The sequence below is a fragment of the Sporosarcina sp. P37 genome (assembly GCF_002109365.1).
Taxonomy (GTDB): domain Bacteria; phylum Bacillota; class Bacilli; order Bacillales_A; family Planococcaceae; genus Sporosarcina.
The window spans coordinates 1,080,001-1,137,671 of record NZ_CP015349.1 but is presented as its reverse complement, the minus strand read 5'-3'; the positions used below and the strand labels follow the sequence as shown (position 1 = coordinate 1,137,671).

The window sequence follows — 57,671 nt, the reverse complement described above, 5'->3', positions numbered from 1 at the left end:
GGATCGAGATCTTCTTTTGTGAATTCCTCAATAGCGAATTGAAGACTGACATAATCGCCATATAATATATCCCGCGGATCAACCGGCACTGTTTCGAGTACGATGGATTTACCTGTATTCAGTGTGAATAATGGCTTCCAGGTCATTCCTAGAAGAATGACAATGGGGACGATTAAGGCAACAAGAAATAGATTCCGTTTACTCTTCATGACGCTTCACCGTCTCTCGTCGTGATTTTTCAAACCAGAATCCAAAACCGATTAACAGCAGCCCGCCAATGATAAAGAATAATGATTTTGGCATGAAATCATATGTTATATCTGTGTAGTACCGATAGATTAACGCACAGGTAATCAAAATAGCCGGCAAGCTGTCTTTTCGCAGGAGATAGATCAATAAGATAACGAATAAAACAGCAAATATATGAGGCGCTGAATCTCCAAATCGCAAATTATCCCATATGAACGGGAATGTCAGCATGATACCGGTGATGCCGAAAATGACGGAGCCGGTCCAGACAGATTCTGTATGAAAGTGTTTGATAGGGAATACCGCGAGCAGGACACCTATAACAAAAATAACTGCTGCGGATATCCATTCCTCTGCATGGAATAGCTCCAGTATATTCCCTATAAAGGAAGTACTCAGTAAGACATTCATAACAAATAATGATCCTTTTCTGTCAAAACGCGTTTCATTCATCCAAAATAATACGGGAATCAAGAGCACAAGCCAGTAAGGACCAAAACTTCCTGGATCATAAGCGGAGAATGCGCTGAAGCTGTATATAATTAAAAATGCACCGGCAAACACAGCAAGCAGCTGATCCTTCAAATAGTAGGCCAGTGGCAGAATTCCGACAGCCCACAGCAGAAAATCCGTGTAAACCGTATGCTGCAAGTGGAAACTTTGACCGATCAGGAAAATCCCTGCACCAAAAATGGCGGCCCCGATATAATACATGCTGCGTGATGTCCGTTCATAGTCATCTTCAAGCTTGTAACCGGCAAAGTACGAAACGAGCATTCCGGCGACGATTAAACCGAATTTAAAGAATGGCGTTAGGCCGGCCCAGTTGCCGGCGATGAAGCTCAAAATGCCCACCCCGACTAAAACAGCTCCGAAAACCAGCAGGATACGGATGAAATTGGCTCCGCCCTTAGGTTCGTATAATGCCAGCATTTCATTGGCACCTGCTTCATCTATCTTGCCTTGCCGCTGAAGAAAAGAAAATTCCTGCCGAAGAAAATCATATTCTTTCCTATTAATTTTTCTTTTCACACTGATTCCCTCCCTTCATATTGGTTACTAAGCTGACGTATTACCTCGTGAGATGTTACACCTTACTGAAAAGAAACGGCTGCCCTGCATCCAAACAAATTGTTAAATATAGTATCTCGTAAATAGTTCAAAAACACAATTAATACTAGAAAAATACATATATCACCTTTTACTTCCTATTGACATTTATATGAGAACGATTATCATTGATAAAAGAAATTACAAAGCAGGAAGAAGGAAGCAGAATGAAACGAAAACTAGTTACAGCTTTTACTTTAACGGCAGGTATTCTTTTAACGGGATGCGGTACAGCTGCAGAGCCTGCTGGAAATGAACAAGCAACGCCAGAAGCAGTGGATTTAACGGCAGAAACAGAAGCCTATAAACAGTTTGCGCTTGAACAGATGGATGAATTTGTTATAGGTACAGAGAAATTCGTGACAGCCGTCAAAGCAGGCGACATCGAAGAGGCAAAGAAAATCTATCCGCTTGCCAGAATGTATTTTGAAAGATCGGAACCAATTGCAGAAAGCTTCGGCGACTTGGATCCAAGAATCGATGCACGTCTTGCAGATGTGCAAGAAGAGGGACAGGGTGAAGAAGAGTGGTCGGGCTATCACAAAATTGAATATGGATTATGGGCGGAAATCACGACAGAAGGTTATGCGACCGTTGCAGATCAGTTGCTGAAAGACGCGAAAGAACTGCGCGCACGTGTGGAAACGGTTGAAGTTTCTCCAGACCTTATGATCACAGGAGCCGTCGATTTATTGAATGAAGTTTCCACTTCTAAAATTAGCGGGGAAGAAGAAATTTATTCCCACACGGATCTGTATGACTTTAAAGCAAATATCGAAGGCGCAGAGAAAATTTATGAAATCCTGAAAGAAAAAATGACTGCGAAAGATCAGCAGCTGACAGAAGAACTGCAGACAAAATTCGAAACAATTAATGCGCTGCTCGCTGACTATGAAGATGGGGATGGCGGTTATGTATCATATGAAGAGCTGACAAAAGAAGATACTAAAGCATTGTCGGAAGCAGTCAATCAACTGGGTGAGCCATTAAGTATGATGGGCATCGTAACGGAGTGATAATATGACGGATCGAACCGAAGAAAAATTCTATGAAAAGAAAATCTCACGCCGTCAAATGCTAAAGTACACGGGAGCCGGTGCTGCAGGCGTCGTAATTGGAGCGTCGGGTCTCGGAAGTATGCTGAATGTATTTGGAATGGCAGTGGAAGAGGATAATCCGCGCACGAAAAATAAAGTCAACTTCTATGGTAAACATCAATCAGGAATTGCGACTGAATGTCAGAGCTATGTGTATTTCGCTTCGTTAAATGCACTGGTAAACTCACAGAAGGAATTGATGGATTTATTTAAAATGTGGACACCTTTGACTGTGCGTATGATGAACGGAGAGCAGATTGCCGACCCTTCTGCCAATGGGCTGATTCCTGCAAAAGATACAGGTGAAGCGGCGGGGCTTGATGCTTTCAACCTGACGCTGACGTTCGGAGTTGGTCCGTCGCTGTTTGAAAAAGAGTCATTAGGGTTAGCTGCAAAGCGCCCCGCTGAATTAAAGGACTTGCCGCATTTTCCTAAAGATCAGCTCGACCCTGCCTACACAGGAGGGGACATCTTCATTCAAGCATGTGCGGACGATCCGCAAGTTGCATTTCATGCGGTACGGAACTTAGTGCGGGCGGCTTCCGGTAAAGTGACATTAAAGTGGACGCAGGCAGGCTTCAATTCCTATCCGATGAAAGGCAAGAAGAAAGAAACACCGCGGAACTTATTCGCTTTTAAAGACGGCACTGTAAATCCGGATGGCGCTAAAGAAGCAGAGATGAATGAAGTTGCCTGGATCGGCGCAGGTGAATCAAAGGGCTGGATGACCAACGGAACGTATATGGCGGTCCGAAGAATTCAGATGCATTTAGAAACGTGGGACCGCACCGCACTTCAGGAACAGGAAGCAACATTTGGGCGCCATCGTGACACAGGCGCTCCTTTGGGAAAGAAGAATGAAATGGACGAGGTGGATCTGAACGAGAAAGATGCAAATGGCAACTATGTATTGCCCGACGCTTCCCATGTCCGATTAGCGAAGAAGGCGAAACAGAAAATCCTTCGCCGTTCGTTCTCTTACAGTTCGGGTGTGGTGGATTCAACTGGCACATTCGACGCAGGATTACTGTTCGTATCCTTCCAGAAACGGCCTGAACAATTTATCGCCATTCAAAACAGTTTTGGGCGGGAAGATAAATTAAATGAATACATTACTCATCGCGGCAGTGCGTTATTTGCCTGCTTCCCTGGGGTACAAAAGGGGGGCTTTATCGGTGACTCACTCTTCTCGATTATATAAATGGTTGGCGGTATTCATGATCATAGCGTTATTGCCGATCCGCCCGGCATTCGCGGAAACAGAAATCAATTACAGTGATCTGTATATTTCTATCAGTGATTCCATAATGCAGACGAAAAAGGAAAACGATAAAGAAGCCTTAGCCTCCCTGCAAGAATTTGAAATGGTTTGGCAGCAGCAGAAACTGGAGAGTTCCAAGTTCACAAAAGAAATCGACAAAACGTTACAGGAAGCTTTACAAGCTGATTCAGCATCACGCGGCGCGTTATTAAGTTCATTATCCAAAGCTCTGCATGAACTTGAAAAATCAGAAAACCCAGTGGATGAGCCAGCCGAGCGCGAGAAATTTGGCAAAGCGATGGAGCCGGCGCTTACCGTTTTACAGCAGGCAATCGGCTCGGGGGCACTGGAAGAAATTGAGCAAGCAAATCAACAATTTATTTCTGCGTGGACACGCAATGAGCGTGCGGTTCGGGAGCAGAATATATCTGCATATGGCGCGATTGAGACGAGTATGGCGTTCATCAGAATCACCCTGGCGGAAGAACAGCCTGATCTAGAAGTGCTTCAATCACAGTATGACGACTTAGCAGCAACTGTCGGTCAGTTTGTCAATGGGACGTTGAAAGAGGCGGCTGCGGAAGACTATTCACTTGCGACATTAACAGCCTTGCTCGATCAAAGCTCTGAATCTCTGCAAAACGGACAGTTTGAGGAAGCGAAAGATTCTTTGCGCGAATTTATTCAAATTTGGCCGAATGTAGAAGGAGAAGTACGTACGAAGAATGCCGCTCTATATACACAGCTTGAAAATACATTGCCATTAATCATTGGCCAACTATCCAACAAAGACTACGATGTTCAGGCGGCAGATCGTCAGTTGCAGGATTTTAAACAGCAAATCGCGCTGCTGCAAACGAATGATAATTTCAGCTTTTGGGACTCCGCACTGATTTTATTGAGTGAAGGTCTTGAAGCGTTACTGATTATCATGGCGCTATTGTCATTTTTGACGAACGCCAACCAGCAGGCTATGCGGAAATGGGTATATATAGGTGCTGCTGCCGGTATTACATTGAGTATTTTGGCGGCTGTCATGATGTCTACAGTTTTACAGTCCGTCACGATCGGCAATGACCGGGAGCTGATGGAAGGTTACATCGGACTTGTCGCGGCGGCATTAATGATCGGTGTCGGCACATGGATGCATCAAAAATCCAATGTCGTGTCTTGGAATCGCTATATTTCCAGGCAAATGGGCCAAGCGATTTCAAAGGGCAGTGTTCTGGCCATGGCATCGGTCAGTTTTCTGTCAGTATTCAGGGAAGGTGCGGAAACGCTTGTGTTCTATGCGGGCATCGCACCTAAGATGTCCACAATAGAATTTGTTGCAGGTATTTTGCTTGCAGTCGCCATATTGGCTATTGTGGCATTCGCTTTCATGAAACTGAGCCATCGCATTCCAATCCATCGCTTCTTCGCAGTGGCGACGATATTAATATATGTACTCGCATTCAAAATTCTTGGCGTCAGTCTGCATACTTTGCAGCTGAACAACGTCATTGATACAACTGTCCAGCCGCGATTGCCGATCATCGACTTTATCGGTTTCTATCCAACCAATGAAACCATCATGGCGCAGCTTGGCTTACTTGTGATCATTGCAGCGGCAGCCTGGATCCGAAAGGCTGACAATCGTACGAAAACACAACTTACCAATTGATTAAAAGGTGTCCTGGAAGCGGCAGCGCTTCGGAGGGACATCTTTTTTGTGCTGCATAGAAAACAAAATGACAATGAACGTTTTATTCAATTCAAAAAAATATCACCTACTAAACTTATAGGATTAACGCGCAGAAGGGGTGACTATTGCATACCCTATGGAATGCGTTCTGGCGAGGCGCGAAGCCGCATCCCAAAGCTGCTGATTCAATGATCTTTTCACGTTCTTTAAACTTTAAATGCCTACTTGACTAATAGGAATAATCGTAATACAATGAACACATTGTAAAAATAGTTGTCAGTCTAGTCGGATTTTTTGAACGATGCGTGATGACGAAAATATAATAAGAGGTTGCGAGGGTGATGAATATGGGGTTACAAGTAACGAACAGTCCTTTTAGTGAAGAACAAGTGGAATTGCTCAATCGTCTGTTGCCAAGTATTACAGAATCACAGCAAAGCTGGCTGAGCGGTTATTTAACAGCTGCCAGTTCAGCTGCAATGCCGTCAGGCGGAGTGGCGGTTCTGGAACGCCCGACGATTGAAGTTCCGGCTGCTGTGAAGGAAATAACCATTCTGTACGGTTCACAGACGGGCAATGGACAGGGAATTGCAGAACAGGCAGCAGCTAAATTAAAAGAACAATCTTTTGATGTGACAATTCAGTCAATGAGTGATTTTAAACCGAATGCATTAAAAAAAATTGAGAACCTGTTACTTGTTGTGAGTACGCATGGGGAAGGGGATCCGCCAGACACAGCCCTGCCATTTTACGAATTCCTGCATGGACGCCGTGCGCCGAAACTGGATCATCTTCATTATTCGGTATTGGCACTGGGTGACAGCTCCTATGAATTTTTCTGTAAAACAGGCGCCGATTTCGATCAGAGACTTACAGAGTTGGGGGCCGTTCAATTGGCGCCGCGTGTAGATTGTGACTTAGATTATGATGAACCCGCAGCACAGTGGCTGGCGGCAGTAGAAGTTTCCCTGGAAATCAACACTGGCGGTCAATCCGCAGCTGCAGCTATGGCCGCAGAGCCCGTATCTTCCGCGCAATATTCACGCACGAATCCGTTTAGAGCAGAAGTGCTGGAGAACATAAATCTGAACGGCCGCGGGTCGAATAAAGAAACACGTCACTTGGAGATTTCCTTAGAGGGCTCAGGCCTAACGTATGAACCGGGGGATAGTGTAGGGATTTTTCCTGTAAATAATTCCGACTTAATCGATGAGATTATCGAAGTTGGCGGCTGGAATGCAGAAGAAACTGTTGAGGTCAATACACAAGGCGAGCGCCGTGCATTTCGTATTGCGTTATTGAATCATTTTGAAGTGACGGTATTAACAAAGCCGTTGCTTGAAAAGCTGTCAAATTATACTGAATCAGAAAAGTTAACGCAATTACTTGATAAAGAACGAGCGGATGAACTGCGCGCATATATTGACGGACGCGATTTGCTCGATGCCTTGAAGGACTTCGGACCGGTTTCGGCTGCTGAGCAGCAGTTGGTTGGGCTTCTTCGTAAATTGCCTGCCAGATTATATTCGATTGCCAGCAGCCTGGAAGCGAATCCGGAAGAAGTGCATGTAACAATCGGGGTTGTGCGATATGAAGCGCACGGCCGTGACCGGCATGGCGTATGCTCGAGCCAATGTGCGGAAAACCTTAAGCCGGGTGATACGTTACCAATCTATATACACAAAAATGATAACTTCCGTTTGCCTGCGAATCCTGAAACTCCGATTATTATGATCGGGCCGGGTACGGGGATTGCGCCTTTCCGTTCATTCATTGAAGAACGGAATGAGACGGGGGCACAAGGAAAGTCTTGGTTATTCTTTGGCGATCAGCATTATGTGACAGATTTCTATTATCAGACTGAATGGCAAAACTATGTGAAGGATGGCTCGTTAACTCGTCTGGATGTCGCTTTTTCGCGTGATACAGATGAAAAAATATATGTACAGCACAAAATGAAACAGGCGAGTCAAGAGCTGTATCAATGGATTGAAGATGGCGCAGTCATTTATATATGCGGTGATGAGAAGAATATGGCTAAAGATGTCCATGCGACACTGCTCGAAATCCTTCAGCAGGAAGGCGGCAAGACGCAGGAAGAAGCCGAAGAATTCCTGACACAATTAATTCAGGAGAAACGTTATCAGCGGGATGTTTATTAATTAATTCGAGGGGGATTGGTAACATGTCTTCAACAACAAAACCTGTACACATACAGGATGGGCCACCAAGTGATGTAGAAGAAATTAAAATTGAAAGTGATTACCTGCGCGGAAGTCTGATTGAAACAATGAACGACTCCATCAGTGCAGGGATTCCGGGTGATGACAACCGCCTGATGAAATTCCATGGGAGCTATTTGCAGGATGACCGTGATCTGCGGACCGAACGTCAGCGTCAAAAGCTGGAGCCTGCCTATCAGTTCATGATTCGTGTGCGGACACCTGCAGGTTTTGCAACGCCGAAGCAATGGCTGGTGATGGATGAGCTGGCGCATAAATACGGCAATGGCACGTTGAAATTAACGACGCGTCAAGCATTTCAGATGCATGGGATATTAAAGTGGAACATGAAAAAGAATATCCAGGAAATGAATGAGGCATTGCTGGATTCCATCGCTGCCTGCGGTGATGTAAACCGTAACGTAATGTGCAGTCCGAATCCCAATGAGTCTCCAATTCATGCTGAAGTATATGAGTGGGCAAAGCGCCTGAGCCAGGATTTATTGCCGCAGACGACCGCTTATCATGAAATTTGGCTGGATGAAGAAAAAATTGTGGATACGACAGGGGAAGAAGTAGAGCCGGTCTACGGTGCTACGTATCTCCCAAGAAAATTCAAAATAGGCATTGCTGTGCCGCCAATGAATGATGTCGATGTATTCTCTCAAGATGTCGGTTTGATTGCGATTGCAGAAGAGGGTAAGCTGATCGGCTTTAATGTGGCAGTAGGCGGCGGAATGGGAATGACTCACGGCGATGAGCAAACGTATCCGCAACTGGGACGGCTAATAGGTTTTGTTCCTGCCGATCAGGTGGTGGAAGTTGCCAAGCACTTGATGATGATTCAGCGTGATAATGGAAATCGTTCAGTAAGGAAATATGCACGATTCAAGTACACCATCGATTCACGCGGACTGGATTGGCTGAAAGAAGAACTGCACAGCCGTCTTGGCCGGGAGCTGGAAGCATTACGGCCTTACCGCTTCGATCATAATGGCGATCGTTATGGATGGGCAGCAGCAGCAAATGATCGCTGGAACTATACATTCTTTATTGAAAACGGACGTGTACGCGATACAGAGAATTATAAATTAATGACGGCGCTTCGCGAAATTGCCGAAATCCACACAGGTGATTTCCGTCTGAGTCCAAATCAGAATCTTGTGCTCGGTGATGTAGCGGATGCAAATAAAAAGAATATCGAGGAAATTATTGCGAAGTATAATCTTGAATCACCCGTCGAACAATCTGCATTGCGCAGGAGCTCCATGGCGTGTGTGGCATTGCCGACTTGCGGTCTGGCGATGGCGGAAGCAGAGCGATATTTGCCTTCATTGATTACCCAAATCGAAGGTTTGATGGATGAAGCAGGATTAGGTGATGAAGAAATTGTGACTCGTATGACGGGCTGCCCGAATGGCTGTGCACGTCCGGCAATTGCAGAACTTGGCTTTATCGGAAAAGGACCGGGCAAGTATAATATGTATTTAGGCGGCGGCTTTGCCGGCCAGCGACTAAGCAAAATTTATCGCGAAAATATTGGGGAGAAAGAAATTTTGGATGAGCTGGGACCAATATTGAAGCGCTATGCAAAAGAACGGAATGATGGCGAACGCTTTGGGGACTTTGTGATTCGCGCGGGATTTGTAGGAGAAACGACAGACGGAACAAATTTCCATACGGTATGAATTGTTTAGAGCAGTGCGATGAGAATCGCGCTGCTTTTAAATTGGAAAATAAACAGATGAACTATCAGGCGGGCAGATTTTTATACGATTTTTATAACATGTCAGAGCTTTACCGCTAATTCTTTCATTCAATGGTTTACAATGTTTTGTAATCTTCTATCGTATCAACATCAAATACTAGTCTCTTGTCGTTACACGGTAAAAGCTTCCCCTGGTTTAGAAAGTCCCCGTGCAAAATCGAACGTGCTCCTTTATCTCCTCGTACCTTTAATAGGTCAGGATACATAGAGGAAGAAAGTAAAACAGGAGGCGTAATTGACTGGTCAAATGAAGTAGCCACGAATTTGCAGCCGGGGTTGTTTTTCATGCATATGATCATTTCAGAAAGCATGTGAACCGTTATAAAAGGCTGATCCGCCAGCATGACAAGCACTGCATCCGCATGATGATTCTGTGCTTGCTGAATGCCGCATCGCAAGGATTCAGACTGCCCTTCACAAGAAGCGGGACATGTAATAATTGTGCATTTAGCGTGTTGTTTCATATGCGGAGGGATCCATTCTGCATTATCTGTATGTCTTGTGATGACGTAAATTTCATCAAGCGGTGAATCTAATGCAGTTTCCAGCGCCAAGCTCCCGAGAGACCTGGTGCCAACGGGAAGTGCCAATTTGTGTGTTCCCATTCGGCTGCTGCTTCCGGCGGCAAGATAAATGCCTGCGATTTTCATAGTGATTTCCCCCTTCTGACGGCAATTAGTTCCGCCATGATGCTGACGGCGATTTCTTCAGGTCCATCTGCACCGATAGACACTCCTGCCGGTGAATGAACACTACTTGGAAGTTCCCCGTCAAAGATGCGTTCTGTCCTGTTTTTTGACCCTAAAATTCCGAAGTACAGCAATTTCTGTCCGAGTAAATGTCGTCCGATTTCAACATCGATCTGAAAATCATGTGTCATGAGCACGACTGAATCCAACGGACTGAATTTTACATTTGAAATTAATTTTGCGACATCGCCAATTTGAATCGATGCTGCCGTTGGAAAGTGCACTTCATTACAGACACCGCTCCGCCAATCGAGGAGGTGCACTTCATAGCCGGCACTCCCGGAAAGTCGTGCAAGCGGCCTGGCATCCGCGCCGGCCCCGATTATGTAAAGAACAGGCCGCGGCCAAATAAGCTGGAAATACACTATTTCTTCGCCAATAGTGGTCTGTTTGGCTGCTTCCTGAAACGGGGCCATTGTATTTAGGTTAAAAGGGAGTTTTAATTGTATTTTTCCATACTGAGATCCATTTAACGCAGTACACCCATAGCGGCTGAAGTCTGTCAATGACTGGAGGAAATATACAGGTTCTTTAGCCAGTACCTGCACATGTGCAATATGCAGGATCCGCCGGAAATCACTGTCAATATCACGCATTAGGATTGTGATAATACCATTGCATCCTGCACCGCGCCCCCACCCGAGATCATCTTCCGCGCTTAAATCATATCGAACCGTTTCTGCTTTGCCTGTGTTGAATAGTTGGGCCGCCCGGTTATGTAAATCATTTTCCAAACAACCGCCGCTAATCATTCCGATCCGCACGTTATTCTCTTGAAGAAGCATCCATGAACCTTCCTTCCGATAGGAGGATCCTTCCACCTTAACTATCATTGCAAGTACGGTTGGCCGGGTATCATCCAAGACAGTTTGAATCATTTGTTGAATAGACTGCATTTTCACACCTTCCTTCTTTCCATTCACTGTTTCCTTTACGTTACCTTGGTATTCATTTTCTTTAAATTCATCCCCACATTATAGTTTGTCTTGTTTTTGGTTAGAATACGACAGAACTATATTTTAATTGGGGGTGTTACATGTGAGTACGTATTTACTTCCAGTCGTAGTCGGTGTAGTTTTTGGGGTGTTCGCGCGAATGCTTTTGCTGCGTACTGATTTCCGGCAATATCCCACCTACCCGACAGGAAGAATTATTCATCTTTCTTTTGGCTTTATCGCCGCATTCATCGGTGCTGTAGCGACCCCGGCCGTTCTGGAGTCTGACTGGACGGCAGTTACATTTTTAGGACTTGCAGCGACCCAGTTCCGGGAAGTGAGAAAAATGGAAAGAGAGTCGCTGGAGAAAATAGACACCTTTGAACTTGTCAAGCGGGGAGCCCCTTTCGTTGAAGGGATGGCCCAAGCATTTGAAAGCCGAAATTACTTAGTGATGTTCACGGCACTGGTGACTACGTTATGTGCGGTATTTTCATTCTGGGTTGGGATTATTGGCGGAATAGTCATGCTTATTATCGTGAAGTTCAATATGTCAGGTAAGTTTTTGCAGGACGTTGCGGATGTTACAGAAGCCCCCGTCCGTTTTGAAGGACCGACACTTTTTGTTGGCGATATATTAATTAAAAACGTTGGGCTGGAGGATACGAGGAAAATTATTACCGAACAAGCGGTTGGCGCAATAGTCATTCCGAAAAATCAAAACAGCATTGTTACATTATCATTCCTAGGGCAGAGACAGGCGATGTTACATCACGTGGCGACTATTCTTGGGAGTTATCTTGACTCGGGCGAACCTGCTTTAATTCCGCTTACGAAACGGGACATGGCGGACGGACGAATCGCATTGTTTTTCTTGCCGCGGGAAAAGGAATTTCATCAAATTAAGGCGGTCTTGGATAAAGTTCCAATTCTGGACAGTGCCATCCGGATGCCTAAGGAAGCGGATAAAGGAAATTCATAAAACGGAAAAATATGCGGCTTAAAGCGAAGGCATGTTTGAAGTCAGGATAATTGGGAGTTGAGTGAATTGGAGAATCAGCAAGCGACAATAGCTGCAGTCATCACGGTGAAACCCGAAACAATCAAAGGCGGCGGCGCCCCTGTTTTTGTGGTGACGGATCAAACGGAATTACAAAAAACGAGTATGACACTTGAAAAAATTATGGACGCTTCAGCTCATGAGATCGACGCAAACACAATAATTATCGTTGTGCGTTAACTGTTGCAAAGGAGAGAGATCAGTATGGCGAATAAAATATGGACGTCTGTTGGAAAGCCTGAACAGCGGATCGACGCAATTGAGAAATCGGCTGGAAAAGTCAGATACGTAGGGGATTATTCGGCTCCCGGCCTTATGCACGCGAAACTTGTGAAAAGCACACAAGCTCACGCCAAGATTATTTCTATAGATACAGCGGAAGCATGGAAAATGCCCGGAGTGCGTGCGATTGTTACAGGTGAAATGTTTCCGTACCATATTGGACCGATTTTAGCAGACCGGCCGCCGCTGGCATTTGAAAAAGTCCGCTATTACGGCGAACCTGTAGCAATTGTCGTGGCAGACCATGAACATCAGGCAAAACAGGCGACCGAGAAAGTGAAGGTTGCATATGATCCTTTGCCTATTGTGAACTCTGTTCAACAAGCATTTCTAAAAGATGCCCCGCTTGTACATGAAAATGCCGAACAATACACAAAAATAATAAGTGACGTCTATCCGAAAGCAGCTACAAATATTGGAAGCCATATTAAAATCCGTAAAGGAGATTTTGACGAGGCGTGGGCGAAAAGTGAGGAAACGATAACAAAGACTTATTCGTTTAATCTTTCGGATCACGCTGCAATGGAGACAAGAAGCACAAGGGTTGAAATTAATCCGGCGGGTAAAGTCATCGTCCATACTTGCAGTCAGTCGCCATTTACCATCAAAAAAGTGCTGAATCAATTTTTCAATGTTGATGTAGGGAATATCCTCGTGCATATCCCGATGGTTGGGGGTGCATTTGGCGGGAAGGGCACAGTTCAGCTGGAACCGCTGGCCTATTTAGCATCAAAGGCAGTCGGCGGAAAGTTAGTAAAGTTGGAATTTGACCGGGAAGAAGATATGACAACGGCGCCTTGCCGTATTGGCTTTGATGCAACCGTACAGCTTGGCGTGACAAAAGAAGGAAAATTACTTGCAGGGAAATATACGTACCTAATCGATTCAGGGGCCTATTCAGATCAAGCCGCAGGAATCACGCGGGCGGCGGCGCTCGATTGTACAGGGCCGTATAACATACCAAATGTATGGTGTGATTCGTATTGCATGTATACGAATCATCCTTTTGCCACTTCATTCAGGGGATATGGACATCCGGAACTGACTTTTGCAGTAGAGCGGACAATGGATCAGCTGGCTGAGAAATTGAATATGGACCCGCTTCAGTTTGGTATGATAAATGGCATAAAACCAGGAGATACAACGCCGACACAAACGGTATTAACGGCAAATAATATAGGGGATTTGGAAAAATGTATGAACCGTGCAAAAGAGCTGATTCAATGGGATGAAAGCCGAAAAGTTGAAAGTGGTAAAGATTTAGTGCGCACGAAAGGAATCAGCGCCTTTTGGAAGACGTCTACAACAGCAACAAATGCACAGGCGGGCGCTATAATCATTTTTGAAGCAGACGGCAGTGTGAATTTAAATTGTGCTGCTATAGAGCTGGGACAGGGAACAAAAACGATTCTTGGCCAAATTCTTGCGGAAAAGCTAAAAATGGATATGGATAAAATTCACGTCACAATGGAAGTGAATACACAATATGATCCGCATCAATGGAGAACAGTCGCGAGCAGTTCAACTTTTCTGGCAGGACGCGCTGTTGTGTATGCCGCCGATCATGCAATTGCCCAGCTGAAAAAAACAGCTGCAGTTGTGCTTCAATGTGCTCCAGATGATTTAGATGTAGGCGGCGGGAGAGTTTACTTAAAACCCGATCCAACGCTGGGTGTGGATATTAAGGATATTTCTTTAGGGTATACGTATCCGAGCGGACATTCCATTGAAGGTCAAATTGTAGGAATCGGAAAACATATACAGCGGCATTTAACACCGATGGATCAGCAAACGGGTTTTGGAAAGCCCGGGCCCTGGTGGTCGGTTGGTGTACAGGCTGTGGAAATTGAATTGAACACAAAAGATCTCACCTATTCTATTGTAAAAGGTGTCACGGTTCTCGACGGGGGAACCATCATTAACCCGATGACGGCGGCACAACAAATGCGCGGCGGCATGTATATGGGCTTAAGTTACGCGACGAGTGAAAAGTTTGTGTTTGATGACAACGGTGTTGTTCAAAATTCGGATTTCCGAAATTATCCGATGCTGCGTTACGGGGAGCAGCCGGCTGAATATCACATTGATTTTATCGAAACTCCTGCAATAGATGGTCCTTTCGGCGCCCGCGGTATCGGGGAATACGGTGTTATTGGAGCACCTGCATGTTTGGCAAATAGCCTTTCTGCTGCAGCAGGAGTGCAATTAAACGAATTGCCGCTCACACCCGAATCCATTTGGCACACTAAGAAGGAGGGGACAAAATGATTTCATTTGATTTCCAGTATTTTAAACCATCCTCCGTTGCAGACACGGTGAAGACATATAACGAAGTGCATAAGCAAGGTCAGCAGGCTGTAATAATTTCTGGCGGCACTGAATTCATAACCTTTGCGCGTGTGAATAAGATCCATGCGGATGCAGTAATTGACAGTAAAGGGATTCCGGAATGTAATGTGTTGGAGAAACGGGACGATGAGTTGGTCATTGGAGCGGCAGTTTCATTAAATAAAATTACAGATTCAAAGCTGTTTCCGCTCCTTGGTGCAACCGTCAGACAAATCGCGGATCATACCTCGCGAAATAAAATTACAATCGGCGGAAATATAAACAGCGAATTGATATACAAGGAAAGTGTTTTGCCACTTTTGCTTACGGATGCGAAAGTGAAAATAACGAAGGGAAATAGTGAGGAGATCGTTTCGCTGACATCTGTATTTGACAGGAAAATGAATCTTACTTCAGGGGAGTTACTTCTTCAAGTCATTATTGACGCATCGTATACTAGCTTGCCGTATGTAAGTCTTAAAAGAACAAAATTTTCAAAAGTTGGCTATCCGGTCGTTTCAGCGGCTGCGATTGTTAAGGACGGCCAGCTGCGTGTTGCATTTAGCGGTGTGTGTGATTATCCTTTTAGATCCGATGAAATGGAAAACGTATTAAATGATTCGTCACTCCCGGTGTCAAAAAGAATTGAAACGGCGATGGCGCATCTTCCATCCGATATCGTGGATGACCTTCAAGGTTCTGGAGAGTACAGGGCGTTTGTGCTGAAAAATGTGTTGCTGGATGTCATGGAAGAAATGGAGATGGGAGAATGAACATACAAAATGCAGCGTCTAAGTCTTTTATACATTTACATGTAAACGGGGAAACAAAGGAAGCGGTTGTTCGGAATGCGGATACACTTCTATATACGTTAAGGGAAAAGCTTGGATTAACTGGTGCCAAACGATCATGTGAAAATGGGGATTGCGGTGCGTGTACGGTGCTCGTGAACGGAGAACCAACCCATTCCTGTCTGTCATTGGCTGTCGAGGCAGTCGATTTGCCGATCACGACAATTGAAGGACTTTTACATTCGCCAGTTCAACAGGCATTTGTTAATAAGTGGGCGATTCAATGCGGATTTTGTACACCTGGTTTTATCGTGAATTGTCATGCATTAGTACACAATCATCCTGATGCTGATGAGGAAGCTGCAGAAGAGTGGCTGCAATCAAATATTTGCAGGTGTACGGGATATCAGGAGATAAAAGAAGCAGTGAATTCATTGATGGAATCAACTAATCATTTCACAAATAAAAAACATCCGGGACTTTCATCAACATGAAAGTCCCGGATGTTTTTTTATCCTTTTTTAAAACTTTGATTTCCGCTGTTTAGGGACTGGATGAGCTGAAGTGTCTGCGCCGCCTGCTCAATCTGCTGCTGCACCTGTTCTATTTGCTGCTGTTCAGCAGTCGTGGACTGTGTGATCGAGATTCCCTGCATATAATTTAACTGCTGAACCGCTTGCTGCAGCTGTTGCTGTGCTTGCTGCAAGGTTGCCAGATCAGACATAGACGACATTTGCTGAAGCGATTGTACAGCTTGCTGCATGGACTGTAAAGCCATTTTCTTTTTGGTGTCAAATTGCTGTTCCGCCTGCGATTGATTTTCTTTCAGCTGCTGTTGCTGCTGTTTCATTTGCTGTTCTTTATAGCTGTTCCCTTTTTGCCCGTCCTGCATTTTCATATTCATGACTCCTAACTAAAGTTATTTACTTATAGTCTGCCCACATAAAAGTTATTTATAATGAATAATCTGGCGAACAATTGTAACTGTCCGATTAAATTACGCATATTCCAACGTAAATTGTCTGATGGCTTACTTGAAATTAACAAATTTCTAACTGAAATTGCTATTTATAACGTGCGAAAAGAAGGGAATACTGTGTTGCAGCGGCGGCTGAATAAACAATAAAATAGCCGCCTGTGCGATGAGGTTAGATCGGCACAGACGGCTGGTTTGAATGGGCAGACTGTAAAACTTTGCATTTTCATATTCCATGCTTACGAATTTATGAGCTGTTCGGCAGGGAAAATTCGTTGGAGATCATTCAAGAATGTTTGGCGCTCTTCGGCGTTATGGAGATAAATTGGTTCAATTACTTCTTTCAGCCAGCTTCTGCGCTCAGCCCGATCAGCCACATTCCGTTTTACATACTGCCGTACATCTGACAAAAAGTCCAGGTAGTCCTCGTAGCGTTCATCATACGTCTCAGCAATTTCTGTGCGGATTTTTTTAGCCAGAGAAGGGCTTGCACCACTCGTAGAGACGCTGATGATCAGTTTGCCGCGTGTCGTGACCGCGGGAATTTGGGCAGTTCCAAGGGCTGGATTGGACGCGTGGACTACCAGTTTTCCGGCATCTTTTAATAGTTTTGCCAGATGATCATTTACTGTTTCACTATCCGTGACAAGCAGCGTGAGGAAAGCATCTTTTACATCTTCCCATTCTGCTTTTTTATGTTTTAAAGTAACCATCCCTTGTTGCGCTAATTTAGTAAATGAGGGGTGAAATACAGGGCTTACGACGGTTGGATGAATGCCGAAGCGGTGCAGATTAAGCACTTTATGGTACGCGACGTGACCGCCGCCGACCAGCACGATTGTTGACTGGTCCATATTCTCAAGCATGATGGGGAACATACAGTCCACGCTTCCTTTCTGCCGCTTCACTGGCCCTTTCATTCAAAATCGTATGAATGGCCGGATGATAACCCAATGCGGGGCACAGATGAATGGCGGTTGATGTTTCGATAGTCTTTAGTGTCCGTTCGATTGATTTCATTAAAATACCGGTAAACAATAAGTATGGCAAGATGTAAAGATTCTTCGGCTGCTGTTTTAACAGGCGCTCAAGCTCTTCTGCGAAGAATGGGCCGCACGCTGCCAAGTATCCTACACTGACATTTTGCAGGCCGGTTTTTTCTTGAAAGCTTCTTTTAATAGCCGTGAAGTCCTCTTTTGTTGCAGGATCACTGCTGCCTCTTCCAATCAACAGGATAGCGGCGCCGTCAGGAATTACGTCTGCTGTTTCATATAATCTCTCAATCAGTACATCGACCATTCGTTCATCCACACCAATCGGGTCGCCGTAATAGATAGGCACTTCCGGATAATGTGTCATGACTTCGTGAAGCTCTGCGGGAATATCGGCAATTGCATGGCCCGCACGCAACAGCAAAAAGGGGATCGCAACGATTTCAGTTGCACCGCGTTCGATGCAGCGGGCGATGCCTTCTGCGATGGAAGGTTCAGCCAATTCAAGAAAACATGCTTCCTGAATAGGGGCAGCTGCTGTTTCCATCGTTTTCTCAATGAATGCCAAAGCAGCCTGCTGTCCTTTCTTTACGCGGCTGCCGTGGCAAATATATAGAATGGCTCTCATACCATTGCCTCGTGTAATCGGCGTTCTTTAGCGGACTCTTCAAACCATTGTAATTCATCACGCAGCCGGACCACTTCTCCAATCACAATCATACTGGGGTTTTTGACTTCTTCAAGTCGGGCAGTTTCTGTCATAGTAGACAGCGTAGCAGTTACTGTATGCTGTGTATCTGTTGTCCCCCAGTGAATGAAAGCTACAGGAGTGTCAGGATTTTTACCGTGATCAATCAATTGTTTCTGGATATATGGGAGATTACTGACACCCATATAGATAGCAAGGGTATCGATGCCTTTTGCAAGTGCCTGCCATTTCTCCGCTTCATCCGCACCTTCTTTACGATGACCTGTGACGATTGCAAATGATGCGCTATAGTCACGATGTGTGACAGGAATACCTGCATAGGCAGGAGCGGCAATTCCGGACGTAATGCCCGGAATCACTTCGAATGGGATGTGATGCTCCACTGCAAACGCTGCTTCTTCACCGCCGCGGCCGAAAATGAAAGGGTCGCCGCCTTTCAGACGTACGACTTGCTTACCTTGCTTCGCATGTTTAACCAATAAGAAATTAATCATATCCTGCTGGACGAAATGATGTTTTGGAAGCTTCCCTACAAAAATCAACTCCGCGTCCGACTTTGCATAGTGCAAAATCTCTTGATTGATCAGTCTGTCGTAAAGAATAACATCCGCTTGCTGTATTGTTTTCACCGCTTTGACGGTCAATAAATCGGGATCTCCCGGACCCGCTCCGACTAGCCAAATTTTTCCCATTCCAATCACTCCTTAATTAATCCATTTTTTATCACGCAAGTAGCCGATCAATTGGTCGACACATTCTTCAATCGTAAATTTATCAGTTTCTAATACCAGCTCAGGGTTTTCAGGTGCTTCATAAGGCGATGAGATACCTGTAAATTCAGGAATTACACCGGCACGGGCTTTTTCATACAGACCTTTCGGATCGCGTTCTTCGCATGCGTCAAGCGGGCAGCTGATATAGACTTCGACAAACTCATCGTCTTCCACCAAACGTCTGACACTGTCGCGGTCTTCCTGGAAAGGGGAGATGAATGCTGTGAAAACGAGCTGACCGCTGTCGATGAATAATTTGGAGACTTCACCGATCCGCCGGATGTTCTCCTTTCGTGCTTCGTCAGAAAAACCTAAATCCTTATTCAATCCGTGACGGACATTGTCGCCGTCCAACACGTACGTATTGGCTCCAAGATCGTGCAGCCGGCGGGCAGCCGCGTTGGCGATTGTAGATTTTCCTGAGCCTGAAAGTCCCGTGAAGTAAAGGACCGCACTATGGTGCCGATTTTTTGCACGTTGCTCCTCTTTTGAGATTAATTGATCATGCCATACGATATTCTTTGTCATTTCATCTCTCCTCACTTCACCGGTTCTTTTTCTTTAAGGCCGCTGATCAGTACATCGACTACTTCTTTACGGCTGAATTCTGCTGGAGGCAGAATACCGTTTTTCAGCATTTCACGTACTTTCGTCCCCGAAAGAATCACGTGCTGTTCACGGGTGTGCGGGCATGTTTTGGCGGTCGCCATGTTGCCGCATGCTGTACAGAAGAAGCTATGTTCAAAAAATAGCAAAGTGATGCCGATTTCTTCCGGCGTAAAGTTCGAGAAGATTTGCTGTGCTTCGTAGGTTCCATAATAATCTCCAACACCGGCATGATCGCGGCCGACAATGAAATGGGTGCAGCCGTAGTTCTTGCGCACAAGTGCATGGAAAATCGCTTCACGGGGTCCCGCATAGCGCATTGCGGCAGGGAAGACAGCCAGCTTGACCCGGTCTTCAGGATAATAGTCACGCAATAACACCTGGTAGCTCTCCATCCGCACATCTGCGGGAATATCATCGGACTTTGTTTCTCCGACTAATGGATTCAATAAAAGTGCATCCACAATTTCGAGTGCGGTTTTTTGAATGTACTCATGTGCGCGGTGTACCGGGTTGCGGGTTTGGAAACCAACAACCGTTTTCCAGCCGTTATTTTGGAATGCATTGCGTGTCTCTGCCGGATCAAAGTAAAACTCCGCAAAATTTTTCTGTTCGATTCGTCTGATTAACTTGACGGGCCCACCAAGATAGATGTGACCGCGGTCAAGCAGCTTCGCAACACCCGGATGTTCCCGGTCTGTTGTTTTATATACTTTTTCTGCTTCCAGCTGCTGATCAGGTTCGTACATATCGGTTATTTCCAGTGTGCCGTAGATATCGCCCTGATAATCTAGCAGCACAGTGTCGCCTACAGAATAAGCCGAGCTGTCTTTTACAGGCAGTGTAATAGGCAGGCTCCAAACCTCGCCGTTTGCCAGGCGGATATCATTAACAACTGCATAATAATCTTCAGAAGTCAGGAATCCGGTCAGCGGACTGTATGCGCCGGTTGCGATTAATTCCAGGTCACTTACGGATGTTGCATCAATGGAGACCGTTTTATGCACCCCTTCAATCGATGCAGAAGGGTCGTATAAATTCACTAAAGTACCGCCATGTGGTTGTATTGTTGTCATTTGTAAACACCTATCCTTTTTAATTAATAAGTCATATAGAAATACTCGGCTTTAAATGTAAAAAAATTTACGTATGCAGTCCGCATTCAGTCTTCCCGCTTCCAGTCCACCTGCCGGAACGCATATCCTCTTCAGTAAATGCAGGCTTCGTACATGTTGCACATCCAATACTTGGGAAACCTTGATCATGCAATACGTTATAATCCAGTTCATGTTTATGGGCGAAGCGCCAAACATCTTTCCATGTCCAGTGAATGAGAGGACATACTTTGATTTTTTTAAAACGCTGATCCAAATTTAAAAACTCTGTTGTTTTCCTCGTTTCGGATTGTTCTCTCCGCAACCCTGATATCCAGGCGGCGGAAGGGGATATTGCTTCTTCCAGCGGCTTAATCTTCCGCAAGTCACAGCATAGATTCGGGTTGTTTTTCCAAAGTTCAAGGCCGTATTGTTCAGTTTGCTGTTCTATGGTCAGTCTGGGCTGCTGCATATGAATGTGAAGCTGCGGATAACGCTTCTTTACTTTTTCAATTGTTTCATATGTTTCCTTGAAGTGATAATTGGTGTCCAGGAAAATGATTTTGGCATCTGCTTTTATGCGTGAGATCAGTTCGATCAATACAATACCTTCAATGCCGAAGCTGCAGGCGTAGACGAGTTTTTCCCCATAGTGGCTGTATGCCCACTGCAACACTTCAGCAGCCCCTTTTGTCTCAGAATCCGCAGGAAACACCGGCAGCACAGCTGTCTCATTCCACGATTCAAATGTAACCATTTCATCCCTCCGCTTACTGTTTATAATATGCTTAGTTTACCAGACAATTGAAAATAGTCAATACAAATTAGAATAGTAGGGTTTTAAATTTTTAAGTGTGAGTAAGCAGGAATTGCAATGCGTAATGTCTAGTGATAGAGAGACTGCTGACTAATTTCCTTTTTACGCAGCGATCTGGCTTGCTTCCCAAATAACGGTGCCGAGACTGACTAACTTCAGTATTTTGACGTACGTTTAAAAACTGCAAACAGTAATTGAGAAAGAAACTTTTCAACTTTTTTACTTTTCATGTCAAAAATCAATTGGTATACTGAATAGTAGCAGTATACCATTATAACTAAAGGAAAGAGTGTGCACCCTATGGGCCGTAAATGGAATAATATTAAAGAGAAGAAAGCATCTAAAGATGCGAATACTAGCAGAATCTATGCGAAGTTTGGCCGTGAAATATATGTAGCAGCAAAATCAGGAGATCCAAATCCGGAATCTAACCAGGCATTGAAATTCGTGCTGGAACGCGCAAAAACATACAGCGTACCGAAAGCAATCATCGACCGTGCCATTGAAAAAGCTAAAGGCGGCGGTGAAGAAAACTTCGACGAACTACGTTACGAAGGCTTTGGACCGAACGGTTCGATGGTGATTGTTGATGCGTTGACAAACAATGTAAACCGGACAGTTTCAGAAGTGCGTGCCGCATTCGGTAAAAATGGCGGGAATATGGGTGTCAGCGGTTCTGTTGCCTATATGTTTGATCCTTCAGCTGTAATCGGAATTGAAGGAAAAACAGCAGACGACGTATTGGAATTACTGCTGGAAGCGGATATAGATGCAAATGATATCGAAGAACAGGACGGTCAAGTACTTGTATATGCAGATCCGTCAGCATTTCACGAAGTACAGGAAGCGTTCCGCCAGGCAGGTGTTACAGAATTTTCTGTAGCTGAATTAACGATGCTTGCGCAAAATGAAATTTCATTGGACGAAGAAGCACAGGAACAGTTTGAAAAAATGATCGAGGCGTTGGAAGATTTAGAAGATGTGCAGCAAGTTCATCATAATGTAGATTTAGCATAAGAAAGCAGCTGTTCCTTTTGGAGCAGCTGCTTTTACATTATTTCATAATGACTTTCCATCCGTCATTCGGCTCTTCTGTTGTCTCGACATAAGCAGGCAAGAATACGAACGACCAGGGAGTGGCTGTAAAAGCTGGGATATCCAGATTCAGTGAAAAGTTCTCTTCAGCCGCCAGTTCTTCCCGCTCATTCAGTACATGAACGGCAGTTTCACGAAGAGACAGTACGTCTGGGCGGTTATTTTGCAGAAATACCGTAGCAACTAAACCGCCGTTTCGCTTTCGTTTCAGCAGGATGGGAGTAATTGTCACTTCTGCCCCAACTGATTTTTTCAGTTCGAATTGATGAATGAATGCTTGTTTTTGCTGATCTGACAAAGTGGCTTCCCATGTTTTTTCGAATACAATCTGCATCAAGCAGACCTCCTTTAACCTATATCATTCCCGTTAATTTGATATTTAAGTCCTATCATATCATACTTTATAAAATATAAATAACTATGACTTAATTCTCTTGCGAAAAGTATTTCGCAGAGCGTAAGAAATAGAGCTCTTCATTATTTGTGATCAACTGAAGGATTGCGATGAATGATGTATACTGGAGTAGAAATACGAAGATAAAGGAGAGAATAGTATGATACGCGTATTATTCGTCTGTTTAGGGAATATTTGTCGTTCACCAATGGCAGAAGGGGTCTTTCGGAAAATGATCCATGATGAGCAGCTGACGGATCAAATCGAAGTGGATTCTGCAGGAACAAGCGACTGGCATATAGGGAAGTCACCGCATGAAGGCACACTTGCTAAATTGGCGGAATATGAAGTGTCCGCTGAAGGGATGGCCGGGCGTCAGTTGACGCCAAACGACGCAGAAGGCTTCGACTATATTATAGGAATGGACGCAGAAAATATCCGCAATATTCGCAAGCTGTTCGGCGATCACGGACATCCGCGCATTCTTCGATTTTTAGATCTCACGAGTCATCAAAAAGATGTGCCTGATCCATATTTCACCGGAGATTTCCAGGAAACGTATGACTTGGTGCTGGAAGGGTGCCAGGCTTTAATGAAGCTTATCAAGGAAGAGGACTTAACCAAATGAAGATTCCTATCTTATATGAAGATAATCATGTATTAGTTGTAGAGAAACCTGTAAATATACCGGTTCAGGAAGATGCAAGCGGCGATTTGGATGTGCTCACACTATTGAAGGAAGACATCAAAAGACGTTACCAAAAACCGGGGAATGTTTATTTAGGTCTTGTCCATCGTCTTGACCGCCCAGTCGGCGGTGTAATGGTCTTTGCTAAAACCTCCAAATCAGCTTCCCGTCTATCAGATCAGCTGCGCCGGGGGACGATTGACCGAAAATATTTAGCGGTTGTGCGTGGAGTGCCTAAGAAAAAGCAATCTACCCTGAAGCACTATCTGTATAAGGACCGCAGAAAAAATCAAGTATACAGTGTAAAACCAAACCATCCTGAAGGGAAGACGGCAAGCTTGGATTATCAGTTACTTGAAAACAGTTCCGGCCAAAGTTTAGTGAGCGTCCGTCTTCATACAGGACGTTCTCATCAAATCCGTGTACAGATGGCAACTGAAGGGTTTCCTTTGTATGGCGATCAGAAATACGGAAGTGCATTCAATAAACCTGGAGAGCAGATCGCGCTATGGGCGCATACTCTTGAATTTGAACATCCGACAACAAAAGAAACGCTGCATTTTGTGTCCAAGCCGCCGCGAGTCTATCCTTGGGAGTTATATACTACTCATAATCAAGTCTACAAAACATACGGCTAGTGAACAGCTGTACATTCTTGACTTACGAATTCAGTGCATCTACACTTAAATGGAAAAACGTCAGCTGGAGGAATTTATGAGTAAGCATCCTTTTATTCCGATTATTGTCGGAACCAATATCAATGCCTATAATATGGCGATTTCATTTCACGAAGAATATGGCATTAAGCCGGTAATCGTTGGAAGAGAGCCGCTGCCATTTACTAGCTATAGTACGATTACAGATATCCAAGAACTGAATAAAGGGTTACATGATCCGCAAGTGTTCGTACAGTTTTTGCGGGAAGTGGCGAAAAAGTACCGCACGGCAGATCAAAAGCTTTTACTTGTCGGGACGGATGATTTGTATGTGCGGCTGATCATCGAACAGCGGGAAGCTTTGAAAGAAGACTTCCTGTTTAATTACATCGATGAAGAAATTATGAATGCGGTATATATTAAAAAGAATTTCTATGAATTATGTGCAGAGCACGGTATCGACACGCCTTCCACATATTTCCACTCGTGCCTGTCTGATGAACCATTTACAGATGAAGTGCTGTTTCCTGTCATCATCAAACCAAGTGACGGAGTCCAGTATTACCGCCATCCGTTTGAAGGGCTGCAGAAGATTTATAAAGTCGATACATACGAGGAGATCAACCGGATTATTCAGATGGTGAAAGCCAGTGGCTATAAGGAAGATCTGATTATCCAGGACTTCATTCCAGGCGATGACACATTCATGTGGGATGCAGTCTACTATGCCGACCAGCACGGAAAACCGCAGCTGATCACATTTGCACAAGTTGTTCTCCAGGAACGTGCGATGACAGCAATCGGAAACTACACCGCATTGATCACCCGTTACAATGAAGAGGTCATGACGAAGCTTGCGAAATTCCTTGAAGCAATCGGCTACGTCGGCTACGGAAACTTTGACTTGAAGTATGATGCGCGCGACGGCAAATTTAAAGTGTTTGAAGTGAATATTCGCCAAGGACGTTCAAGCTACTACATTACCCAGTGTGGAGAGAACATGGCAAAATACTTAGTGGACGACCTTGTATATGGAAAAGAAAAACCATTAACCTATTTAGACGATCATTTCTTATTCACCGTCGTTCCCAAAGCTGTATTAAATAAATTTGTCGATAATCCGCAGGTGCAAAAAGAAATCCGCACGCTGATCAAAGAGGGCAGATACGGCAATCCGCTGTTTTATCGAAAAGATAAACATATGAAGCGAAAACTGTACTTGCTGATGCGGCAAATTAATTACTTCAAGAAGTATAAAAATGCAGCAGAAGAATGAAAACAAGCTGTCTGGAATGTCATTGCCTGATGACTCTCCGGACAGCTTTTTCATTGTCAGTGAATGAAAGAAGGCGGATGCGGCGGCCTATAATGTAAGTCTTAGACTTTTCACCGCGCAAAAAATGTCCGCTGAAGCACTGTGACTTCGCGGACATCTATATTCTGTAATTTAGCTGAACCGGTCTACAAGATCATGCATATTCTCTGCTTCTGTGTGAAGATCAAGGGATGCGTGCATGATGGTGCTGATTGCAGCTTTCTGTTCATCGATTGATGCATTGACCTGTTCGGTGGCTGCTGCCGACTCGGTGGCAACTGCTGCAATCTGATCAATAGCCTGTACCACATTTTGACGATTTTCATCCATGCTGTTCATATCATTTTCCATAGTCTGCAACAGCAAGGTGATGTTGGAGATGGAATCGGATAATTGCTCGAACGCATTTTTGGTTTCCAGGATGGTGTCTTCCTGATTACTGGATAAATCCAGTGTGTGTTTCATTTGATTTTCAGCAGAAGTCGTATCTTTTCTGATATGCACCAATAAATCGCGGACTCTTGTCGTTGCTTCATTTGTGTCTTCCGATAATTGACGGACTTCATTTGCGACAACGGCAAATCCTTTTCCATGTTCACCTGCGCGGGCAGCTTCTATGCTGGCATTTAATGCAAGCAAATTGGTCTGTTCGGAGATGGAGGAAATGGTTTGGACGATTGCCTGGATTTCGTTCATTCTGGAAACAAGCTGTGCGAAGTTTCCTTGAAGATCATTAATGACCACGTTGAAAGTCTGGGAGTTTTCTTCCAGCGCTTCGGCTTTTTGCATGCCGGTGTTTTGAAGATCATTCATGCTGCGCATTTCGGTTACGACGTGCTCGTACTGCTCGGAAGCATTCGATATCAGCGCGGACAGATGATTCACTTTTGTGATGGCCACATCCGCTTCTTCTGACTGCAGGACAGCACCTGAAGAGACTTCGGTAATTGCGCTGTGTATTTCATCAGCGGAGGCTGTTGCTTCTTCTGTGATGGCGCTCAGTGTTTCTGAGGACGTTCTCATGCGTTCAGAAGAAATTCTTGTACGGCCTACCATTTCATTCAAATTATTCTTCATAGTATTAACGTTTTCGGCCAAGTGCCCGAGTTCATCTCTTGAACGGATCGGAATGTCGTCACCTGACAGTTTACCTTCTGCAATTTCAGCTGTAATCAGCCGGATATTTTTAATATACGATGTCAGTCTGCCTGAGAAGATGGAGAATAACGCGACTCCCACAACGACTGAAATGACTACAGATAGCAGTGTATACCATAATACATTTTTAGCGCCTGCATTGAAGTCCACTAAATATGTCCCGGCAGCGACAATCCATCCCCAATCCGGGTCTTGCAGACTATACGTAATCTTTGGTGCTTCGACATTCAAATTAGTGGGCAATGGCCAGTCGTACTGTACGTAACCGCCGCCGCTTTTAGCTTTAGCAATCACTTCACGAATAAAATAACGGCCATCTTTCGTTTTTGTTTCGTAAAGACTTTCTCCTTCTTTTTGCGGATGCACAAGCAACGTGCCTTCTTCATCTACTACATAAAAGTAGAAGTTCTCCCCAAACTTCACAGGATTATTCAAAGGTCTTGTGCCGTCAGCGTTCATTGGCCCCATGATCTTTTCTTTCGCGCGTTCCTGTGCGTCTTCCAGTGTCAGTGTGCCATTTTCCACTTGCGCATTCAGTTCATCGATTAAGTCCAGAACAGCATAAGTTCCATTCTGTAATCCCATTTCCCCGACATTCTCCAGCTCTTGCTTTGCGACATAATAATTGACGATCCCTACAGCAAATAACGGAATAAGAATGACTAACGCTGCAAGCGCTATCAATTTATTGCGTACTGAACCCCTCAATATGTATAGCCCCCTTTTGCCAATTTAACATATGAAACCTTTTTCCCCTTTTTACAGTATAGGCTATTCTGATTAAGAACGGAATAGCCAGACGAATTTAATAGAAGAATTTACTTAATTTGTGAATGCGCTGCGAAACCCTGGATCGCTGTATTTCCCCGTTTCTTGACTTGAAAAATACAGTAGGCTACACTTAATAGAGCTGTGCCTGTACGACCCGTCGGTGTTTTGTCAATACAGAAACGAAAATTGTACGGAGCTATAGTAATGTAGGGAGTGTTTTAGCAGTGCCGATTTTGGATAAGAACAATGCAGAAGATGTCAAAAGATATGAAACGTTTATGAGGAATTCCCCATATCGCTCCATTACACAGGATCCCAACTGGGCAAATGTAAAAGATGATTGGGGAAACGAGCAAGTATACGTGGAGCGTGACGGTGAAATCGCAGCAGCTATGTCTTTGCTGATCAGAAAGGTTCCGGGCGGTTATTCATTGCTGTATGCACCACGCGGCCCTATTTGTGATTTGCATGATAAGCAGCTGGTTGAGGAATTATTGAAAGAGGCAGAAGTGCTTGTCAAAAAATACAAAGCCTTTGCACTAAAAATGGATCCAGAGCAGTTATATACGAAAGAGCTGGACCAGTTATATCGCAATGCCGGTTACATAGTACGCAATGAGGGGGCAGGGAAAGAAGAGTTAATCCAGCCCCGATATAATATGATTGTAAAACTGACTGATGAAGATGAAGAGTCACTGATGCTGAAATTCCGGGGCAGAACGAGAAGTAAAATCCGAAGCTCTGCACGTAAAGGTGTGGAGATTTCTTATTCGCGCAGCGATGAATATTTGAAGAAGTTCTTTGAAATTCATGAAGAGATGTCTGTCCGTAATCAAATTTCCATCCGGTCATATGATTACTTTGTGAAAATGCGAGAAGCATTCGATGGTCTGCGTATTTATCTTGCAAAGCATGAAGATGACTATCTGGCCGGAGCAATCACCATTAACTATAACGGGAAGTTGTACTACTTATACGCAGGCAGTTCCAATACGAAGAGAAATCTGAACCCCAGTTATCTGATGAACTTTGAAATGATGAAGTGGGGATTGGAGATCGGCGCAGAGCAGTATGACCTTGGCGGCGTATTCGTACTCGACAGTGAACAAGACGGATTGTATAATTTCAAAAACAGCTTTTGTCAGGTAGATGGCGTGACAGAATTTATTGGCGAAATCGATAAAGTGTATAAACCGTTCATTTACAATATGTTTGTAAAAGTAGTGCCTAAAATTCAGAAGATGAAAAAGAAGCTTCAAAAAAAATAACCGGTTGAAGTCCTCAACTAAAGAAAAGAGTGAACCGAATGACTTTTTTAAACGAGCTGAATGAATCTTTGCGCACAAAATGGAAATTTAAGCAGCCTATGCCGATACAGTCCCAGATGATACCCGAAATGCTGGCGGGCAAAGATGTGGTGGCTGAATCTCCGACGGGCACAGGAAAAACCTTAGCCTATGCGCTGCCTGTAATTCAAATGGTCAGCGGTGATCTGCAGAAGACGCAGGCGCTGATCATCACACCGTCACAGGAGCTGTCCATGCAGATTGTCAATGTGATCCGCGAATTAGTGGAAGGGACTTCTGTGACTGTGACACAATTGATTGGCGGTGCAAATAAGCAGCGGCAAATCGAGCAGCTAAAGAAAAAGCCGACGATTGTTGTGGGAACACCAGGAAGGCTGAACGAACTGGTTAAAGAGCGGAAGCTGAAAATGTATGATATACAATATCTGGTCATCGATGAAGGCGATCAATTACTGTCCCGCGAATACCGCGTCCTGGTAAAGAGTTTAATCGAAGCGGCTAATCCTGAGCGTCAGTTAGCTGTCGTATCCGCGACGATTACTGATGAAATTGAACTGGTCGCCAGAGAGCTGATGCAAGATCCGATCCGTCTGCAAGTTAATGCGGATGAAATTCCAAACATCGGAAAAGTCATTCATTCATACGTAAAAGTGGATGAGCGCAAAAAGACCGATATTCTTCGGGGAATTTCTGCATTATCTGGCGTCCGTGCTCTGGCATTCATGAATAACGTAGATCAGCTGCGTATGAAAGAACTGAAACTGCTGTACAATGATGCACCGATTGCAGTTCTGTATTCTGATATGAAAAAGCTCGATCGTCAGAAAACGCTGGAAGACTTTAGAAAAGGCACGATCCGCATCCTGATCGCTACCGACCTGGCGGCGCGCGGACTGGATATCGAAGGGCTGACACATGTTATTCATGTGGACGTGCCGCATACAGTTGAACAATATCTGCACCGGTCCGGCAGAACAGGCCGCGCAGGAGCAGACGGGGAAGTTCTAACATTACTTTCATATCCGGAAGAACGCGATTACCGCAAAGTATCAAAAGGAATCGAGACTATACAGAAAGTTTGGTATAACGGCCGGCTGATAGAAGGTAATTCAAAAACTTTGGATGAAATGAAAAAAGCTGCCCCAAAGAAATCAAAACCAAAAGTAAAGAAAAAGAAATAATAAAAAGCACATTGTCCTCATGACAATGTGCAGCGGCTGAAGACATCATCCAGTACAATGGAGATGTTCTTCAGTTTTTTCATTTCAATTCATTCACGCTGCGGCACTCAGTTCAGCAACAAGGATGGCTGTTAATCAATGGTGCAGTCTGCTATTTCCTGAAAAAAACGGGCATGCGCGGAATATCCGCACATACCCATAATCATCAATCCAGCTTCGTCAGAATTATTGGCTGATCTTTCGTAACAACAATTGTGTGTTCAATTTGTGCTACAAGCGATTTGTCAGGCGTAACAAATGTCCAGCCGTCATCCAGCTCAATCACGTGCTCAGCTTTCTGCGAAATAAACGGCTCGACCGCCAGAACCATTCCTTCCTTCAGCAGCTCTTTATCCCAAGGATCATAATAATTCAAAATATGCTGCGGTTCTTCGTGAAGAGACGTACCGATACCATGGCCTGTTAAGTTTTTGATGACATGTAAACCATGATCTTTCGCCTCGCGCTCCACTGCCTTGCCGATCTGGCTCAGACTTGCACCTGCTTTTACTTTCAGCAATGCGCGATCCAAAGAAGATTTGGCTACATCGCATAATTTTTGTTTCTGCTCATCAGGAGTCCCGGCGACGAATGAGATACCAGTATCTGCGAAATAGCCGTCACGGGATCCTGAAACGTCAATATTCACAAGATCTCCGTCTTTAATTTCGTAGCTTCCGGGAATACCGTGCGCTACCTGGTGATTGACGCTAATGCATGTATAGCCTGGAAAGTCATATTGATCGATAGGTGCAGAAACCGCGCCTTTTTCCGAAAACAAGCGGCCTGCCATTTCATCAAGTTCTTTCGTTGTGATGCCTGGCACTGCTGCATCTTTCAGCGTTTCACGGATTTCTGCCACGATCTTTCCAATTGCGCGCAGGCCTTCTAATTGTTCATCATTTTTTACAATCATGTTTACAAGTCCTTTCTTCCGTACAAGTTATTCATCACTACTATATCATACTCTGCGGAATAAATTTCAATGATTTGCCTATTCTTCCGGCCGGTTACTTTAATAATTTGACACCCTGATAGACATTCCAAATGAGCACGATCACGAATAACAAACTGTACAAAGCAATGAAAAGGAAAGGGATGAATCCCCAGAACATCATATTGCTGTCTGCCGTCGTAATGGCATCAGCGTTAAAGGAAAAAATCGAAAAAGACATCAGTACGAAACCAGCAATCAGCAGAGCCAGCGGAACGATATGAGAAACTAATGCTTTCTTCGCATGACGCCTGACTTCAAATTCGTCTGACACAAAATAGATAATAATCGGAAGCAGAAGAGGGGCGAAAAATACACTGAAATAACTAAGTGAAGCCAATAATTTAGAATTTGACATAGTATAACCTCCACTTCATAGCATGATAGTTCATACGCTAACCTATACCCTACTTTACGTTATCATTACATAAAAAGCACGGCTGCACAATTTGCAGCCGTGCTATAATTGTATGGACTTGGAAAAACGGCGGCCCATGAATAAAATGAACCCGATGACAGCCGAAAGGAACAGAGCAGCTGTTGAAACAAATAATTCATCCGTTCCGTTTTTTATGGCTATTCCGATAAAGGACCAAATGATAATGAGATTAAACATAGAGTCATGGTAATGATACATAAAATGTAGAGCAATGGCTGCAGTTAAGGTTAAAAAGAAGACGGTCCAAAGCGGATCACTCAAACCCCATCCTGTCCAGTCATGGAATTTGAAAGCATAGTAAGAGTTTGCGATGACTGCGATGAAAATCCACCCCATATAGGCCGAAATCGGAAGGCGCTGCCGGTTCATGTCCTCCAATTTTGGATAACTGAAATACAGCACTAATAAACAAATTAGCAAAGATATGACACTGACGATAGCCCAGTAATAATAGCCATAATGCCATAGTAATAACCAGGCGATATTTAAAAAGCAGCTGACTGAGAAAGAGAATGCCCGCAAATTGGCAACCGGTGAAGTAAGTTTGGCCGATGATTTAAAAAACATATACAGCCAGCTGACCAGCAGCACATCCAAAACAATCCAAATTGAAAAAACATATTCAGCAGGCATGAATAGAACCGGTACACGATTAGCAATTTCCCAAGTTGTCAGTCCGTTGAGCGGAATCAAATTTGCAGCGATGTGAGTTCCAATCATGATGAGCAACGAAAGTGCCATCAAAATAATTCTTAGCATGATAAAATCCTCCTGAAGAACAGTATACAGAGAATACGGATCGATAGATGAGGAAAGTATGAATTTTCCTTTACAAATGAGAAAATGTGACGTTCTATTGTCTTGTGCGTATGAAGAATACTATAATAGAAACTATTGATATGACATAAGTGGCGGGAATACTTCACTGCTTTCAAAATAATCGGATAAAAAACGGTAAGAACAGAATGCGTTGAAAAGGATGAGGAAAAATGATTTTACTCGAAGGGGAGCAGTGTTATTTACGAATCTTAACGGAAGATGATGCCTATCAGTTTACTCAGCTGCTGATTGCCAATAAAGAATACTGGACCGAATTTGAACCAAGGCATGATAATGCGTATTACACAGTGGCAATGCAGCGTGATAAAATCCGTGAATCACTCTATCAAATGCGTGATCGGAGAGAATATAATTTCGGGATTTTTGATTCACAGACGAGTATGATCATCGGGCAGATCTCTCTTTACAGCATCAAACGCTTACCGTTTTCCAGCGGCTTTGTCGGATATTCCATTGATCAGGGGCAGGCGGGGAAGGGAATAGGCACGGAGGCAGTCCGTCTGATTAATCAATTTGCGTTTGAAAAAGTCAATCTGCACAGAGTGGAGGCGTATGTATCGCCGCGTAATGGGGGATCTGTCAAGGTGTTGGAAAAGGCGGGATTTCAACGCGAAGGTTTGCTCCGGCAACTGTTATTTATTAACGGTGTGTGGGAAGACCATTATATGTATGCAATAGTGGAAGAAGATTATTGAAAGGGCAAGACCCTTTGGGAAAAGTGGATGACTATATGGAAAAACCGGCTCTTCGATTAGAAGATGCCGGTTTTTGCCGTTACTTATTTGTTTGAGCCACTTGTACTTTGTAACCGTCTTCAATTACGTCCAGCTTTCCGTTCTCAGGATTAATGACAAGTCCGTGCACAGATACATCTGCAGGAATCAGCGGATGGTTTCTGATAGCATCCACGCTCTTTTTCACGCTTTCATTTACGTCACTGAAACCATGCAGCCAGCTTTCCATGTCAATGCCTGAATACTCCAGGGTTTTAAACATGGCGGGATCGATACCGCGCTCAATCATGTTTCCTACGATGTGCTCTGTATTGATGGAACTCATCCCGCAGTCATGATGGCCGACCACGTATACTTCGTCTGCCTGGAGTTCATAGACTGCCACCAGAATACTTCGCATTAGACCGCCGAATGGATGTGTGATAATAGCGCCGGCACTTTTAATGATCTTTGCATCGCCGTTTTTAAGATTCATTGCTTTTGGAAGCAATTCAATCAATCTTGTATCCATACAAGTAAGAATGACAATTCTCTTATCCGGAAATTTCGTAGTAGCGAACTCTTCGTATTTCTTTTCTTCAACAAAAGATTGATTGTAATTCATAATATCGGTTAATGACGTCATGTAAATATCCCTCCTGGACTGTTAATTGTAAGTAAAAGAAACGAGCCGCCCAATCAGGCGGCTCTAATCATGAAATCCATATCCATTAAAACTGGAATAGAAGAAAATTAGTTTCTGCCTTCAGGTTTTGGATCGATAATAACTGAGTCAGATGAATCCAATGCTCCAGCTAAAAAGTGCATTGTAAACCAAGATGCCAGTCCAAGAACTACTGTATATCCGATAACTGTTGTAAACATTAAGCCCATTCGTAAGCCCCTCTTTCCAAATGTAATATGTTCTATAGCCTATTATACACGATTTTGCACTAAATTTTAAGTGCTTACACAAACTTTGCGTGAAAAGTGACGGATTTTAGAATGCCCAGTTACCAGCGCGGAAGATGGGTTCCACAGTACCGTCTGCAAGTATTCCATCAATATCCATTTCCCCGGAACCTATCATGAAGTCGACATGTGTCAAACTTTGATTCAAACCGTTGGCCTGCAGCTGATCAGAGTCCATTTCTTTTCCGCCGTCGAGACAAAACGCATAGGCACTTCCGATTGCCAGATGATTCGAAGCATTTTCATCGAATAATGTATTATAGAATAAAATATTGGAATTAGAGATTGGAGAATCATGCGGCACCAGCGCCACTTCGCCAAGATAATGTGAACCTTCATCTGTATCGACAAGCTGTTTCAGCATTTCTTCGCCTTGTTCAGCAGATACATTTGTAATCCGGCCGTCTGTAAATTCAATCGTGAAACCGTCAATAATCGTGCCTGCATAGCTAAGTGGTTTTGTACTTTTTACAATACCGTTGACACCTGTTTTCAACGGAGCTGTAAATACTTCTTCAGTGGGCATATTCGCCATGAATTCATTGCCTGCCTGATTGACGCTCCCCGCTCCGCACCATAAGTGCTTTTCAGGAAGCTCTATTGTTAAATCAGTTCCTGGAGCTGTATAATGGAGTTTATGATAATGTTTACCATTCAGATAATCCACTTTCTCATGCAAGTTTTCATTGTGCCGGCGCCATGCATCAACTGGTCCCGGCTGATCAGCCCGAACAGCGCGCAGGATAGCATCCCACAAGGCAGGGACTTGTTCGTTTGCGGCTAAATCCGGGAAAATCTTTGCCGCCCAAGCGACGGAGGGAGCAGCAATGACTGTCCAGCTGAACTTATCAGCCTGCATAGCTTGTCGGAATTTGCTTAGAGCTTTACTGGCAGCCTTCTGACTGTCACGTATTCTGCTGGACTCGATACCATTCAGTAAGTCAGGATCCTGTGATACGATTGACATGAAAGCGGCCCCTTTTTCAGCCAGCTGTTCACGTTCCATCTGTTTCCAGGACGGAAATTCTCCAAAGGAATCAGCCGGTGCCTTTTCATAGCGCAGGCGTGTCACTGCATCATCTGTCCAGTCTACGAAAACTTGCCGTGCACCTGCTTCATAAGCTTTTTCGACAATCAGCCGAACAAATGAAGTGATTTCGGTAGAAGCGCTGATGAATAAATATTGGTCGTGCTGAATATTTACACCTACCTTCACAGCTAAGTCGGCATAATTAGAAAGTTGCTCTTGGAATTGATTCATCATGACATCTCCTTTTTACGTATTATGAACATACTATCAATCATGAATTGAAGTTCGCAACGTTAAAGTAACTAAGATAGGTTGAAATACTCGGAAGTTCCTATAAAAAGTCGTCAGTTTGCCCTAAAGAACAGGGCTTGATGGCCGAAGTAATAAGAAGAATGTAGTACTTGGAGGCTGTATGTATGGATTTATCCACTATTATAGGTTTAGCGTTAGGATTTATTGCGTTACTGGTTGGTATGACTCTAAAAGGAGTAACACCCGACGCACTATTGAATCCAGCCGCTATCCTGATTATCATCGCAGGAACGATTGCTGCAGTAGTTATCGCATTTCCTATGAATGAGCTAAAAAAAATACCAAAGTTATTTAAAATTATTTTCACCCAGCAAAAGCTTGCGTCAGATGCTGAACTGATCCGTCTGTTTTCCTCCTGGGCTGATATCGCACGCCGTGAAGGATTGCTCGCACTCGAAGCGAAAACAGATGAAATTGATGACCCATTTTTGAAGAACGGACTGGGTTTGGCGATTGACGGACAAAATGCTGATTACATACGTGATGTACTAAGTGAAGAAGTGGAAGCAATGCAGGAACGTCATTCTGTCGGCGCGTTAATCTTTTCGCAGGCCGGAACATACGCACCTACATTAGGGGTGCTTGGGGCGGTTGTCGGACTGATTGCCGCACTAAAGGACATGAATAATATTGATGCATTGGGACATGCGATTTCTGCGGCATTTATCGCCACATTGCTCGGTATCTTCACAGGCTATGTTTTATGGCATCCATTTTCTAATAAGCTTATACGAAAATCAAAAGAAGAGGTACGACAAAGAACGATGGTGATTGAAGGGATTCTTTCTGTGCTCGAAGGGGAAGCGCCCCGTGTCATCGAACAAAAGCTGGCATCTTATTTATCTGTAGAAGACCGGAAGAAGCTGGCTATTGACGGCGGCGAAGGAGCTGGTAAAGTTGGCGAAGAAGCGTAAGAAAAAGAAACATGAAATAGAACATATCAACGAATCGTGGCTGTTGCCCTACGCCGATTTGCTGACGCTGCTGCTGGCGCTGTTTATCGTACTGTTTGCGAGCAGTTCGGTAGATGAAGGGCGGTTTGCGGAAGTGTCGAAAGTTTTCAGTGAAATATTCGAAAGCGGCAGCGGAATTATGAGTGAGAATGCGCCGACCACTACGCCTGTTCCGGACGATTCGGTAGGCGAGCTGGATGAAAACTCTTCTTATATGGAAGATCAGAAGTCTCTTGGTGAGACACAAGATGATTTGGATGAGTATATTGCGGTGAATGAACTGGAAAATCAATTTGACACTAAGCTGACAAATGAAGGATTATTGCTGACGATTCGTGACAGTGTACTGTTCAAGTCAGGGGAAGCTGCCATCAGGCCTGAGTATAAAAGGCTGGCTAACGATATTTCTAAGCTGCTGGCACTCGACAGACCGCGTCAGGTCGTCATCACGGGACATACAGACGATATACCAATCAATAATGCGCAGTATTCCTCTAACTGGGAACTGAGCGTCATGCGTGCTGTGGAGTTTCTGAAGATCATCGTTCAGAACAATGAAGTAGATCCCAATCTGTTCAGCGCAAAAGGGTATGGGGAGTACAAGCCGATCGTACCGAATGATACAGTAGAAAACCGCAGTAAAAATCGCCGGGTGGAAGTGCTGATTCAGCCGCTCGTACTGAAGGATGGAACACCTGTATCACCGCAATAAAAAAGCGACTCCCATATGGGAATCGCTTTTTTTTTAATTGCGCATAGAACCCAGTTCTGCTGCAATTGCCTGCATTTCATTCGGTGTGATGTTTTCGCGTTTCATGACCATGTCATACATATATTTCAAGTCGTCATACTGCTCTGTGCTGAAGTTATCAGACTTCATCGCATCAACATTTACCATACGAAGCTTTTCTTTAATTTTTTCAATCATGTATGAAATATTCTCAGGTGATTTTGTAGATAAATCCATGTCTGTACCGCCTTTCTGTCTTATGAAATCCATCATTTCACGAAAGTGATAAGCTGTCAACTGAACTGTGAATGGTTATTTGCGTGCTTCTTCACGTTCATCATCAATTTTCTTCTTGAAACGTTTTGTTTCCATCACGACAATACCCGACAACCCAAGTAAACCGATTAAGTTCGGAATGGCCATCAAGCCGTTTAATACGTCTGCTAAAATCCATACGAGATCCAGTGAAGCCGTTGCGCCCACGTAGATGAACAGTACGAATACTACGCGGTATGCAAGAACCGCTGCACGGTTAGGGAAGAGGTACTGGAAACATTTCTCTCCGTAATAACTCCATCCCAAAATAGTGGATGTAGCAAAGAATACCAGTCCAATAGAGACTAAAATGGGTCCAATGCCTCCAAGGAATGATCCAAATGCCTGTGCTGTCAATGCACCAGCGTCAATGGAAGTATCCTTCCATTGATTACTCATAACAATCGTAACACCCGTTATTGAACAAATGATCAGCGTGTCGAACAATACTTGTGTCATAGAAACAAGCGCCTGGCGTCCAGGAAGGTCTGTACGTGCTGCAGCAGCCGCGATTGGTGCGGAACCGAGACCTGCCTCGTTAGAGAATAATCCTCGGGCTACACCGAAACGAATAACTGTACCAATTGCTCCGCCTGCAACTGCCTGACCTGTAAATGCATCCGTGAAAATCAGACCGAATGCCGCTGGAACTTGCTCAATATTTAAGACCATAACAATCGCACCGGCAATGAAATAAAATAAAGCCATAATTGGCACGAAAAATGCTGTTACCCGGCCAATTGACTTGATGCCGCCAAGAATAACGAGTGCACCGAACAGAAGCAATGCAATTCCTGTAATATAATGCGGCACTGCAAATGTACTGCTCATGACATCTGCGACGGCTTTCGATTGCGTTCCGTTCCCGATGCCAAAAGCAGCCAAGGCGCCAAACAGTGCGAATAATACGCCGAGCCATTTTTGCTTAAGACCATGTTCGAGGTAGTACATCGGACCGCCGGCCATTAAGCCGTTTGAATCTTTGACACGATACTTAACAGCTAAAATTGCTTCACTGTACTTTGTTGCCATACCGAAGAATCCGGCCAGCCACATCCAGAAAATCGCACCCGGTCCCCCCGCCACGACAGCAGAAGCCACCCCGACGATGTTACCTACACCAACTGTTGCAGCCATTGCAGTCATCAGTGCCTGGAATTGGGAAATATCTCCGTCTGCTTTTTTATCGTGCTTTCTCGAAAAAACTTGTTTAAGTGAATAGGGCAGTAAACGTAATTGTATAAATGTTAAGCGCATAGATAAATAAATTCCGGTACCAATCAGTAAGATGAGCAGCGGGGGTCCCCAAATCAAATCAGACGCACTGGTCAAAAACTTCTCTATCGAATCCATTTCATCCCCTCCAATTTCTCTTAGTATTTGTATATGTTACAAAAGTCGTCTGAATCAACTCCTCTCTACAGTTTGTTATATGTATATGTTATTGTTAATAATCCAAAAAATAGAACGATTCGTCAAGCCTTTTTTCAATTTAGTGCAACAAAGATTGTTTGGTAACCGGCAGTATGGGTATAATGAAGTGAGACGTAAACGTGAACAAGGAGGCGAAATGTATGGGTTCAAGTAAATTCGGGAGATATGTTTTAGGCGGCGCATTACTTGGTGCAGCGGTAAGTATGCTGGATCGCGCAACTAGACAGCAGACGATTACGACAGCAAGAACGTCGTATGAGAAAGTATTATATTACAAAGAAAATCCAGACATTGTAAAAAATGAATTCCAAGAGAAAAAAGAAAAAATGCAAACACTCATTGAACAAGTGAAAGGTGATGTCAATTATATCAAATCACAAGTTGATGAAATCAAGACGCTGACTCCGCAAGTGAAGGAGATGTTTGCGGATACAAAAGAAGCATTTTCCGATTCAAAATCGGAATACGAACAAATTATAGAAGATGATTCTACAGCTGCATCCACTGCTTCAGCAAATAAAGATGCAACGCTGCCTCCGATGGTCCAAAAAAAAAACGTAATACCTCTGGAGAATCAATAACAGTAAAAAAAATAAATGAAAGGGGGACACATCAGTTGAATCAACAAAAAAGTGCCCCTCCTTCAGATTCTGAGCCTGAATCAAACACTGAAAAAGTAAAAGAGTTTATTCAGGATATAAAGGACGGAGAAGAAGATGATTTTAATCCGTCTACTACGAGCGGGTTTTTTAAACATTTGATTATCCGTATGAAAGAATTGGATATTTCAGCGGCCGGTTCACAATTGGCTTTCTTTTTCCTTTTGTCATTATTCCCGCTATTAATCTTTCTTTTTACGTTACTGCCATACTTACAGTTAGATCAAAGTCAAATCTTTTTATTCATCCGTGAGTATGCTCCTGAAAGCACAGCTGCTTTAATTGAAGGGGTCCTCTCCGAAGTGCTTGACAATAGAAGCGGCGGCTTGCTGTCTATTGGTATTTTAGCGACGATCTGGTCAGCATCAAAGGGCATGGGGGCTGTAACAAAGGGGTTAAATCTGGCGTATGAAGTGGACGATGATAGAAACTTCTTCGTGACTAAGGGGTTATCGATTGCCTTTACGATTATGCTGATTGCAACGGTTATCGTTGCATTGGTGTTACCGATCTTTGGTGAACCGATCGGGAAGTTTGTATTCTCATTCATGGGGTTGGAGGATTCATTCCTGACAATATGGACAGTTGTGCGTTTTCTCATTCCGCCATTCCTGATTTTTGCAGTATTTTCTCTTCTGTACTGGCTCGTGCCAGGCATCAAGCTGCATTTTAAAAGTATACTTCCGGGCGCTGTATTTGCGACAATCGGATGGATTCTTACTTCACTCGGCTTCTCGTTCTATATTAGTAACTTTGGGAGCTATGCAAACACATACGGAAGTATTGCAGGAATCATCGTGTTAATTATGTGGCTTTATTTATCAGCCATTATTCTGCTGCTCGGCGGTACGATTAATGCGGTAATGAAAAAACGGTATGACCAAAAACATCCGGCGGCTTCATAAAAAGAGACTGGGACATAATATGAAAAAAGCGTAAAGGAGTTTATTTATTCCCTTACGCTTTTTTATGTCTATTTTTTAATAAATACTTTGCAAAGCATTTGAGTGGACCGGAGCGGAAAAAGGCCGACTCCTGCGGGATTTAGCGCGAATGTTGAGACCCCGCAGGAGCGCCAGCGACGAGGAGGCTCAAGCGCGCCCCGCGGAAAGCGTGCCTTTTGGAGCGCAGGGGAACGGACTTTATTTTTAGTTTTGTCCCAGCCTCTTTTCTTATTGAATTTTATTGAGCATACGCAAGCCGTTCAGAATGACCAGGATGGTACTGCCTTCATGTCCGATTACACCCATCGGCAGATCGACTACCTGCATGAAGTTTGAGATGATCAGAATCGCGATTACAGCTATTGAAAAGAATACATTTTGCTTAACGATCCGCTGCATCTTTCTGGAAAGCTTAATAGCGTAAGACAGCCGGTTTAAATCATTCTGCATTAGAACGACATCTGCAGTCTCAAGCGCTACATCTGTTCCTTCGCCCATTGCAATACCTGACGTGGCGGTGGCGAGCGCAGGTGCGTCGTTAATGCCGTCGCCGACCATCCCGACAGTGCCGTGCTCTTGTAATAATTTTTTGAGGTGAACCACTTTCTCTTCCGGCAGACACTCCGCTACGTACGAGTCCATCCCCACCTCGCCGGCAATTGCATGGGCAGTCTTTTCATTATCGCCGGTCAGCATGACGGTCCGAAGTCCGAGTGACTGAAGTGATTTAATGGCAGAGATTGCTTCTTCCCGCAAAGTATCCTGCAAAGCAGCCAATGCGACGATCCCTTCTTCATCCCTCATGAAAATGACGGTTTTACCTTCATTGGCAAGCGCAGACGCTATATCGTTCTGAAACTCTCTCGCCAGCTCTGGCCCAACGAATTTAGGATTCCCGATACGAATGTCACCTGATGCGGTTTCTGCCTTAATACCGAACCCGGGGACGTCTTCGATATGAAGATTGCGTTCAGGCTCCACTCCGAGCTCAGTCGCATAGCTAATGATTGCTCTCGCCAGCGGGTGATTGGACATGGATTCCACACCTGCAAATAAAGCAAGGGTTTCATTTTTATCTGCGCCTTCACGTACGATAAAATCCATCACTACAGGCTTGCCTGTCGTCAGTGTTCCGGTCTTATCAAATGCGAATGCCTTCAATGAACTTAAGTGCTCTAAGTGCACGCCGCCTTTAAATAACACACCTTTTCTCGCTCCGTTGGAAACAGCCGCAAGTGTTGCGGGCATAATCGAAGCCATTAATGCACAAGGGGAGGCAACTACTAATAAGACAATCGCACGGTAAAATGTAGTGGTCCAATCCCAGCCAAACAGGAAGTGGGGAAGGAACATCATAATAACTACTGCCGCCAATACGATTTTTACATAAGAACCTTCAAAGCGTTCAATAAATTGCTGGGAAGGGGACTTCTCACTTTGTGCATTTTGCACCATAGTTATGATTTTTTGGAAAAGTGTCTCCGAGCTTGGCTTGGTCATCGTCATGCGGATTGCCCCGCTGATATTCACTGTGCCTGCAAATAGCTCATCATGTTCCTGCTTTGTTACTGGAATGGATTCACCGTTGATAGCAGACATATCAACCGAAGTGATGCCGCTAAGCACTTGGCCGTCCACGGGGATTCTTTCACCCGGTTTAACCAGCAGCACAGCGCCGATTGACAGCGACTCGGTAGGGACCTTTTTTTCACTGCCGTCCTCCATGATCAGCCACGCTTCTTCAGGCTGCATTTCCATTAAAGAAGAAATTTCTTTATGACTCTTATTAAGTGTATAGGTTTCCAGTGCGCCGCTGATAGCAAATATGAAAATAAGGATCGCGCCTTCTGCCCAATAACCGATAATCCCTGAACCGATAGCCGCAAAAACCATCAGCATCTCAACGTTTAACTCTTTATTCTTTATCGTTTCCTCGATGCCTTCCTTAGCTTTTGCGTAGCCTCCTATTAAGAACGCCGCGATATATAGCGTGATGGAAACAGTATCAGCGCTATTTTTGCTTAAAAGCCATGCTGCTAGAATGAGAATACCGGATAGTATGGCTGCGATAAGTTCAAATCGCGCAGACCAGTCAATCGTCTGTTCCTGTTTATCAGGCTGTTCTTTCGCAAATGTAGTCATTATATCTCCTCCTAATTGATAATGAAATTCACTTTCAAAACTCTGATTAAAGCAGTAAAGTCGACTCTACGTTAGTAGAGCCGACTTTACGGGCATTAAAATAGAATGAATATGAAGTTGTAATAGTTATTATCTACAGTATATCATTTCTCAAAGAGAAGTGATACTCAAATGACCAATTAATGCAAATTAGTTGAAAAGGTATAAAAGTGACAGGATGAAAGGTGAGTCAGGGGAGCGTCTTTCGCTGAAGATTTAATTTATCCATACGTACATGTCAATTTTCTAATTTCAAAAAAACAGCGAACGGTCATGACCGTTCGCTGCCTTTTTATTAGCTGAATACTTTTTCTTTGAATTGAGATAGCTTTTCGAGTGAAGATTTATCGACGTCAGCGTGGAGACTATTCCCGTGAGAGTCCATTGTCACGACTGCAGTGAAATCTTCTACGCGTAAATGCCACAGCGCCTCTGGAATACCGAACTCCAGCAAGTCTACGCCTTCTACTTCTTTAATACAGTCAGCATAATACTGTGCAGCGCCGCCGATTCCATTCAAGTACACTCCGCCGTGCTCCTGAAGAGCTGCGAGAGTTTTAGGCCCCATGCCGCCTTTACCGATGACAGCGCGGATACCGAACTTTTTCATGATATCTCCCTGATATGGTTCTTCACGAATGGAAGTGGTCGGGCCGGCAGCTTTAATTTCGTACTTGCCTTCTTCGTTTTTGAGAACTACCGGACCGCAGTGATAGATGACTTGACCGTTTAAATCGACCGGTGCGTCATTGTCCATCAAGTGCTTATGAATCGCATCGCGGCCAGTGTACATGCGGCCTGAAATTTTCACCACATCACCTACGCGCAGATCACGGATTTCTTCTTCCGAAATCGGCGCCTGCAGGTGAACAATACGTGCGGTAGATTTTGTTTCTTCTGCCGGCTGCTCGAATGCGATTTTCTCGCCTTCATTATAATGCCAGTCCATAATATCGCCGGTTTCTGCATTGATGTTCACTGCCATACGGCGGTATGCCCAGCAGTTATATGCGACGGATACGTAGAAGCTGGCAGGAATGCGGTGCATAACGCCGATTTTACATCCAAGCAATGTCGCTTCGCCGCCAAAGCCCATTGTGCCGATACCAAGATGGTTTGCTTTTTCCAGCACATACTCTTCAAGCTGTGCCAGTTCTGGAACAGGATTACGGTCTGTTACGTCACGGAAAAGCTGTTCTTTAGCCAAATCATACCCTGAAGAGCGGTCGCCGCCGATCCCAACGCCGATGAATCCGGCAGAGCAGCCTTGCCCTTGTGCCTGATAGACGGAATGAAGGATACATTTGCGGATGCCATCCAAGTCGCGTCCCGCGCGGCCAAGGCCTTCTAATTCAGTAGGCAGACTGTACTGGATGTTCTTGTTTTCACATCCGCCGCCTTTAAGAATTAGTTTTGCTTCGATATAATCTTCTTCCCATTGTTCAAACTTTACAACAGGCAGGCCGATGCCCAAGTTGTTCCCGCTGTTGTCGCCAGTTAATGAGTCGACAGCGTTCGGGCGAAGTTTCCCTTTTTCCGTAGCTGCCTCAATGGCCCGCACGATTGCAGCTTTGATCTCCAATTGGTTCACGCCGACCGGAGTTTTGATCTTAAATGTAGGCAGGCCTGTATCCTGACAAATCGGGGACAGTTTATCGTCCGCCATATTGATGTTCTTTGCGATAGTATCCAAGCTCATTGCAGCGCTTGTGCCTTTATTTTCTTTTTCTTTTGCAGCAAGAATTGCGCGCCGAACGTCTTTCGGCAAGTTCGTAGACGTTTCGCAAACCAGGTCATACATACTCTTCTCAAGTGTCTCTATGTACATCTCAAAATCCCCCGTTAGTATATGTTATTTTTTAGTGCTGTCCATCTGTTCTTCTAATTCATCGAGTAACATGATCAAACGATCTATATCCTTTAGGTCGGTGTTTTCAGGTTCAATTGCCTCCAGGGTTTCAATGAATTGGTTGAATCGATTTTTCAGTTCAACGACTTGGTCTTTATTCTGTGAATTGTCCATACGTCCACCTCTTTCTGTCATTGATATCGTATACGAAAAGGCCATTTTTTTCAATCTGATTCTGTCGGAACACTTGCAAACTATTATGAAAGATATCAAATACAAATTATTTTATATAAACGCTTTACAAATGACTGAATAGTTGGTATAGTATGATTAATCAAAAGAAAAGGAGGTCGTAGTTATAAAGACGAATCGAATCCTAGACACGTGACAACGAAGGAGGGGATCCGTAACAGTCCAATAGAGGGAAGTACATTGGATAACTACGAATATAAAATGCAAATTGAAGATGAAACAAATAATTAGAGACCTTATCTGTTGTCGGTAATCCTGCAGATAAGGTCTCTTATTTATTGTGTAACAGTATTTCCTTTCTCATATTCCTGCACTAACTGATCAAGTGAATGAAATTTATACCCTTGCTTCTTCGCGTCTCTAATGAAGTGAGGCAACGCTTCAGCATTATCGGAGGAGACGGTATGCATTAAGATTACGGCTCCCGGATGAAGCTGATTCATCAGCTCATTGTAGGCATAGGCTTTTCCCTTTGGCTGATCCCGATGCCAGTCGATGAATGCAACGGACCAGAAAATATGCCGATAACCAAGTTCATTTCCTTTTTGCAGTAACTTTGCATTAAATACACCTTCAGGCGGCCGGGCGTAGATCGTGCGCTTTTGACCTGTCGCAGCATAAAGAATTTCGTCCAGCTTCTTCCATTCCTCTTCCATTTGCTGTTCAGATATGTTTGCCATATTTGGATGGTCATACGAATGGTTTCCAATACCGTGTCCATCCTTCACCATGCGTTTAACCAAATCGCTTGCGCTTTTTACATAATGGCCGGTCAAGAAAAACGTAGCAGGTGCCTTTTCTTTTTTCAATGTATCCAGAATGCTTTCGGTATATCCATTTTCATATCCATTGTCAAACGTCAGATACACGACTTTCTTATCTTCTTTCCCTTTATAAATTGCCCCGTAATCATCAAGCAATTTATCCAGCTCTGCACCGGCAGAAGGGGGAACTCCGTCCGTAGCCTTTTTAAATCCCCAATGAAATTCCTGTGCCTGTACCGTGAATGGGTTCATGACCACTCCGAACACCACTAAACACGATGCCAGTAAAATTCCTGACAGATGATGAGCCATTGTGCACCACTCCTTTTCAATAAGCATGTGCCAATACACTCTTTGTATGTATGGAAATAAACAAAAAACGTTTGCCAACACGTCAGCACGTCTTGACAAACATTCTTGGTCATTTCAATAAATTTTCAAGCGCTGGACGCAATGAAGGATAATCAAATGTAAATCCGTTGGCAAGCAGTTTTTGTGGCAACACGTGCTGCCCTTGCAAAACAACTATACTCTTTTCACCTAATGCCGCTTTCATTGCGAAGCTGGGAACTGGGAACCAATGCGGCCGGTGCAGGACTTTCCCAATCGTTTTACCAAACGCATTCATATGCATCGGGCTTGGAGCCACGACATTAACCGGACCTTCCACTGCCTTATTTTCCAATGAGAAAATGATTGCATTGGCAACGTCTTCTACATGTACCCAAGAAAACCACTGATTGCCTGAACCGATTTTGCCGCCTGCAAATAATTGATAAGGCAGTTTGATCAGTGGGAGTGCACCGCCGTCTTTACCAAGCACTATTCCAAAGCGTGTGCAGACAGTGCGTACACCGAGTTCAGCTGCCTGGCGGGCAAGCCCTTCCCAATCATAGACGGTTTTGGCGAGAAAATCATCACCGACTGCCGTCGAGTCTTCAGTATATTGAGCAGTGAGCGAAGGCGGATAAATTCCAATCGCGCTCGCATTCACTAATACTTCTGGTTTAGCTGGCAGCACCCGCATGATGCGTAATACTTCTTGTGTAGCCGTCATCCGACTGTCGCGGATTTGCTTTTTTCGTTCTTCTGTCCATCGCCCGTCATCAATGGAGACTCCCGCTAAATTAATGAATGCATCCACGTGTCCCGCTTCATTTTCAGGCGAAGCGTGATCCGTCAGCCATTGAACATATTGAACTCCATTATGGTGTGAAGAAGGCTTGCGGGTAAAAATAATGACTTCATGACCTTTTTTCTTTAATTTCTCAGTTAAGATGCTGCCAATGAATCCTGTTCCCCCTGTTATAACCACTCTCATAACAGATTCCCTCCATTCTCCTGAAAATTAATACACTATTGCTGACCGCCACCGTAAGAAGCGTTATACTAAAACAAAGTAGGTGATGGAAACGTGCCGCTTATTACCAAAATATCACAACAAAAACGAGATAGCGAACGTTATAATATTTTCCTTGACGGTCAATATGCTTTCAGTGTCCATGAATCGGTGCTGGTGAAATTTGAACTTACAAAAGGAATGACACTGGACGACTGGGCATCGGATGAAATTGTCTATGCAGATCAGATTGAAAAAGCGTTTAACAGAGCGCTTCATTATTTATCATTTCGAATGCGAAGTGAAATGGAAGTCAAAAAGAAGCTGCTTGAAAAAGACTACGGAGAAGCAGTTGTCCTCGAAGCGATTGTAAAATTAAAGCGATTAGGCTTTTTAGATGATGAAGCATTTTCTGAAGCGCTTGTTCGTACAGAAAAAAACAGTTCGTTGAAGGGTCCGCGTGCGATTCAGCAATCCCTTTATAAGAAAGGTATACCCAAAGAACTTCAAACTCAAGCATTGGAGGAATATACAATGGAAGATCAACTGGCTAATGCAATGAAGCTTGCTGAAAAAACGATGCGTTCAAACAGTCAGCAGCCGCCTGCACAAGTGAAGCAGAAGATTCAAAACACATTAGCAAGAAAAGGATTTTCCTATCAGCAAATATCAGAAGTTCTCAGCAATGTAACGATTGAACGTGATGAGGATGAATGGTCCGAAATTACGTCCGCATTTGGGGAAAAGGCATGGAGACGCTATCAAAGCAAATATGCCGGCTCTGATCTCAGACAGCGTGTGAAACAATCGATGTACCAAAAAGGGATTCCGCTGAGTCAGATTGACCAATTTATTGAAATGAAAAGGAATGAAGAAGATGGATACTGAAAAACATTACAGTAAAATGAATGAAAATGAACTTCGCACTGAAATTGCGAATCTTATGGAGAAAGCGCGTAAAGCGGAACAGATGGGCATGGTCAGTGAATATGCAGTGCATCAAAGAAAAGCAGTGCTCGTTCAGTCCTACCTTGTCGACCCCGCGACGATTAAGCCCGGCGAAATCTACCGGATTGAAGGGGATGACGGTGTTTTCTTCCAAGTGGATTATCTAAAAGGATTGTTCGCCTGGGGCTATCGCTTAGGCGGAGAAAAAGCAGAGGAAGCCTTGCCGATTGCTATGTTGAAAGACGTGAAAAGCGGAAAATAAACTAAAAGAGCGCTCGTGCATCTGCACGAACGTTCTTTAGTTATTGGGAGCAAAATTCAGCTTTTTTCGAAGTTTTTCTTCTGAGAAGATCCAGCCAGTATAAGAATTGACTACTTCGAGATCTTCATTGACATGCGCAACCGCCACGAACGGATAATATCCTTTACTGCGGTAACGTAAATCAATCAGGCGTACTTCGTAAATGTCATCGACTTCCGAAATTGACCAGCGATACAGAGGGGAGAACGAAACAAATGCCTGCATGTTCTGATCTTTGAGAGCTGCCTCGACTTGAGGAGACATTGGCATAGTTTCACGGTCAAAACGATCGTATAATGTAATCGAACGGCCGTATGCCCGTCCTACATAATGATTTACATCTGTCGTAGCTGCGATCCGCCATTGGAAGAAGTTCATTGTCGGTGCAATAAATATTTCTTTCGCATTTGGAATGGTCTTCTTTACAGCATGTTTTACTGCACGTTTGACAGCGAAACGCAACAGATAGTAGAGAAATATGACGATATAGAGTGTAGACATCGTAACGACAGGCTCTGTGCCAACTATCCACGCCGTGATTGCAATCACGTGAAGTCCGAAAATAATCGGATCAAATGTATTGATAACACCGATGGCAACCCATGTCTGAGAAAATGGCCGAAGAGCCTGTGTGCCATACGAGTTGAATATATCAACAAATACATGTGTAAATACCGCTAAAAATGTCCAAGCCCATACATGGAGAAAGATTGCTCCCGGAATAATGAACGTTAACAAAATGGAAATAAGCAGCGGCCATAGCATAACAGCTGGTACTGAATGTGTAATGCCGCGGTGATTACGTAAATAAACAGCGTTGTTCCGCAGTTTCAGCACGGTATCAATGTCAGGAATTAATGAACCGACCATTATACCCGCAAAAACAGCGCTCATTGTGGCGGGCTCAGTGGCTACAACGGTATCCGCCAGTGCAAGCCCGCTGATTGCGACTCCCATCACAATATGTGTGCCTGTATCCAAATTATCACTCCTTTACCGGAAGAGTTATATGCTATTAATAATTATATACCCTTTATCAAGATAACTAAAAGTATTTACATGAAGAAGTGAGGTCCCTATGCAAATCATTGAACAGAAGAAGGCTTTCCAAGACGCCTTATTGGGCTGGTATGAAGCTGAAAAAAGAGACTTGCCCTGGAGAAGAACCGATAATCCTTACTATATTTGGATCTCGGAAGTCATGCTGCAGCAGACGCGCGTAGAAACCGTTATCCCGTATTATGAACGTTTCATTGAAAGATTTCCGACTATGCAGGATTTGTCAGATGCACCGGAAGAGGATATTTTGAAAATGTGGGAAGGGCTCGGTTATTATTCCAGAGTGCGTAATTTGCAGTCGGGTGTGCGCGAAGTAGTTGAAACGTATGGAGGACAAGTGCCAAATAACCGAAAAGAGATTTCCACGTTAAAAGGAGTAGGACCTTATACAGCAGGTGCTATTTTAAGTATTGCCTATGGTGTGCCGGAACATGCAGTGGATGGAAATGTTATGCGGGTGCTGTCGAGAATTTTATTGATTGAAGAAGATATCGCCTTGGCGCGCAATAAAAAACTGTTTGAACAAGCCGTGATGGAATTAATATCCGAAGAAGATCCATCTTCCTTCAATCAGGCGCTGATGGAACTAGGAGCGACAATCTGTACGCCGAATCCTCATTGCCTATTATGCCCGGTCCGTGATTTTTGTATCGCATTTTCAGAAGGAAAACAACAGCAACTGCCGATCAAAATAAAAAAACAAAAAATGAAGCATGTGTCACTGGCTGCATTTGCGATTCAAAATGAAGAAGGGAACTGGCTGATGCAAAAACGACCGGACACCGGCCTGCTCGCAGGCTTATGGGAATTCCCGATGACGGAGCTGCAGGATGCGCCCGCTGTCGAGACATTTGAAAAAGAGCATCATGTAAAATTAAAAAACAGTATTGAGCTGACACGGTTTTCCCACGTCTTTTCCCATATTACATGGGACATTCATGTATATCGTGCGCAGCTGGACAGTGAGCCATTCGAAAAAGATTTGCAGTTCTTCACGAAACAGCAAGTGGAAGCACTGCCTAAATCAAAACCTGTCCTGAAGATCATTGAACAGATGGAATGGTAAAAAATTCATAACCTGTCCCTGAATAAATGTCTGCCGATTGGACATCATTAGGGGTACGGAGGTGAATAATCCATGCCAAAGCAACCAAAAAACAACGCGCAGCAAGATCCATCTCAAACAGATGCAAATCAGGTGAGAAAGCAGAACGCGCAATCTGCGATGCAGCAATCGATGAATGAAGAGTTCGCTTCCGAGACGGACGTCAATCAAGTACGTCAGCAAAATGCACAGTCTGCAAAGAATATGCAGTCTTCTTCGTCCGCGATGCAATCATCTATGAACGAGGAGTTTGCATCTGAAACAGATGTCAACCAAGTGAGACAGCAAAACCGTAAATCAGAAGCGAACAAGCAGCAGGCTTCTGGAGCACGTGCAAATCAAAACAATAACTCAAACTGAATGCACGCTCCAACTACCGGTAGAAAAGGCTAACATAAGCCATTTCTACCGGTTTTCTTATGCGAAAAAGGATGCGGCAGACCTACCCGGCACAATGAATTATGAAATAGATGGTTGAATCGTTTTAAATTTGGGAACGCAGTTGGTATAATGAACAGATAGCAAGAGCGGTGGAACACAGCTCAAAGGTGGTATAGAAAATGGCAATCCCAAAAGAAGGAGAAACGATACAGATCCACAGCTACAAACATAACGGCAAAATTCACCGTGTCTGGCAAGAAACGCTCGTATTAAAAGGCACACGCAATATCATTATCGGGGGAAATGAACGCACACTCGTTACGGAATCGGATGGACGCACATGGCTGACGCGTGAACCTTCCATTTGCTATTTCCATGCAGAAAATTGGTTCAACATCATTTGCATGCTGCGTGAAGACGGTGTTTACTATTATGTCAATATGAGTTCACCGTTTGTCTACGATGAAAAATCCTTGAAGTATATTGATTATGACTTGGACGTAAAAGTATTTCCGGACATGAGCTATCTGATCCTGGATGAGGATGAGTATGCGGATCATAAACGTCAAATGAACTATCCGGAAGTGATCGATCAAATCCTGCAGGATAACTTGAACAAGCTGTTGGGCTGGATCAAACAGAGAAAAGGTCCATTTGCACCCGACTTCATTGACGTATGGACATCACGTTATGATTTCTATAAGCGAATTCAGGACGAACAGTGCTAGACCTGCTTGCATTCATGCAAGTCAGGTTTTTTTACTAGGAGGGGCAGAATGGGTGAAAGCATTAAACGCTATCTTCAATTTGTAAAGCCGTATAATTGGCAAATTGTCCTCACCGTTCTGATCGGTGTTGTGAAATTTTCCATCCCTTTGTTTTTGCCATTATTGATTAAGATTGTAATTGACGATATTATCGGTTCGCCGACGATGAGTGACCCTGATAAAACAAAGTACTTATTTTATTGGCTTGGCGGCACCATTATCGTGTTCTTCTTAATTCGTCCGCCTGTCGAATATTATCGCCAGTACTATGCACAATATGTAAGTAATAAAATCCTTTTTGATATTCGTCAGTCATTGTACAGTCACTTGCAGAAGCTAGGTCTGCGTTTTTATTCCAATACGCGCGCGGGTGAAGTGATTTCACGCGTGATCAATGATGTCGAGCAGACAAAGAACTTTGTTATGATTGGCCTGATGAATGTCTGGCTGGATCTGGCGACGATTGTTATTGCGATCATCATCATGCTGACATTGGATGTGCAATTGACTCTCGTTACGCTGATTGCGTTCCCGTTCTATGCATTTAGCGTGAAATATTTCTTCGGCAGGCTGCGCCAATTGACGCGCAAACGATCTCAGTCGCTTGCCGATGTGCAAAGCTACCTGCATGAACGTGTGGCGGGTGTCAGTATCATCAAAAGTTTTGCGATTGAGGACAAAGAACAGGAACGTTTTGATGAAGTGAATAATAAATTCCTGGACCGCGCGATTGAGCACACGCGCTGGAACGCCAAAGCGTTTGCAGTTGTGAATACCATAACTGATGTAGCGCCATTACTCGTCATCGGCTATGCGGGCTATCAAGTCATTAATGGCTCATTATCTGTCGGGACTATGGTAGCGTTCATCGCGTTCATTGAACGGTTATATTCACCATTGCGCAGACTGGTTAATTCATCTACCTCCTTAACACAGTCATTTGCTTCTATGGACAGAGTGCTGGATTTAATGAATGAAAAGTATGATGTAACGGATCAAGAAGAGGCAAAAGCCTTGCCGCCGATTGACGGTGAAATCGAATTTGATCACGTAAGTTTTGCCTATGAAGAGGAAGAGGTTCTGTCGAATGTCAGCTTGAAAATCCGTCCGGGAGAAACGGCGGCATTAGTCGGAATGAGCGGCGGGGGAAAATCGACCATTATCAGTCTGATTCCGCGATTTTATGATGTGACAGCTGGTGCAATCCGTATCGACGGATATGATATCCGGGATATTCAAGTGAAATCTCTGCGTGATCAGATCGGGATGGTGCTTCAAGATTCAATCCTATTCAGTGATTCTGTTAAAAGCAATATACTGATGGGGAAACCGGAAGCGTCGGATGAAGAGGTAATCGCTGCAGCAAAAGCGGCGAATGCTCATGATTTCATCGAAACATTGAGTGAAGGGTATGACACGCGGGTTGGTGAGCGCGGTGTGAAGTTATCGGGCGGTCAAAAACAGCGAATCGCGATTGCACGTGTATTCCTAAAAAATCCTGCTTTGCTTATTTTGGATGAAGCAACGTCAGCGCTGGATTTGGAAAGTGAAGCGCTCATTCAGGAGTCGCTTGATCGGCTGGCCAAAGAGCGGACGACATTAATTGTCGCGCACCGTCTTTCTACGATCACACATGCAGACTGTATTTATGTGATTGACCACGGAGAATTAAAAGAATCAGGCACCCACCAGGAATTGATGGAGCAAAACGGCACGTATGCCGGGCTGTTCAATCGACAGGAACTCGGCGGATAAGTAAAACGGCAGAAGACTTAAAAAAGTCTTCTGCCGTTTTTTAATAGAATTCATCTTCGAGCACGTTTTCTTCATCTTCAAAACGTGTTTGATAGGAAGTGATTAACGTATCCAAATGTTCCAGCTGCTCTTCGTAGTTCAGCATGGAAGAGAGAACATGGAGCAGATGGTAAGATGAAAATTCTTCTTCTTCGTTTGTGATTGCAATTTCTTTTACGAAAATATTCATTACTTCCTGCCGCTGTATAAAATCGCTTTCCATCTCGTTGTCATCAAGATCGGCTTTGAGCTTTCCGACGAATTTCAAATGAAGCTGTTCGTGATAGACAAGCAATGATTCCAAGCGTTCCTGAATCATCATACGGAAATGCTCGGGAAGATTGATGAGTTCATTTTCAAACTTATCCAGCCGCTTAAGTACATCGTAACTGCTGCGTGTGGTCCCGATCATCTGCCGGTAAACGACGAGCCGTCTTGCCTTTGTAGCGGAAGTTTTCTTGAAGTAACTGCGCTCTTCTTTAAACAGCAAGTACAGCTGATCAATCTGAATGAGACGTTCCTTTAATTTACTCAGCGATTTCTTCATAGCAGTGTGGTCGGAAGCCTGCCGGGCGGCAAGACGGGTCCATCGAATAATTTCATCCTGTGCCTGGTGAATGGCCTGAAACAGTTTAGTTTCATACTTTGGCGGCATGAATACCAAATTCACGATGAATGCTGCGAGGACACCTACTAATATAGTACCGACACGCAGAAGTGCAAACGTTAAAAAGGCTTCATCTTTTACTTCCATTACAGCAATCATTGTAACGAGTGCAAGTGACATGGATTTTTCAAGACCCAGCTTTAACATAATCGTCATAACAATAACGGCAGCCAAACCGACTACCACTAGCTGAGGTCCGAAAATAAGTGTGAATACTACAGCGACAGTGGCGCCAATTAAGTTACCCTGCAGCTGTTCGACGATTGTTAAGTACGATCTGTAAATAGAAGGCTGGATTGCGAAAATCGCCGCAATACCTGCGAATACTGAGGTAGGCAATCCGAGTAATTGTGCGAGAAACAGGGCAAAAACAATCGCAATACCCGTTTTAAAGACGCGGGCACCAAGTTTCATTGGGTAATTCCTTTCCTAAAAAAGCTCTTTTTTGCTACTTTACAATATACGCGGGCAACGGTCAATTGTTCCAGTTCAAAGTGCTTTAAATGAACGTTCAACCGCTTCGAGTGTTTCATTTATATCCTGTTCAGTATGGGCAGTAGTCAGGAACCATGCCTCGTACTTAGACGGCGCCAGGTTCACACCATTTTTCAGCATTTCCTTAAAGAAGCGTCCGAATATCTCCCCGTCAGTTGCTTCTGCCTGCTTATAATTCTCGACAGTCACATCGGTGAAGAACAATGTGAGTGCCCCGCCCAGACGGTTAATCGTCATCTTAATATTGTATTTCTTCGCCAGTTCAAGTATTCCATCTTCAAGCAAACCGCCCAGACGATCCATTTCATCGTAAATACCTGGCTCTTGCAGCACTTCGAGACAAGCGATTCCCGAAAGCATAGATGCCGGGTTTCCTGCCATTGTACCTGCCTGATACGCAGGGCCGAGCGGAGCGACCTGTTCCATGATTTCTTTCTTCCCGCCATAGGCACCAATTGGTAAGCCGCCGCCGATAATTTTCCCGAACGCAGTCAGATCAGGCTGGTGGCCAAGCAATGTTTGTGCTGCTCCGTAATGGAAACGGAAAGCTGTGATGACTTCATCGTAAATTGTCAGAACGCCCTGTTTTCCAGCAAGCTCATGGACAAGTTCGAGGAAACTTTCCTTTGGCTCGACGATACCGAAATTCCCGACGATAGGCTCGATCAAAATACAAGCCAATTCATCGCCCCATTGTTCCATTGCCGCTTTATAGCTCTCGGGATCATTGAACGGAATCGTGATGACTTCTTTCGCGATAGATGATGGAACGCCGGCAGAATCCGGTGTGCCTAGTGTTGCTGGACCAGATCCGGCAGCGACAAGCACTAAATCCGAGTGGCCGTGATAGCAGCCTGCGAATTTCATGATTTTTGTCCGGCCGGTATAGGCTCTTGCGACACGGATTGTTGTCATGACGGCCTCGGTGCCTGAATTGACGAAACGCACTTTATCCATTCCCGGAATCGCTTCTTTCAGCATTTTCGCGAATTGTACTTCGTGGCGGGTAGGTGTACCATACAGAACACCATTTTCCGCTGCCTTTGTGATCGCTTTTGTTATGTGGGGGTGCGCATGTCCGGTAATGATTGGACCATAAGCCCCCAAATAGTCAATATATCGGTTACCGTCAACGTCATAAAAATAAGCACCTTCTGCACGTTCCATAACAGTAGGAGCCCCGCCGCCGACAGCTCCATATGCTCTTGCCGGGCTGTTGACACCTCCGACAATATGTTCCAGTGCTTCTGCGTAGATTGCTTCTGAATTTTTTCGGTTCATAAGTGAATTCCTCCAAATCAATTGTACGCTATCCATTTTAGCATTAAATGGAGTGAAGTCTCTACTTTCCGGTTGAAGTATAGGTAAATTGTAAAATTCAAATACTTCCGATACGATAAGTATGAAGTGATTTTACTATGCGACATGCTTCCATAGAATAAAGGAGGAATTTATCAGTGAATCAATTAGAAGGAAAACAAGCGCCTGCATTTACACTGCCTAATGAAAACGGGGAAATGGTTTCATTAGAAGAATTTAAAGGGAAAAACTATGTAGTATTGTATTTTTATCCGAAAGACGCAACGCCGGGCTGCACGACAGAGGCTTGTGATTTTCGCGATGCGCAGCCAGACTTTGAAGACTTGAATGCGGTAGTGCTCGGAGTAAGTCCAGACCCTGCAGCATCTCACCAAAAATTTATTGCCAAACACGGGCTGCCGTTTTCATTGCTTGTAGATGAAGATCACGCAGCAGCAGAGGCATACGGCGTGTGGAAGCTGAAGAAGAATTTCGGCAAAGAGTACATGGGAATTGAACGGTCGACATTCTTAATTGATCCAACAGGCACTGTAGTGAAAGAGTGGCGGAAGGTCCGTGTGAAAGGCCATGTGGAAGATGCGCTGACGACATTGAGACAACTGACAAAATAGGGGGCAGCCGTATGAAGGTGTTATTCACGTTTAAAATTAAAACAACCTTTAAAGAACAGCTGAAAGTGAAATATCCGGATGTTGATTTTATTTACACGACTGCAATTGATGAGGTTCCCTTAGATGATATTGAGGTCATCGTGACAGATGGAGGCGACCTGAGGGATGAACATATTGTGAAAGCGGCCGCCTTGAAGTGGGTAATGGTGGCGGCAGTGGGAGTCGATACATTACCGCTTGAAGCGCTGCAAAAGCGGAGCATCATGGTTACTAACTCGCACGGCGTACATAAAATGCCGTTAGCAGAGTCGGTATTGGCACATTTATTGTCGCTTGAACGCGGCCTGCCGGGTATTTATAAAAGGCAGCCGGAGAAAAAGTGGAAGTTGGATACGCTGCCGGGTGAGGTAAACCATTCTACGGCTATAATAGTAGGAACCGGGGCAATCGGAGGAGAAATCGGCCGGCTGCTGCAGGCATTCCATGTTTATACGATTGGCTGCAACCGTTCAGGCCATGAGAGCCCTTTTATGGATGAAACAATTTCATTAGAGGAGATTTTTGAGAAATTGCCGGAAGCGGACTATGTCATTTCTATCCTGCCGAGTACACCGCAGACGAGATGGATTTATCAGCCGGAGCATTTTCGGGCTATGAAAGATACGGCCATCTTTATGAATGTCGGCAGAGGAGATGCTGTCAAAGAGCAATATATCCTGGATGCACTGAAGCAGAATGAAATCCGTCATGCCGTCCTGGATGTCTTTGAGACAGAACCATTACCTGAAAACAGCCCGTTTTGGGAATTGCCGAACTGTACAGTGTCACCGCATATGTCAAGTCTGTCTGATCAATATGTCAAACGATCTCTTAATATTATGGATACCAATCTTAATAAATGGCTGTCAGGGGATAAAAATCTTATTAATCAAGTCGACTTGGCCAAAGGTTATTGAAGTATATCGGATGATTGGCAGAAAAGTTGACAATGTACTCCTTCATTGAGTAAACTAATTATAATGATTATAAAGAAGTAATCCTTATGAAGTGAGGTGCATTACGATGCCAGGAGTGTTCTTGAAAGATGCGCTCGTTACATTGAAAGAAAGTGGTGTTAGAATTACTCCGCAACGACATGCGATTTTGGAGTATCTGATCACTTCTCAGTCACATCCGACTGCCGATGAGATTTATAAAGCGCTTGAAGCGGATTTTCCTAATATGAGTGTAGCGACTGTATATAATAATTTACGTGTTTTCCAAAACTCAGGACTTGTAAAAGAGCTGACGTATGGAGACGCATCAAGTCGTTTTGATTTTGTAACACATGATCATTACCATATTATTTGTGACGATTGCGGAAAGATTGTGGATTTTCATCATCCCGGTCTGGAAG

The 57,671-nt window shown here is 44.2% G+C and carries 59 protein-coding genes (2 of these 59 only partly in view); 30 read left to right on the top strand and 29 right to left on the bottom strand.

Going from position 1 to position 57,671, the window contains the following annotated elements; genetic code table 11:
• Window positions 1–209 carry the 5' end (the start) of a GDYXXLXY domain-containing protein gene (locus tag SporoP37_RS06005; RefSeq protein WP_085430503.1) on the bottom strand. The gene continues 331 nt to the left of window position 1, outside the view, so the window shows 209 of its 540 coding nt (coding positions 1–209); the start codon lies at window positions 207–209; the stop codon falls past the left edge of the window.
• Window positions 199–1,281 carry a DUF2157 domain-containing protein gene (locus SporoP37_RS06000; RefSeq protein ID WP_081242797.1) on the bottom strand — a complete coding sequence of 361 codons (1,083 nt, stop codon included), beginning with the start codon at window positions 1,279–1,281 and terminating at the stop codon, window positions 199–201. The genes SporoP37_RS06005 and SporoP37_RS06000 overlap by 11 nt, the downstream gene beginning before the upstream one ends.
• A gap of 245 nt (window positions 1,282–1,526) precedes the next feature.
• Between SporoP37_RS06000 and efeO the strand changes: the two genes are divergently transcribed.
• From efeO to cysI, 5 genes are all read left to right on the top strand, one after another.
• Window positions 1,527–2,375 carry an iron uptake system protein EfeO gene (efeO, locus tag SporoP37_RS05995; protein WP_085431697.1) on the top strand — a complete coding sequence of 283 codons (849 nt, stop codon included), beginning with the start codon at window positions 1,527–1,529 and terminating at the stop codon, window positions 2,373–2,375.
• A 4-nt stretch (window positions 2,376–2,379) separates the two neighbouring features.
• Window positions 2,380–3,657, top strand: coding sequence for an iron uptake transporter deferrochelatase/peroxidase subunit (gene efeB, locus SporoP37_RS05990; protein ID WP_085430502.1), 1,278 nt, complete (start codon window positions 2,380–2,382; stop codon window positions 3,655–3,657).
• On the top strand, window positions 3,560–5,380 hold the full coding sequence (locus SporoP37_RS05985; protein ID WP_232329818.1) for an FTR1 family iron permease: 1,821 nt from the start codon (window positions 3,560–3,562) through the stop codon (window positions 5,378–5,380). The genes efeB and SporoP37_RS05985 overlap by 98 nt, the downstream gene beginning before the upstream one ends.
• 368 nt (window positions 5,381–5,748) lie before the next feature.
• Window positions 5,749–7,563, top strand: a complete 1,815-nt coding sequence (locus tag SporoP37_RS05980) for an assimilatory sulfite reductase (NADPH) flavoprotein subunit (RefSeq protein WP_085431693.1) — start codon at window positions 5,749–5,751, stop codon at window positions 7,561–7,563.
• Between the two features lie 23 nt (window positions 7,564–7,586).
• Complete coding sequence (cysI, locus tag SporoP37_RS05975) at window positions 7,587–9,311, top strand: assimilatory sulfite reductase (NADPH) hemoprotein subunit (protein WP_085430501.1); 1,725 nt, start codon at window positions 7,587–7,589, stop codon at window positions 9,309–9,311.
• Between the two features lie 136 nt (window positions 9,312–9,447).
• Here the strand turns inward: cysI and SporoP37_RS05970 are convergent, their stop codons facing one another.
• Entirely contained in the window at window positions 9,448–10,041 is a 594-nt protein-coding gene (locus SporoP37_RS05970; RefSeq protein WP_085430500.1) for a nucleotidyltransferase family protein, read from the bottom strand.
• Window positions 10,038–11,018 carry an XdhC family protein gene (locus SporoP37_RS05965; RefSeq protein WP_198160054.1) on the bottom strand — a complete coding sequence of 327 codons (981 nt, stop codon included), beginning with the start codon at window positions 11,016–11,018 and terminating at the stop codon, window positions 10,038–10,040. The genes SporoP37_RS05970 and SporoP37_RS05965 overlap by 4 nt, the downstream gene beginning before the upstream one ends.
• Before the next feature lie 160 nt (window positions 11,019–11,178).
• On the opposite strand from SporoP37_RS05965, the gene SporoP37_RS05960 reads away from it, so the two are divergent.
• From SporoP37_RS05960 to SporoP37_RS05940, 5 genes are all read left to right on the top strand, one after another.
• Window positions 11,179–12,057: a YIEGIA family protein gene (locus tag SporoP37_RS05960; RefSeq protein WP_099662747.1), complete on the top strand. Its 879-nt coding sequence runs from the start codon at window positions 11,179–11,181 to the stop codon at window positions 12,055–12,057.
• A gap of 66 nt (window positions 12,058–12,123) precedes the next feature.
• A complete protein-coding gene (locus tag SporoP37_RS05955; RefSeq protein ID WP_081242792.1) occupies window positions 12,124–12,315 on the top strand; it encodes a capping complex subunit for YIEGIA in 192 nt (63 codons plus the stop codon).
• A gap of 24 nt (window positions 12,316–12,339) precedes the next feature.
• Window positions 12,340–14,685 carry a xanthine dehydrogenase family protein molybdopterin-binding subunit gene (locus SporoP37_RS05950; protein ID WP_085430498.1) on the top strand — a complete coding sequence of 782 codons (2,346 nt, stop codon included), beginning with the start codon at window positions 12,340–12,342 and terminating at the stop codon, window positions 14,683–14,685.
• Complete coding sequence (locus SporoP37_RS05945; protein ID WP_085430497.1) at window positions 14,682–15,518, top strand: FAD binding domain-containing protein; 837 nt, start codon at window positions 14,682–14,684, stop codon at window positions 15,516–15,518. Before SporoP37_RS05950 ends, SporoP37_RS05945 begins: the two co-directional genes overlap by 4 nt.
• Window positions 15,515–16,030: a (2Fe-2S)-binding protein gene (locus SporoP37_RS05940; RefSeq protein ID WP_085430496.1), complete on the top strand. Its 516-nt coding sequence runs from the start codon at window positions 15,515–15,517 to the stop codon at window positions 16,028–16,030. Before SporoP37_RS05945 ends, SporoP37_RS05940 begins: the two co-directional genes overlap by 4 nt.
• A gap of 17 nt (window positions 16,031–16,047) precedes the next feature.
• On the opposite strand, the gene SporoP37_RS05935 is transcribed toward SporoP37_RS05940, so the two are convergent.
• The 7 genes from SporoP37_RS05935 to SporoP37_RS05905 form a co-directional block, all read right to left on the bottom strand.
• Window positions 16,048–16,434: a hypothetical protein gene (locus tag SporoP37_RS05935; protein WP_081242788.1), complete on the bottom strand. Its 387-nt coding sequence runs from the start codon at window positions 16,432–16,434 to the stop codon at window positions 16,048–16,050.
• A gap of 317 nt (window positions 16,435–16,751) precedes the next feature.
• Window positions 16,752–17,378 carry an NAD(P)-dependent oxidoreductase gene (locus SporoP37_RS05930; protein WP_232329817.1) on the bottom strand — a complete coding sequence of 209 codons (627 nt, stop codon included), beginning with the start codon at window positions 17,376–17,378 and terminating at the stop codon, window positions 16,752–16,754.
• Window positions 17,371–18,132 carry a sirohydrochlorin chelatase gene (locus tag SporoP37_RS05925; RefSeq protein ID WP_081242786.1) on the bottom strand — a complete coding sequence of 254 codons (762 nt, stop codon included), beginning with the start codon at window positions 18,130–18,132 and terminating at the stop codon, window positions 17,371–17,373. The genes SporoP37_RS05930 and SporoP37_RS05925 overlap by 8 nt, the downstream gene beginning before the upstream one ends.
• Window positions 18,129–18,905 (bottom strand): uroporphyrinogen-III C-methyltransferase, encoded by a 777-nt coding sequence (cobA, locus tag SporoP37_RS05920; RefSeq protein ID WP_081242785.1) that lies wholly within the window; start codon window positions 18,903–18,905, stop codon window positions 18,129–18,131. The genes SporoP37_RS05925 and cobA overlap by 4 nt, the downstream gene beginning before the upstream one ends.
• Window positions 18,906–18,917: 12 nt before the next feature.
• Window positions 18,918–19,514 carry an adenylyl-sulfate kinase gene (cysC, locus tag SporoP37_RS05915; protein ID WP_081242784.1) on the bottom strand — a complete coding sequence of 199 codons (597 nt, stop codon included), beginning with the start codon at window positions 19,512–19,514 and terminating at the stop codon, window positions 18,918–18,920.
• A gap of 11 nt (window positions 19,515–19,525) precedes the next feature.
• A complete protein-coding gene (gene sat, locus SporoP37_RS05910) occupies window positions 19,526–20,668 on the bottom strand; it encodes a sulfate adenylyltransferase (protein ID WP_081242783.1) in 1,143 nt (380 codons plus the stop codon).
• A 67-nt stretch (window positions 20,669–20,735) separates the two neighbouring features.
• Entirely contained in the window at window positions 20,736–21,443 is a 708-nt protein-coding gene (locus SporoP37_RS05905; protein ID WP_081242782.1) for a phosphoadenylyl-sulfate reductase, read from the bottom strand.
• Window positions 21,444–21,803: 360 nt separating this feature from the next.
• On the opposite strand from SporoP37_RS05905, the gene SporoP37_RS05900 reads away from it, so the two are divergent.
• On the top strand, window positions 21,804–22,520 hold the full coding sequence (locus SporoP37_RS05900) for a YebC/PmpR family DNA-binding transcriptional regulator (protein WP_081242781.1): 717 nt from the start codon (window positions 21,804–21,806) through the stop codon (window positions 22,518–22,520).
• Between the two features lie 37 nt (window positions 22,521–22,557).
• On the opposite strand, the gene SporoP37_RS05895 is transcribed toward SporoP37_RS05900, so the two are convergent.
• Window positions 22,558–22,932, bottom strand: a complete 375-nt coding sequence (locus SporoP37_RS05895; RefSeq protein ID WP_081242780.1) for an SLAP domain-containing protein — start codon at window positions 22,930–22,932, stop codon at window positions 22,558–22,560.
• Between the two features lie 220 nt (window positions 22,933–23,152).
• On the opposite strand from SporoP37_RS05895, the gene SporoP37_RS05890 reads away from it, so the two are divergent.
• From SporoP37_RS05890 to SporoP37_RS05880, 3 genes are read left to right on the top strand one after another with little or no spacing between them, the layout of a single operon-like run.
• Window positions 23,153–23,620 carry a low molecular weight protein-tyrosine-phosphatase gene (locus tag SporoP37_RS05890; protein ID WP_081242779.1) on the top strand — a complete coding sequence of 156 codons (468 nt, stop codon included), beginning with the start codon at window positions 23,153–23,155 and terminating at the stop codon, window positions 23,618–23,620.
• Window positions 23,617–24,318, top strand: coding sequence for an RluA family pseudouridine synthase (locus SporoP37_RS05885; protein ID WP_085430495.1), 702 nt, complete (start codon window positions 23,617–23,619; stop codon window positions 24,316–24,318). The genes SporoP37_RS05890 and SporoP37_RS05885 overlap by 4 nt, the downstream gene beginning before the upstream one ends.
• Window positions 24,319–24,367: 49 nt before the next feature.
• Window positions 24,368–25,612, top strand: a complete 1,245-nt coding sequence (locus SporoP37_RS05880; protein ID WP_232329816.1) for a carboxylate--amine ligase — start codon at window positions 24,368–24,370, stop codon at window positions 25,610–25,612.
• Between the two features lie 171 nt (window positions 25,613–25,783).
• On the opposite strand, the gene SporoP37_RS05875 is transcribed toward SporoP37_RS05880, so the two are convergent.
• Window positions 25,784–27,517 carry a methyl-accepting chemotaxis protein gene (locus tag SporoP37_RS05875; RefSeq protein ID WP_081242776.1) on the bottom strand — a complete coding sequence of 578 codons (1,734 nt, stop codon included), beginning with the start codon at window positions 27,515–27,517 and terminating at the stop codon, window positions 25,784–25,786.
• A 341-nt stretch (window positions 27,518–27,858) separates the two neighbouring features.
• On the opposite strand from SporoP37_RS05875, the gene SporoP37_RS05870 reads away from it, so the two are divergent.
• Window positions 27,859–28,848 carry a lipid II:glycine glycyltransferase FemX gene (locus SporoP37_RS05870; protein WP_232329815.1) on the top strand — a complete coding sequence of 330 codons (990 nt, stop codon included), beginning with the start codon at window positions 27,859–27,861 and terminating at the stop codon, window positions 28,846–28,848.
• A gap of 38 nt (window positions 28,849–28,886) precedes the next feature.
• Window positions 28,887–30,068 (top strand): DEAD/DEAH box helicase, encoded by a 1,182-nt coding sequence (locus SporoP37_RS05865; RefSeq protein WP_085430493.1) that lies wholly within the window; start codon window positions 28,887–28,889, stop codon window positions 30,066–30,068.
• 205 nt (window positions 30,069–30,273) lie between these two features.
• Here the strand turns inward: SporoP37_RS05865 and map are convergent, their stop codons facing one another.
• The 3 genes from map to SporoP37_RS05850 all read right to left on the bottom strand — a co-directional run bounded on the left by map (window position 30,274) and on the right by SporoP37_RS05850 (window position 32,299).
• The gene (gene map, locus SporoP37_RS05860) at window positions 30,274–31,023 is read right to left on the bottom strand and encodes a type I methionyl aminopeptidase (RefSeq protein WP_081242773.1); all 750 of its coding nucleotides are present in this window, start codon (window positions 31,021–31,023) and stop codon (window positions 30,274–30,276) included.
• A 94-nt stretch (window positions 31,024–31,117) separates the two neighbouring features.
• Window positions 31,118–31,459 carry a magnetosome magnetite crystal formation protein family gene (locus SporoP37_RS05855; RefSeq protein ID WP_081242772.1) on the bottom strand — a complete coding sequence of 114 codons (342 nt, stop codon included), beginning with the start codon at window positions 31,457–31,459 and terminating at the stop codon, window positions 31,118–31,120.
• A gap of 102 nt (window positions 31,460–31,561) precedes the next feature.
• The gene (locus SporoP37_RS05850) at window positions 31,562–32,299 is read right to left on the bottom strand and encodes a hypothetical protein (RefSeq protein ID WP_081242771.1); all 738 of its coding nucleotides are present in this window, start codon (window positions 32,297–32,299) and stop codon (window positions 31,562–31,564) included.
• Between the two features lie 230 nt (window positions 32,300–32,529).
• Between SporoP37_RS05850 and SporoP37_RS05845 the strand changes: the two genes are divergently transcribed.
• Window positions 32,530–33,075, top strand: coding sequence for a GNAT family N-acetyltransferase (locus SporoP37_RS05845; protein ID WP_081242770.1), 546 nt, complete (start codon window positions 32,530–32,532; stop codon window positions 33,073–33,075).
• Between the two features lie 79 nt (window positions 33,076–33,154).
• Here SporoP37_RS05845 and SporoP37_RS05840 read toward each other — a convergent pair whose 3' ends face one another.
• The 3 genes from SporoP37_RS05840 to SporoP37_RS05835 form a co-directional block, all read right to left on the bottom strand.
• Window positions 33,155–33,739 carry a beta-class carbonic anhydrase gene (locus SporoP37_RS05840; RefSeq protein ID WP_085430492.1) on the bottom strand — a complete coding sequence of 195 codons (585 nt, stop codon included), beginning with the start codon at window positions 33,737–33,739 and terminating at the stop codon, window positions 33,155–33,157.
• Between the two features lie 107 nt (window positions 33,740–33,846).
• Window positions 33,847–33,987, bottom strand: coding sequence for a hypothetical protein (locus SporoP37_RS17260; protein ID WP_196796860.1), 141 nt, complete (start codon window positions 33,985–33,987; stop codon window positions 33,847–33,849).
• Between the two features lie 106 nt (window positions 33,988–34,093).
• Window positions 34,094–35,326 carry an aminopeptidase gene (locus tag SporoP37_RS05835; protein WP_085430491.1) on the bottom strand — a complete coding sequence of 411 codons (1,233 nt, stop codon included), beginning with the start codon at window positions 35,324–35,326 and terminating at the stop codon, window positions 34,094–34,096.
• A gap of 185 nt (window positions 35,327–35,511) precedes the next feature.
• Between SporoP37_RS05835 and motA the strand changes: the two genes are divergently transcribed.
• Together motA and motB are read left to right on the top strand one after the other, a co-directional pair.
• A complete protein-coding gene (gene motA, locus SporoP37_RS05830; RefSeq protein WP_081242767.1) occupies window positions 35,512–36,321 on the top strand; it encodes a flagellar motor stator protein MotA in 810 nt (269 codons plus the stop codon).
• Window positions 36,305–37,072 carry a flagellar motor protein MotB gene (motB, locus tag SporoP37_RS05825; protein ID WP_081242766.1) on the top strand — a complete coding sequence of 256 codons (768 nt, stop codon included), beginning with the start codon at window positions 36,305–36,307 and terminating at the stop codon, window positions 37,070–37,072. Before motA ends, motB begins: the two co-directional genes overlap by 17 nt.
• 33 nt (window positions 37,073–37,105) lie before the next feature.
• Here motB and SporoP37_RS05820 read toward each other — a convergent pair whose 3' ends face one another.
• Together SporoP37_RS05820 and SporoP37_RS05815 are read right to left on the bottom strand one after the other, a co-directional pair.
• Window positions 37,106–37,327 (bottom strand): DUF1128 domain-containing protein, encoded by a 222-nt coding sequence (locus tag SporoP37_RS05820; protein ID WP_081242765.1) that lies wholly within the window; start codon window positions 37,325–37,327, stop codon window positions 37,106–37,108.
• A 75-nt stretch (window positions 37,328–37,402) separates the two neighbouring features.
• A complete protein-coding gene (locus SporoP37_RS05815; RefSeq protein WP_081242764.1) occupies window positions 37,403–38,758 on the bottom strand; it encodes an alanine/glycine:cation symporter family protein in 1,356 nt (451 codons plus the stop codon).
• A gap of 221 nt (window positions 38,759–38,979) precedes the next feature.
• Between SporoP37_RS05815 and SporoP37_RS05810 the strand changes: the two genes are divergently transcribed.
• Together SporoP37_RS05810 and SporoP37_RS05805 are read left to right on the top strand one after the other, a co-directional pair.
• Window positions 38,980–39,420, top strand: coding sequence for a hypothetical protein (locus tag SporoP37_RS05810; RefSeq protein WP_081242763.1), 441 nt, complete (start codon window positions 38,980–38,982; stop codon window positions 39,418–39,420).
• A gap of 35 nt (window positions 39,421–39,455) precedes the next feature.
• A complete protein-coding gene (locus tag SporoP37_RS05805) occupies window positions 39,456–40,403 on the top strand; it encodes a YihY/virulence factor BrkB family protein (RefSeq protein WP_085430490.1) in 948 nt (315 codons plus the stop codon).
• 267 nt (window positions 40,404–40,670) lie between these two features.
• Here the strand turns inward: SporoP37_RS05805 and SporoP37_RS05800 are convergent, their stop codons facing one another.
• The 5 genes from SporoP37_RS05800 to SporoP37_RS05785 form a co-directional block, all read right to left on the bottom strand.
• Entirely contained in the window at window positions 40,671–42,584 is a 1,914-nt protein-coding gene (locus SporoP37_RS05800; RefSeq protein WP_085430489.1) for a heavy metal translocating P-type ATPase, read from the bottom strand.
• Window positions 42,585–42,918: 334 nt separating this feature from the next.
• Window positions 42,919–44,451, bottom strand: coding sequence for a fumarate hydratase (locus SporoP37_RS05795; RefSeq protein ID WP_085430488.1), 1,533 nt, complete (start codon window positions 44,449–44,451; stop codon window positions 42,919–42,921).
• A gap of 24 nt (window positions 44,452–44,475) precedes the next feature.
• Window positions 44,476–44,646, bottom strand: a complete 171-nt coding sequence (locus SporoP37_RS17255) for an SE1561 family protein (RefSeq protein WP_099662799.1) — start codon at window positions 44,644–44,646, stop codon at window positions 44,476–44,478.
• A gap of 353 nt (window positions 44,647–44,999) precedes the next feature.
• On the bottom strand, window positions 45,000–45,800 hold the full coding sequence (pdaA, locus tag SporoP37_RS05790) for a delta-lactam-biosynthetic de-N-acetylase (RefSeq protein WP_085430487.1): 801 nt from the start codon (window positions 45,798–45,800) through the stop codon (window positions 45,000–45,002).
• Between the two features lie 109 nt (window positions 45,801–45,909).
• Window positions 45,910–46,809, bottom strand: a complete 900-nt coding sequence (locus SporoP37_RS05785) for a TIGR01777 family oxidoreductase (RefSeq protein ID WP_085430486.1) — start codon at window positions 46,807–46,809, stop codon at window positions 45,910–45,912.
• A gap of 93 nt (window positions 46,810–46,902) precedes the next feature.
• Between SporoP37_RS05785 and recX the strand changes: the two genes are divergently transcribed.
• Together recX and SporoP37_RS05775 are read left to right on the top strand one after the other, a co-directional pair.
• A complete protein-coding gene (recX, locus tag SporoP37_RS05780; protein WP_081242757.1) occupies window positions 46,903–47,715 on the top strand; it encodes a recombination regulator RecX in 813 nt (270 codons plus the stop codon).
• Complete coding sequence (locus SporoP37_RS05775) at window positions 47,705–48,037, top strand: YfhH family protein (RefSeq protein ID WP_085430485.1); 333 nt, start codon at window positions 47,705–47,707, stop codon at window positions 48,035–48,037. The genes recX and SporoP37_RS05775 overlap by 11 nt, the downstream gene beginning before the upstream one ends.
• Before the next feature lie 36 nt (window positions 48,038–48,073).
• On the opposite strand, the gene SporoP37_RS05770 is transcribed toward SporoP37_RS05775, so the two are convergent.
• Entirely contained in the window at window positions 48,074–49,057 is a 984-nt protein-coding gene (locus tag SporoP37_RS05770; protein ID WP_085430484.1) for a metal-dependent hydrolase, read from the bottom strand.
• A 97-nt stretch (window positions 49,058–49,154) separates the two neighbouring features.
• Between SporoP37_RS05770 and mutY the strand changes: the two genes are divergently transcribed.
• From mutY to SporoP37_RS05750, 4 genes are all read left to right on the top strand, one after another.
• Window positions 49,155–50,201 carry an A/G-specific adenine glycosylase gene (gene mutY, locus SporoP37_RS05765; RefSeq protein WP_081242754.1) on the top strand — a complete coding sequence of 349 codons (1,047 nt, stop codon included), beginning with the start codon at window positions 49,155–49,157 and terminating at the stop codon, window positions 50,199–50,201.
• Window positions 50,202–50,273: 72 nt separating this feature from the next.
• Window positions 50,274–50,600 carry a gamma-type small acid-soluble spore protein gene (locus tag SporoP37_RS05760; protein ID WP_081242753.1) on the top strand — a complete coding sequence of 109 codons (327 nt, stop codon included), beginning with the start codon at window positions 50,274–50,276 and terminating at the stop codon, window positions 50,598–50,600.
• 200 nt (window positions 50,601–50,800) lie between these two features.
• Window positions 50,801–51,349 (top strand): nucleoside tri-diphosphate phosphatase, encoded by a 549-nt coding sequence (gene ntdP / locus SporoP37_RS05755; protein WP_081242752.1) that lies wholly within the window; start codon window positions 50,801–50,803, stop codon window positions 51,347–51,349.
• A gap of 48 nt (window positions 51,350–51,397) precedes the next feature.
• Window positions 51,398–53,143 carry an ABC transporter ATP-binding protein gene (locus SporoP37_RS05750; protein WP_081242751.1) on the top strand — a complete coding sequence of 582 codons (1,746 nt, stop codon included), beginning with the start codon at window positions 51,398–51,400 and terminating at the stop codon, window positions 53,141–53,143.
• 40 nt (window positions 53,144–53,183) lie between these two features.
• Here the strand turns inward: SporoP37_RS05750 and SporoP37_RS05745 are convergent, their stop codons facing one another.
• A complete protein-coding gene (locus SporoP37_RS05745; RefSeq protein ID WP_081242750.1) occupies window positions 53,184–54,263 on the bottom strand; it encodes an FUSC family protein in 1,080 nt (359 codons plus the stop codon).
• A gap of 75 nt (window positions 54,264–54,338) precedes the next feature.
• A complete protein-coding gene (locus SporoP37_RS05740; RefSeq protein ID WP_085430483.1) occupies window positions 54,339–55,625 on the bottom strand; it encodes a glutamate-1-semialdehyde 2,1-aminomutase in 1,287 nt (428 codons plus the stop codon).
• 176 nt (window positions 55,626–55,801) lie between these two features.
• Here SporoP37_RS05740 and bcp point away from each other — a divergent pair, with 176 nt between their 5' ends.
• The 3 genes from bcp to perR form a co-directional block, all read left to right on the top strand.
• Entirely contained in the window at window positions 55,802–56,275 is a 474-nt protein-coding gene (gene bcp / locus SporoP37_RS05735; protein WP_081242748.1) for a thioredoxin-dependent thiol peroxidase, read from the top strand.
• A gap of 11 nt (window positions 56,276–56,286) precedes the next feature.
• Window positions 56,287–57,231: a D-2-hydroxyacid dehydrogenase gene (locus tag SporoP37_RS05730; RefSeq protein ID WP_085430482.1), complete on the top strand. Its 945-nt coding sequence runs from the start codon at window positions 56,287–56,289 to the stop codon at window positions 57,229–57,231.
• Between the two features lie 106 nt (window positions 57,232–57,337).
• A protein-coding gene (perR, locus tag SporoP37_RS05725) for a peroxide-responsive transcriptional repressor PerR (protein WP_085430481.1) crosses the window boundary here: on the top strand, window positions 57,338–57,671 show its 5' portion. The gene runs 113 nt beyond the window's last position; 334 of the gene's 447 nt are visible here — the first part of the coding sequence; the start codon lies at window positions 57,338–57,340; its stop codon lies beyond the right edge, outside the window.

Coding starts and splice junctions, on each gene's coding strand:
- efeO (WP_085431697.1), top strand. CDS start 1,527: ATGAAACGAAAACTAGTTACAGCTTTTACTTTAACGGCAGGTATTCTT.
- efeB (WP_085430502.1), top strand. CDS start 2,380: ATGACGGATCGAACCGAAGAAAAATTCTATGAAAAGAAAATCTCACGC.
- SporoP37_RS05985 (WP_232329818.1), top strand. CDS start 3,560: ATGAATACATTACTCATCGCGGCAGTGCGTTATTTGCCTGCTTCCCTG.
- SporoP37_RS05980 (WP_085431693.1), top strand. CDS start 5,749: ATGGGGTTACAAGTAACGAACAGTCCTTTTAGTGAAGAACAAGTGGAA.
- cysI (WP_085430501.1), top strand. CDS start 7,587: ATGTCTTCAACAACAAAACCTGTACACATACAGGATGGGCCACCAAGT.
- SporoP37_RS05970 (WP_085430500.1), bottom strand. CDS start 10,041: ATGAAAATCGCAGGCATTTATCTTGCCGCCGGAAGCAGCAGCCGAATG.
- SporoP37_RS05965 (WP_198160054.1), bottom strand. CDS start 11,018: ATGATTCAAACTGTCTTGGATGATACCCGGCCAACCGTACTTGCAATG.
- SporoP37_RS05950 (WP_085430498.1), top strand. CDS start 12,340: ATGGCGAATAAAATATGGACGTCTGTTGGAAAGCCTGAACAGCGGATC.
- SporoP37_RS05945 (WP_085430497.1), top strand. CDS start 14,682: ATGATTTCATTTGATTTCCAGTATTTTAAACCATCCTCCGTTGCAGAC.
- SporoP37_RS05940 (WP_085430496.1), top strand. CDS start 15,515: ATGAACATACAAAATGCAGCGTCTAAGTCTTTTATACATTTACATGTA.
- SporoP37_RS05935 (WP_081242788.1), bottom strand. CDS start 16,434: ATGAAAATGCAGGACGGGCAAAAAGGGAACAGCTATAAAGAACAGCAA.
- SporoP37_RS05930 (WP_232329817.1), bottom strand. CDS start 17,378: ATGCTTGAGAATATGGACCAGTCAACAATCGTGCTGGTCGGCGGCGGT.
- SporoP37_RS05925 (WP_081242786.1), bottom strand. CDS start 18,132: ATGAGAGCCATTCTATATATTTGCCACGGCAGCCGCGTAAAGAAAGGA.
- cobA (WP_081242785.1), bottom strand. CDS start 18,905: ATGGGAAAAATTTGGCTAGTCGGAGCGGGTCCGGGAGATCCCGATTTA.
- cysC (WP_081242784.1), bottom strand. CDS start 19,514: ATGACAAAGAATATCGTATGGCATGATCAATTAATCTCAAAAGAGGAG.
- sat (WP_081242783.1), bottom strand. CDS start 20,668: ATGACAACAATACAACCACATGGCGGTACTTTAGTGAATTTATACGAC.
- SporoP37_RS05905 (WP_081242782.1), bottom strand. CDS start 21,443: ATGGTTACATTTGAATCGTGGAATGAGACAGCTGTGCTGCCGGTGTTT.
- SporoP37_RS05900 (WP_081242781.1), top strand. CDS start 21,804: ATGGGCCGTAAATGGAATAATATTAAAGAGAAGAAAGCATCTAAAGAT.
- SporoP37_RS05895 (WP_081242780.1), bottom strand. CDS start 22,932: ATGCAGATTGTATTCGAAAAAACATGGGAAGCCACTTTGTCAGATCAG.
- SporoP37_RS05890 (WP_081242779.1), top strand. CDS start 23,153: ATGATACGCGTATTATTCGTCTGTTTAGGGAATATTTGTCGTTCACCA.
- SporoP37_RS05885 (WP_085430495.1), top strand. CDS start 23,617: ATGAAGATTCCTATCTTATATGAAGATAATCATGTATTAGTTGTAGAG.
- SporoP37_RS05880 (WP_232329816.1), top strand. CDS start 24,368: ATGGAAAAACGTCAGCTGGAGGAATTTATGAGTAAGCATCCTTTTATT.
- SporoP37_RS05870 (WP_232329815.1), top strand. CDS start 27,859: ATGAGGAATTCCCCATATCGCTCCATTACACAGGATCCCAACTGGGCA.
- SporoP37_RS05865 (WP_085430493.1), top strand. CDS start 28,887: ATGACTTTTTTAAACGAGCTGAATGAATCTTTGCGCACAAAATGGAAA.
- map (WP_081242773.1), bottom strand. CDS start 31,023: ATGATTGTAAAAAATGATGAACAATTAGAAGGCCTGCGCGCAATTGGA.
- SporoP37_RS05855 (WP_081242772.1), bottom strand. CDS start 31,459: ATGTCAAATTCTAAATTATTGGCTTCACTTAGTTATTTCAGTGTATTT.
- SporoP37_RS05850 (WP_081242771.1), bottom strand. CDS start 32,299: ATGCTAAGAATTATTTTGATGGCACTTTCGTTGCTCATCATGATTGGA.
- SporoP37_RS05845 (WP_081242770.1), top strand. CDS start 32,530: ATGATTTTACTCGAAGGGGAGCAGTGTTATTTACGAATCTTAACGGAA.
- SporoP37_RS05840 (WP_085430492.1), bottom strand. CDS start 33,739: ATGACGTCATTAACCGATATTATGAATTACAATCAATCTTTTGTTGAA.
- SporoP37_RS17260 (WP_196796860.1), bottom strand. CDS start 33,987: ATGGGCTTAATGTTTACAACAGTTATCGGATATACAGTAGTTCTTGGA.
- SporoP37_RS05835 (WP_085430491.1), bottom strand. CDS start 35,326: ATGAATCAATTCCAAGAGCAACTTTCTAATTATGCCGACTTAGCTGTG.
- motA (WP_081242767.1), top strand. CDS start 35,512: ATGGATTTATCCACTATTATAGGTTTAGCGTTAGGATTTATTGCGTTA.
- SporoP37_RS05820 (WP_081242765.1), bottom strand. CDS start 37,327: ATGGATTTATCTACAAAATCACCTGAGAATATTTCATACATGATTGAA.
- SporoP37_RS05815 (WP_081242764.1), bottom strand. CDS start 38,758: ATGGATTCGATAGAGAAGTTTTTGACCAGTGCGTCTGATTTGATTTGG.
- SporoP37_RS05810 (WP_081242763.1), top strand. CDS start 38,980: ATGGGTTCAAGTAAATTCGGGAGATATGTTTTAGGCGGCGCATTACTT.
- SporoP37_RS05800 (WP_085430489.1), bottom strand. CDS start 42,584: ATGACTACATTTGCGAAAGAACAGCCTGATAAACAGGAACAGACGATT.
- SporoP37_RS05795 (WP_085430488.1), bottom strand. CDS start 44,451: ATGTACATAGAGACACTTGAGAAGAGTATGTATGACCTGGTTTGCGAA.
- SporoP37_RS17255 (WP_099662799.1), bottom strand. CDS start 44,646: ATGGACAATTCACAGAATAAAGACCAAGTCGTTGAACTGAAAAATCGA.
- pdaA (WP_085430487.1), bottom strand. CDS start 45,800: ATGGCTCATCATCTGTCAGGAATTTTACTGGCATCGTGTTTAGTGGTG.
- SporoP37_RS05785 (WP_085430486.1), bottom strand. CDS start 46,809: ATGAGAGTGGTTATAACAGGGGGAACAGGATTCATTGGCAGCATCTTA.
- SporoP37_RS05775 (WP_085430485.1), top strand. CDS start 47,705: ATGGATACTGAAAAACATTACAGTAAAATGAATGAAAATGAACTTCGC.
- mutY (WP_081242754.1), top strand. CDS start 49,155: ATGCAAATCATTGAACAGAAGAAGGCTTTCCAAGACGCCTTATTGGGC.
- SporoP37_RS05760 (WP_081242753.1), top strand. CDS start 50,274: ATGCCAAAGCAACCAAAAAACAACGCGCAGCAAGATCCATCTCAAACA.
- ntdP (WP_081242752.1), top strand. CDS start 50,801: ATGGCAATCCCAAAAGAAGGAGAAACGATACAGATCCACAGCTACAAA.
- SporoP37_RS05750 (WP_081242751.1), top strand. CDS start 51,398: ATGGGTGAAAGCATTAAACGCTATCTTCAATTTGTAAAGCCGTATAAT.
- SporoP37_RS05745 (WP_081242750.1), bottom strand. CDS start 54,263: ATGAAACTTGGTGCCCGCGTCTTTAAAACGGGTATTGCGATTGTTTTT.
- SporoP37_RS05740 (WP_085430483.1), bottom strand. CDS start 55,625: ATGAACCGAAAAAATTCAGAAGCAATCTACGCAGAAGCACTGGAACAT.
- SporoP37_RS05730 (WP_085430482.1), top strand. CDS start 56,287: ATGAAGGTGTTATTCACGTTTAAAATTAAAACAACCTTTAAAGAACAG.